The organism is Oryzobacter faecalis (assembly GCF_046764005.1).
In the GTDB taxonomy this organism is placed as follows: Bacteria; Actinomycetota; Actinomycetes; order Actinomycetales; family Dermatophilaceae; genus Oryzobacter; species Oryzobacter faecalis.
This window is the reverse complement of sequence record NZ_JBKOFW010000002.1, coordinates 111,301-166,831: the sequence shown is the minus strand read 5'-3', so window position 1 is coordinate 166,831 and position 55,531 is coordinate 111,301. Positions and strand designations below refer to the sequence as shown.

The window sequence follows — 55,531 nt, the reverse complement described above, 5'->3', positions numbered from 1 at the left end:
CGTCGGCGCGGCGACCGGGGCGATCGGGGCGGAGGCGGGCCTGGCGGTCCTCGGCCTCGGCGACTCCCGCCAGGTCTCCTGGGGCACCATGCTCTACCAGGCCGACGCCCAGGGGGCGATCGCGCAGGGCCTGTTCATCTGGGTCTTCGCGCCGGGTCTGGTCCTGGCCGTCCTCATCACCGCGATGTCGTTCCTCAACTTCGGGGTCGACCTGCTGAGCAACCCCCACCTGAGGGAGGACTGACCGATGGCGACCCCGATCCTCGACGTCCGCGACCTCTCGGTCCGCTACGAGCCGAAGGCCCACCGCGCCGTGACGGCGGTCTCCGACGTCTCGCTGTCGATCCGCCCCGGCGAGTTCGTCGGCCTCATCGGCGAGTCCGGGTCGGGCAAGACGACGCTCGGCAACGCCCTGCTGCGGCTGCTCGACCGGCCCGCGCGGATCTCCGAGGGCACGATCACCTTCGGCGGCCGGGACATCACCCACCTCGAGGAGGACGAGCTGCGCCCCATGCGCTGGCGCGACCTGTCGACCGTGTTCCAGGGCAGCATGAACTCGCTCAACCCGGTCGTGCGCGTGGAGGCGCAGTTCGCCGACGTCCTCGAGGAGCACTCGGGCCTGCGCGGCGACGCGCTCGAGGCCCGCATCGGCGAGCTGTTCGACATGGTGATGATCGACCGGAAGTTCATGAAGGCCTTCCCGCACGAGCTGTCCGGCGGGATGAAGCAGCGGGTCAACCTCGCCCTCGCCCTCGCGCTCGAGCCGAAGCTCGTCGTCCTCGACGAGCCGACCACCGGCCTCGACGTCGTCGTCCAGCACTCGATCCTCGAGAACGTGCGGCGCCTGCAGGAGGAGAAGGGCTTCGCGGTGCTGTTCATCAGCCACGACATCGGCACCGTCCTCGACCTCTCCGACCGGATCCTCGTCATGTACGCCGGCCGGATCGTCGAGGAGCGCGCGACCAAGGACCTCCTCGTCGACCCCCTGCACCCCTACACGAAGGGGCTGCTCGGGTCGTACAGCGACCCGCGCGCCGAGGAGGTGCGGATCACCTACATCCCCGGGCGGCTGCCCGACCTCAGCCGCGGGGTCGAGGGCTGCGTGTTCGCGCCCCGCTGCCCGGAGCGGATCGCCCGCTGCGAGACCGTGACCCCCGCGTTCCTGCCGCTCTCCGGCGGCGAGGTCGCCTGCCACGTCGCCCGGATCCAGCGCGGGGCGGAGCAGGCCGGCCCGGACACCGCCGACGTCGGCGAGCCGACGCGCCACTTCGCCGGGCCCGAGTTCGTCAAGACGGCCGACGAGTCGGTGCGGGCACTCGGCCGTCCGCCGCTGCTCACCGTCGAGGGCGTCACCAAGGTGTACGAGCGGCGCCGCGGCTTCTCCGTGGAGCGCACGACCGCCGTCGAGGGCGTCGACTTCACGCTGCGTCGCGGTGAGGTCACCGCACTCGTCGGCCAGAGCGGGTCGGGCAAGTCGACGCTCGCCCGGATGATCACCGGCGTCGACAGGCCGACGCAGGGACGGATCCTCTTCCACGGCCCGGAGGGCGACGAGGAGGTGGCCGGCTTCCGTGGCCGGTCGTTGCGCCGCTACCGCAGCCACGTCCAGATGGTCTTCCAGGACCCGTACTCCTCGCTCAACCCGACGAAGCGGATCGGGCAGGCGTTGGAGCGGCCGCTCGTCAACTACCAGGGGCTCAAGGGCGAGCCGCTGAGGGAGCGCGTCCGCGAGCTGCTCGAGACGGTGGCGCTCACCCCGACCGACCGGTTCGTCAACCGGTACCCGCACGAGCTCTCGGGCGGGCAGCGCCAGCGGGTCGTCATCGCGCGGGCGCTCGCCGTCGAGCCCGAGATCGTCGTCGCCGACGAGCCGATCTCGAGCCTGGACGTGTCGATCCGCGCGGAGGTGCTCGAGCTGCTCGGGTCGCTCGTGCGGGAGCGCGACATGGGCATCCTCTACATCACCCACGACCTGCTGAGCGCACGGATGCTCTCCGACGAGGTGCTCGTCCTCCACGAGGGCCGCGTCGTCGAGCGCGGGCCGACCCTCGACCTCATCCGCTCCCCCGGCGACGACTACACCAAGCGACTCCTCGAGGCCGTGCCGAACCCGTTCGCGTGACGCTCGTCCACGCCCGTCCACCGACCGCACCCCCGGCTGGCCTTCCGCCCGCGCGTTCGGCAGGGTGGGCCCCGACGGAGGGAGGACGGGTGGCCGCGGTCGACGACGACCGGCCCGTGACGATCTACACGGTCGCCGAACGGGCGGGCGTCTCGATCGCCACGGTGTCGCGGGTGCTCAAGGGGTCCACCCCCGCCTCGCCGATGACGCGGCGCAAGGTGCTGCGCGCCGTCGAGGAGCTCGACTACGTGCCGCTGCGCTCCTCGCGACCGGTCGACGTGCCGCGCCACCAGACCCACGGCCTCGTCCTCCCCGGGCTCCACGGCCCGTACTTCTCCGACCTGCTCACCGGGTTCGAGGGGACGGCCGCGCAGTACGGGCAGTCCGTCGTCGTCGCGCTCGCCGGCGGACCGGTCGACATCGAGGACCAGCTGAGGACGATGCTCCAGCGGGTCGACGGGCTCGTCGTCGCGACCGCCACGGTCGCCGACGCGACGGTCCGCTCGATCAGCCGCGGCACGCCGACCGTCCTCATCGCCCGCGACCCCGTCGAGGGCTGCGACGCGGTCCTCATCGAGAACGAGCGCAGCGCCGCCGAGCTGACGAGCCACCTCGTCGGCCACGGCCGCCGTCACCTGCTCTTCGTCGGGCTCGTCGAGGACTCCCACGACTTCGCCGGCCGCTACGAGGGGTTCGTCTCCGCGCTGCGCAGGCGCAAGCTCATGGAGGCCGGGCCGCCGGTCCGCGTGCACCCGGAGGAGGAGTCGGGCCCCGAGGCCGTCGACCGGATCCTCGCGATGACCGAGCCGGTCGACGCGCTGATGTGCGCCAACGACGAGCTCGCCCTCTCCGTCATGGCCCAGCTCGCCCGCCGCGGGGTGCGCGTCCCCGAGGACCTCGCCGTCACGGGCTTCGACGACATCATGACCTCGCGCTTCATGGCGCCGGGCCTGACGACGGCGCAGCAGCCGACCCGCGCACTCGGGCGCTGGGCCGCCATCCGCCTCCACGAGCGGATCGAGGGCCGCACCGAGGACGTGGAGCCGCTCGTCATCCCGACCCGGATCGTCCTGCGCGGCTCCTGCGGCTGCGCCTGGGACGGACCCTCCCTCCCGACCCCTCCCCAGGAGAGCGCCGGTGCCTGACGCCGCCCTGCTGACCCGGTGGGCGGGTGACACGTGGCGCTCCCTGGACGCGATGACCGACGAGCGCACCGGGCTTCCCGCCGACTGGGTCGACGACCGCCTCGACCCCGCGACCCGCTCCCGGTACACCTCGCCGACGAACATCGGCGGCCTGCTGTGGAGCACCGTCGCTGCCCGCGAGCTCGGCTTCGTCCAGGCCGACGAGTGCCGACAGCGATGTGCCGCAGTGCTGTCCACCCTCGACGGCATCGAGCGCCACGACGGCTCGGGACAGCTTGCCAACTGGTACGACGAGGCGACCGGCGACCTCCTGCGCACCTTCGTCGACGGCTCGCCCGTCGTGCCGTTCATGTCGAGCGTCGACAACGGGTGGCTCGCCGCCGGGCTGCTCGTCGTCGAGGGGGCCGTGCCCGCGCTCGCCGCCGAGGCCCGAGCGCTGCGGCTGCGGATGGACTTCGCCGCCTTCCACGACCCGGAGGCCGGGCCACCGGGACCGGGCGGGCGGCTGCGCGGCGGGTTCTGGTCGCAGGACCCCGGTCAGCCGACCGTCCTCGCGTCGTACACCGGTGGTCCAGCCGTGCACCACACGCCTCACCACTACGACCTGCTCAACTCCGAGCCCCGGATCGCCTCGTACGTGGGCATCGTCGCCGGCCAGGTGCCTCCCGAGCACTACGCCGCCCTGTCGACCCCGCTCGTCTCCTACCGCGGTCGCGACGTCGTGCCGACCTTCGGCGGCTCGATGTTCGAGGCCCTGATGCCGGACCTGCTCGTCCCCGAGGAGGAGTGGTCACCGGACCTGTGGGCCCGCAACCACCCGGAGACCGTTGCGGCGCAGCGGGACTGGGCGGCGGAGCACGGGTGGGGCGCGTGGGGCTGGTCACCCGCGGCCAAGCCCGGGGAGGGCTACTCCGAGTGGGGCGTCGCACCGGTCGCCTGGACGGTGCCCGGGTACCCGAGCGCGCTCGACGACGACCCCGTCGTCACCCCGCACGCTGCAGCGATGGCGCTGCTCCACGACCCCGCGGCCGCCACGTCCTGCCTGTCCCGGCTGGAGTCGCTCGGGTGCTACGGGCCGGGCGGGTTCGTCGACGTCATCGGCCTCCGGTCGCGGCGCACCGCGGGCCGCCACCTCGTCCTCGACCAGTCGATGGTGATGGCGGCGCTCGCCCACGTCCTCACGGAAGGCGCGCTGCGGCGGGCGTTCGCGACGCCGGAGGTCGAGGGTGCCCTGCGGCCCGTGCTCGCTGCGCGGGGCTGGCCGGCCGAGTCCGAGCGGATGCCCGGCCGCGCCGCCTGACCCCTCGTCCCAACTCTCCCGCCTGGTGCCGGAACCTTTCGGGTCGCACCGGGACCTTTCCCGTGCGGTTCACCAGGCCCGGTGCGATGGTCCGGAGGGAGACCCGTCGAGCCCGCGTCCGTCCTCCCGGATGACGGCGACGACCGGTAGCGTCGCGGGCATGCCCGAGCTGCCCGAGGTGCAGGCCCTCGTCGAGTTCCTGCGCGAGCGCACCGAGGGGCTCGTCGTCACGGGCGTCGAGCTCGGGTCGATCTCGGTGCTCAAGACCTTCACCCCGCCTCCCCAGGCGCTCGTCGGCGCCCCGGTCGACGGGGTGGCCCGGCACGGCAAGTTCCTCGACCTCGACTGCGGCGGGACGCACCTCGTCTTCCACCTGGCCCGCGCCGGCTGGTTGCGCTGGTCGGACGCGATGCCGGCCACGGTGCTCCGGCCCGGGAAGTCGCCGATCGCGCTGCGCGTGCGGTTCGACGACGCGTCGGGGTTCGACCTCACGGAGGCCGGGACGAAGAAGAGCCTCGCGGCGTACGTCGTCGGCGACCCCGGGCTCGTCCCCGGCATCGCCTCCCTCGGCCCCGACCCGCTGACCGACGACTTCACCCTCGAGGTGTTCGCCGCCATCGCCGCGTCGCACCGGATGCAGGTCAAGGGGATGCTGCGCGACCAGTCGATCATCGCGGGGGTGGGCAACGCGTACTCCGACGAGGTGCTCCACGTCGCCAAGCTCTCGCCGTTCGCCCTCGCCGCGACGCTCGACGCCGAGGAGGTCGAGCGGCTCTACACGGCGCTGCGGGCCACGCTCACCGGCGCGGTCACGGCGGCCAGCGGGAAGCCCGCGAAGGAGCTCAAGGACGCCAAGCGTGCCGGGATGCGGGTGCACGGCCGCACCGGCCAGACCTGCCCGGAGTGCGGCGACGTCGTGCGCGAGGTCTCCTTCGCCGACTCCTCCCTCCAGTACTGCGCGACCTGCCAGACCGGTGGCAAGCCGCTCGCCGACCGCCGCACCAGCAAGTTCCTCAAGTAGGCCCCACCCGAGGGGCTCGGCCGCCCTCCCGCCGACGTGGGTCAACGGCGTCGGCGGGGCGACGATCTCACCCACGGTCGCGCGGAGGCAGCGGTGGTGCGCCCGGGCTCGGCGCCGGCCGGCAGCCGGGCTTTGCGAGAATGGACCCATGAGCGCCTACCCCGACGTCCCCGTCACCGACCTGCCCGACGACGCCGTGGTCCTCGACATCCGCGAGCAGGACGAGTGGGACCGTGGCCACGCGCCGGCCGCCGTCCACATCCCGATGTCCGAGCTGCCCGCCCGGGTCGACGAGCTCGCGCCCTTCCTCGACCGCGACGAGCCGCTCGTCATCACCTGCCGCTCCGGCGGGCGGGTCCAGCGGGTCATGCCGTGGCTCGCGCAGCAGGGATACGAGGTCGCGAACCTCTCCGGTGGCATGCGCGCCTGGCACGCCGCGGGCAAGCCGATGGAGGCCGCGGGCGGCACGCCCGAGGTGCCCTGACCTCGGGGCTCGCCCCGCACCCTTGGCCGGGGCGCCGGTCAGGTCCTACCGTCGTACCGCTCGCCGCCGCACAGGCGGCGCGAGGGTCTGGAGGACCGCATGAACGCCTCGTCCGGTGCGCGTCACCGAGAGTCGCTGCCCCAGCTGGGCCCCGAGCCCTTCCTCACGGACGGGGGCATCGAGACGACGCTGATCTTCCACGACGGCCTCGACCTGCCGTTCTTCGCCGCCTACGACCTCCTGACCCGCGACGGCGGTGAGGACGCGCTGCGGCGCTACTTCGAGCCCTACCTCGCCGTCGCGCGGCAGCGGGGCCTGGGCATCGTCCTCGAGACGCCGACCTGGCGCGCCAGCCCCGACTGGGCCCACCGGCTCGGCCACGACACCCGGCAGCTGGCCGAGCTCAACCGCCGCGCCGTCGCCCTCCTCGAGGAGCTGCGCGACCTCCAGGGGCCCGACGCCCCGCCCGTCGTCATCTCGGGGTGCGTCGGACCGCGCGGCGACGGCTACGTCGTCGACACCGCGATGAGCGCCGAGGAGGCCGCGGCGTACCACGCCGTCCAGGTCGACACCTTCGCCGCGACCGCTGCCGACCTCGTCACGGCCATCACGATGACGTCCGCCGACGAGGCGGTCGGGGTCGTCCGGGCGGCGCAGGAGGCGGGTGTCCCGGTCGTCATCTCCTTCACGGTCGAGACCGACGGCCGGCTCCCGAGCGGCCAGCCGCTGCGCGAGGCGGTCGAGGAGGTCGACGCGCGCACCGGTTCGGGCGCCGCCTACTTCATGGTCAACTGTGCGCACCCCACCCACTTCGAGGACGTCCTCGAGACCGGCTCCGCCTGGACCGACCGCATCCGCGGGGTGCGGGCGAACGCCTCGCGCCTCAGCCACGCCGAGCTCGACGAGGCGGAGGAGCTCGACGAGGGCGACCCGGACGAGCTCGCCGCCCAGTACCTCGCCCTGCGCGAGCGGCTGCCCGCCCTCACCGTCCTCGGGGGCTGCTGCGGGACCGACCACCGGCACATCGCCGCGATCGCCGCCGCCTGGCGGTGAGCCGGGTGGCCGGCCCTCCTCAGCCGGCGGCGCCGAGGAGGAACGCGACGGCGAACCCGAGCACGGTGAACAGGCCCACGACCCGCCCTGCGTGCTCGGTGGCCTCGGGGACCATCGTGTCGGCGAGCATCGTGAGGATGGCGCCCGCCGCGAAGGTCTGGATCACGCCGACCGTCGCGCCGGACGCCTCGCCGAGCAGGGCGTACCCCGCGACCGCGGCGAGCAACGACGCGACGACGACCGAGGTCCACAGGCCGAGGATCCAGGGCGTCGAGCGTCCCGACGCCCTGAGCCCGGTCGTCGCCGACATCGACTCCGGGACGTTGGAGAGGAACACGGCGGCCACCATCGCCACACCCACTCCGTCGCCGCCGAGCAGGCTGATGCCGATGGCGGCCGACTCGGGGATGCCGTCGAGGAGTGCGCCGAGGACGAGCGCGAGCGCCGAGGACGCCGCACCGGCCCCGGCCCCGCCGGCCCCGCCGGCCGCATCGGCGGGGGTCGTCGCGCCGTCTCCCGCTCGGTCGCGGCGGATCCCGCCGTGGACGGGGCTCTTGCGGCGGTGGCCGCCCCGGCGGTCGATCGCCCAGTCGCCGGCGAAGAACGCCAGCGACCCCGCGACGAGGCCCAGCGCGGCGGTCGGGCCCCCCGCGACGCGGTACGCCTCCTCGGTGAGCTCGAACGCGACGGCGCTGACGAGCACCCCGGCGCCGAAGGCCATGACGACGCCGATGACGCGGCGCGGCACCGGCAGGAACGCCCCGACGAGCGCGCCGAGCAGGAGGGAGACCCCTCCGACGAACCCCCACCACGCGGCCTCCAGCACGCCACCACGCTAGCGAGGTCGCCGAGGTCGGTGGACGAGCCCGAGGATGTCGACGTTTCGGGTCGTCCAGCGAATCGCGAAGACGCGCGCAGGAGGCCTCCCTGCAGCCGACGAGTCGAGGTGGACCCGATCCCGGATCCGGTCTCCTGTCACCTCGACCGGCGCGGACGCGGGCCCCGGTGCCGGCGCAGACCGCCGCCACCGCGACACGCGATCGGGCTCTATCGCGATGTCTCGGGAATCCGCTAGAGAGGCCCATACGCTGCGATCGTGGACCCGATCCGGAACCCCTACGCCCCCGGCGCCGGCCAGCGGCCCCCCGAGCTCGCAGGGCGCGACGAGCAGCTCGACGCCTTCGACGTCGTCCTCGAGCGGGTGGCCCGAGGACGTCCCGAGCGCTCGATCGTGCTCACCGGGCTGCGCGGTGTGGGCAAGACGGTGCTGCTCAACGCCCTCCGGTCGTCGGCCGTGCGCGCCGGGTGGGGCACCGGCAAGCTCGAGGCGCGTCCCGACCAGAGCCTGCGCCGGCCGCTGTCGTCGGCGGTGCACCAGGCCGTCCGCGAGCTGGGGCCCGCGGGCGGCGCGGGCGACCACGCCCTCGGCGTCGTGCGGGCCTTCGCCCAGCGCGAGTCGGAGGGCGGCACCGGGCGAGCGCGCACCGCGACGAAGCTGCGCGACCGCTGGAACCCGGGCATCACCGTGCCGGCGGTCCAGGGGCGGGCCGACTCCGGCGACATCGAGATCGACCTCGTCGAGCTGCTGTCCGACCTCGGGGGCATGGCGTCCGACACCGGGCGCGGCATCGCCGTCTTCGTCGACGAGATGCAGGACCTCGGCCCGGACGACGTCTCCGCACTGTGCGCCGCGTGCCACGAGATCTCCCAGTCGGGGCTGCCCCTCATCGTCGTCGGGGCCGGCCTCCCGCACCTGCCGGCGGTCCTCTCGGCGTCGAAGTCGTACTCGGAGAGGCTGTTCCGCTACTCGCGCATCGACCGGCTCGACCGGTCCGCCGCGGACGCGGCTCTCGTGGTGCCGGCCGAGGAGGAGGGCGCCACCTACTCCCACGAGGCCCTCGAGGCGATGTACGAGGCCACGGGAGGCTACCCCTACTTCATCCAGGCCTACGGAAAGGCGGTGTGGGACAGGGCTCCTGGTTCACCGATCACCCCCGATGACGTCGCGGTCGCCGCCCCGGAGGCCGATGCCGAGCTCGCGGTCGGGTTCTTCGGCTCCCGGTACGAGCGGGCGACGCCGGGTGAGCGCGAGTACCTGCGGGCGATGGCCGAGGTCGCCGTCGGGCTCGGCGACGAGGGTGAGGCCGTCCCCACCGCCGACGTCGCCGCGCACCTGGACCGCAAGCCGCAGTCGCTCTCGCCCGCCCGCGACGCCCTGCTGAAGAAGGGGCTCATCTACAGCGGCGAGCGCGGCCGCATCGCCTTCACCGTGCCCCACTTCGGCCGGTACCTGCGCGACCACGCCTGAGGGGCGACCCCGGGGCCGCGACCTGCCCCGCGGGGAGTGCTCCCCATTCCGCCGGGCCCTCGGCGCCGGAAGGATGCGGCGCGGCGGAGGGGGTCTTCGCCTCAGGAACGGGAGGGATCCGCATGGACGTCAGGAAGGCCGCGCTGGCCGGGGTCGGCGCCGTGGTGACGGGGATGGCGCTGGCCGCGTCCCCCGCGGCCCAGGCCGCCACCTCGCAGAACGGGGTGTGCGAGACCGGGGAGTTCTGTCTGTACTACAACAGCAACCACACCGGGTCGATGGTCGACCTCGGGGGCAGCGTCAAGGACTACGGGACCGGGACGGGCTGCGTGACGTTCCGGACCGCCGGTAGCGGTCGCGGCCTGTGCGTCAAGAACAATGCCGCCTCGGTCTGGAACCGCGAGGCGGCCGCCGTCACCGTCTTCTCCAAGAGCGGGTGGGCCGGCTCCATCGACGCGGTCCTCAGCGGGTCGAAGGTGAACCTGAAGTCGACGATCAAGAACCGGAACGCCGGCCACGTCGTCGGGAACGCCTCGAACAGCCGGATGACGACCGGCCTGTACAAGGCGAGCGGGCGGATCACCGCCTACTTCGACGGCTACCTCACCACCTCCGGTCGCCACGAGGGGACCGACATGGCCCGCGGCATCGGCGCCCCGGTGTACGCGATGATCGGCGGCACCGTCACCCGCGTCACCCAGGGCGCCCGGGGGTCGGGTGGCCTGTCGCAGCTGGCGATCTACGACGCCGGCCTGGACAAGACGCTGGTCTACCTCCACCTCGACCCCGCGGCCCTGTCGGTCGGGCAGTCGATCGCCAAGGGTCAGCGAATCGGTGTCGAGGACTGGCGCGGGGTCTCGAGCTCGGGTGCGGCGCACACCCACGTCGAGATGCGCCCCGGCCGGGCAACGGGCGCGGCGACGAGCGTCGGCGACCCGAACCTCACCAACCCGAACCCGACGTCGTTCTGGATGGGTCGCGGCTACAACATCTGCTGCGACTGACGCACCGCACGACGGCCGCCGCGTCCTCCTCACCGGGGGCGCGGCAGCCTGCGTCCCTGACGTCGCGTCGGGGAGCCCCTCCGTCGGCGTGTCTGGGCGGCGCTGCGAACTGCCCTCAGCGGGTGTCGTCGGTACCGAAACCCGCTGTCCACGAACGCTCCTCGCCACTCACGGTCTCCTGGAAGAGGGTGATCTGGAGGTCGGCGGGTGCGTCGAGGCGGGAGTTCAGGCTCAGCCAGGGGGTGAGGACGGGGGCCGCCACGAGGCCGGCACCTGCCTCCACGGCGGCATCGGTCGCCGCCGCCGAGTCGTCGACCTCGAACGCGAGGCGGATGCGCGGGCTGGGGCGCCCCCCGGCCTCGACCTCGTCGATGACGCGCTTGTGGGTCGGGTTGGCGATCTCGAGGGTGGCGCGGCCGGCCTCGAGGATGGCGACGCGGTCGTCGCCACCCTCGGCGAACGCCATCGCCTCCGGCATCCCGAGGACGTCGCGGTAGAACCGCACCGCCTCGTCGTAGTCGGCCGCCTCGACGACGACCCGCAGCTGGTGGACCCGACGGACCTGCTCTGGAGTACTCATCGCCCCATCCTCACCGACGGCACCGACGGCCGGGGTGACGAGAGGTGAACGGACCCTGACCTACCCTGAGGGCGGACCCGCCGTCCGAGGAGAGGTGGTCATGGGGCACGGTCACGGTCACGTCGCCGAGCACGCCGGGGGACGGCACCGCTGGCGGCTCCTGGTCGCCGTCGTCCTCGTGGGCGCGTTCTTCGTCGCCGAGCTCCTCGCGGGCCTGGTCTCGGGGTCGCTCGCCCTGCTCTCGGACGCGGGGCACATGGCCGCCGACGTCGCGACCCTCACGGCCGCGCTCGTCGCGACGCGCCTCGCCACCCGGCCCGACCCGAGCGGCCGCCGGACCTTCGGCTCCTACCGGGCCGAGGTGTTCGCGTCGGGGTTGGCCGTCGTCCTCATGCTCGTGGTGTCGGTGTACGTCGTCGTCGAGGCCGTGGCGCGGTTCGGGGCCGCGGACCCGGAGGTCGCGTCCGGCGCGATGGTCGCCGTGGGGGCGGTGGGCCTCGTCGTCAACCTCGTCGCCCTCGCCCTGCTGCGCGGCGGGGCGTCGGAGAGCCTGAACGTCAGGGGCGCCTACCTCGAGGTCGTCGCCGACACGCTCGGGTCCGTGGGTGTCGTCGTCGCCGGCGTCCTCGTCGCCTCCACGGGGAACGTGCTGTGGGACACCGTGGTCGCGCTCGCCATCGCGGTGTTCGTGGCGGTGCGAGCCGTGCTGCTGGGCCGCGAGGTGCTCGCCGTGCTCGGGCAGCACGCCCCCCGGGGGATGGAGCCGACCGACCTCGTCGGGGCGCTCACCGCGCTCGACGGCGTCACCGACGTCCACGACCTCCACGTCTGGACGCTGACGTCGGGGATGAACGTCGCGACGGTCCACCTCGTCGCCGACGAGCGGGCGTCCTCCGCCGTCCTCGCGCTCGCGACCGAGCTGCTCCGCGAGCGGTTCGGCATCGCGCACGCGACGATCCAGGTCGAGTCGCGCGACCACGCGCACTGCTCCGGCGCCGACTGGTAGGGGCCGGTCAGGGCCACCCGGTGCCGGGGTCCGAGCCCGCGGTCGACCCGGACCCCCGGAGGGTGCGGCACTCCTCCAGTGACCGCCGCGCGACGAGGGCGTCGACGTCGCCGGTGGCGGCCCGCGCCTCGGCGGTGAGGCTGCGGACCACCCCGTACGTCGCGCCCGACAGGCCCATGTGCTGGTAGTCGAAGCCCTGGTCCGGCGCGGCGCGCAGCGACTCCCCGACCCAGTAGGTCACCTGGCGCACGCACGCCTGCACCGGGTCGGGGGCCGGGCTCGAGGTCGGGCCCGAGGTCGGCGCCGTGGCCGAGGACGCGGCGCGCCCCGGTGTGGCGTCCTCCGGTCCCCGGGTGGCGCATCCGGTGAGCAGGAGCAGGCCCAGCGCGGCGGCGGCGGTCGTCCTCACGAGAGGTGAACGCGCCGGACCCCGCCCGGGGTTGGGGCGCTCGCGCATCCCGACGCACCGAGGCCGGCCACCGAACCTCCGCCGGGACCCCCGATATCGGGCGTCCCGCCGGAGGTTCGGTGCCCGTCGCGGGGCCGGAGGGCGAGACGGCGCCCCGGACCCGGCCGGCCCCGGCTAGCGTCGTGCCCACGATGCGGGCAGGGCGAGACGCGGCGTGACTCCCTTCGATAACGTCAACTAACCGTTATCCAAACGAGGAGTGATCCATGAGCATCCGTCTCGGCGACACCGCCCCGGACTTCACCGCCGACACGACGGCCGGGCCCATCGACTTCCACGCGTGGAAGGACGGCTCCTGGGCCGTCCTCTTCTCGCACCCCGCCGACTTCACCCCGGTCTGCACGACCGAGCTGGGCCGCACCGCGGCGCTCTCGGGCGAGTTCGCGGCCCGCAACGCCAAGCCGATCGCCGTGTCGGTCGACTCGGTCGAGGACCACGCGAAGTGGATCCCCGACATCGCCGAGGTCGGCGGCACCGCCGTCGAGTTCCCGATCATCGGCGACCAGGACCGCGCCGTCTCGCAGGCCTACGACATGATCCACCCCGGCGAGGGCGACACCTCCACGGTGCGTTCGGTCTTCCTCATCGACCCGAACAACAAGGTGCGCCTCACCATCACGTACCCGAAGTCGGTGGGCCGCAACTTCGCCGAGATCCTCCGCGCCCTCGACGCCCTCCAGGCGACCGACCGCAACCCCATCTCCACGCCCGTCGAGTGGACGCCGGGCGAGCGCGTCATCGTCGCGCCGACCATCGCCACCGACGACGCGCGGGAGCGCTTCAAGAACGTCGACGAGGTGAAGCCGTACCTGCGCTTCGCCGACGCGCCGGCCTGACCGCCGGCGAGCACAGCCACCGGCCCGACGGCCGGTGGGACCGGGCAGACACCCAGGAGCCGGTCGCCACGCACCACACGGTGCGCGGCGACCGGCTCCGTCCTCCCCGGGTGGTCAGGTGCGCGGCGGAAGGCGGTGGAGGACGACGTCCTCGACGAGGCCGCCCGCCAGCCGCAGCGTGAGGTAGGTGCAGTGCGGCTCGCGCCGCCGGTCGGTGGGCGAGCCGGGGTTGAGCAGCCGCAGGCCGGCGTGGGTGGTGTCCCACGGGATGTGGCTGTGCCCGAACACGAGCAGGTCGGTGTCGGGGTACAGCGCACGCATCCGCTCGCCCCGCCGGTCCTTCGGTCCCGTCTCGTGGACGACGGACACCCGCACGCCCTCGACCGTCGCCCTCGCGACCTCGGGCAGCCGCGCGCGGAGGGCCGGCCCGTCGTTGTTGCCCCAGCACGCGAGCAGCCGCCGGCTGCGTGCCCCGAGGGTGTCGAGGAGGCCGATGTCGACCCAGTCGCCCGCGTGGACGACGAGGTCGGCGCGGTCGACCTCCGCCCAGACCGCGTCCGGGAGGTCGCGAGCCCGGTGCGGCACGTGGGTGTCGGAGATGACGAGGACCCGGACGCCGTCGCTGCTCACCCCCTCAGCCTCGCACGCGACCCCCGACCCCGAAGAGGCTCAGGTGCATGGCGGGCTCCTTCGGTTCGGTGACGGCGGCCGCCGCGGATGACGGGCGCTCACCGGGGTGACGGTCGAGGGGCCCGGCTCGTCACCCGCCGCCGACGAATGACTCGTCAGCCCACGGGCTCCGGCGGGCCGGGGTGGTGGACGAGGTCCTGGTACTCGGGATGACGCTGGATCCAGGCCCGGATGAACGGGCAGAGGGGCTTGACCTCGTGGGTGCCCTGCGCCCGCACGGCGTCGAGCGCACCACGCGCCAGCGCGGCGCCGACCCCCCGACCCTCGAAGGCGGGGTCGACCTCGGTGTGGGTGAACACGATGACGTGCTGGGTCTCGTGGAAGGCAGCGAAGCCCGCGAGGGCCCCGTCGACCCGGGCCTCGAAGCGGCCCTCGTCGTCGTTGCGCGTCACCTCGACCTCGTCGGTCATGCCACCACCTCCGGGGCCACCCTCTCACCCCGGCGGCGCCCGGGGCCCGGGGCCCGGGGCCACCGTCCACCACGGGGGCCCGCCCGCAGGACGCCGGGGTGCACCCCGAGCTCCCCCTGACCGCACCCCGAAAAGCCTCGGGCGACCCGGGGGTGGCGTCCTACAGTGGCACGGATGCCGCGTCGGCATCCGGGACCGCGGCCTCCGACGACTGCCGTCCCGACCCGCCCGAGCAGCCGTGAGGGGCCTGCCGTGACCGTCGCCTTCGTCGAGTCGGCCACCGCCCGTGTCCGGGCGAGCACGTGGCTGCCCGTGCTCGGTCGCGCCGAGCGCGTGTTCGACCGTGCGCTCAGCGGCGTCGGGCTCACCTGCGCGACGTGGGCGTTCGCGGCGAGCCTCGTCCCCTCGCTGCTGCCGCGCGCCGCCTGGCAGCAGGGCGTCGTCTCGGGGGTCACGGTCGCCGTCGGGTACGGCTTCGGGGCGAGCGCGCAGGCCGTCTGGGACTACCTCGGCATCCCGGGGCTGCGCGGACGGGTCCGCACGGGCGCGACGGCCGTCCTCGTCGGGCTCGGTCTCCTCGGTGCGGTCCTCAACGCGTGGCGGCTCGTCGGCTGGCAGAACGAGCTGCGTCGCACCTTCGGGATGGAGCCGACGTCCGCGACGATCTGGCCCGTCGTCGTCCTCGTCACCGTCCTGCTCGCGACCGCCCTGCTCCTCATCGGGCGCAGCATCCGCCAGCTGGCCCGGGCCTCGGTCGGGTGGTTCGGTCGGCGGCTGCCGCCTCGGCTGTCGCGCGTCATCGGGGTGGGCCTCGTCGTCGCCCTGTTCTGGGGACTGTGGACCGGCGTCATCGTCCGCGGCTTCTTCGCCGGCGCCAACGCGGTGTTCGCGCCGCAGGACACCATCGGCACCCACGGGTCGGTGCGCCCGTCGGTGCCCGAGCGCTCCGGCACCGCCGAGTCGCTGACCCGGTGGGAGGACCTCGGCCGCTACGGGCGCGTCTTCGTCCGGGGCGGGCCGAGCGTGGCGAACCTGGAGGCGGTCAACGGGGTGGGCGCCAAGGTGCCGATCCGGGTCTACGCCGGGCTGCAGAGCGCGCAGACGCCGCAGGGCCGGGCCGACCTCGTCCTCGCCGAGCTCAAGCGGACCGGCGCGTTCGAGCGCCGTGTCCTCGTCGTCGCGACGACGACGGGCATGGGCTACCTCGACCGGCGGGCGACGAACACCATCGAGTACGCCTGGAACGGCGACACGGCCATCGCCGGGGTCCAGTACTCGTACCTGCCCAGCTGGATCTCGCTGCTCGCCGACCAGGAGGAGGTGGTCGAGACCTCCCGCGTCGTGTTCGAGACGGTGCGTGACCACTGGGCCACGCTGCCGGAGGCCGAGCGGCCGGCCCTCTACCTCTACGGGCTCTCGCTGGGGTCGAAGGGTGTCGAGGGCGTGCTGTCCTCCGTCAACATCCTCGGTGCCTCGATCGACGGCGCGCTGATGGTGGGGCCCCCCTTCGTCAACGAGCTCCACGACCGGCTCACCCTGGAACGCGACGAGGGTTCTCCCGCAGCCCTTCCCGTGTACGAGCAAGGCCGGACGGTGCGGTTCCTCGACGAGCACGGCGGCGCGGAACGGACGCCCGGGCCGTGGGGGCCGACGCGGGTCGCCTACCTGCAGCACGCCTCCGACCCGGTGACGTTCTTCTCGAGCGACCTCGCCTTCGAGCGGCCGGAGTGGCTCTCCGACAGCGAGCGCGGGCCCGACGTGTCCGAGCGGATGGGATGGTTCCCCGTCGTGACGATGTGGCAGGTCCTCCTCGACATGCCGGGGGCCGACTCGGTGCCGGACGGGTTCGGGCACAAGTACTCCAGCGAGGCCCACCTGCGCGCGTGGGTCGCCGTCACCGACCCGCCGAACTGGTCGGCAGAGCGCGAGCGGCGCATCCTCGACGCCCTCGAGGGGCGGTAGGTCAGCCTGCGTCGAACCCCTCGACGTCGACGTGGCGGGCGATCGTCGCCGTCGCGCGTCGCCCCAGCCCGGCCGGGACGTCGCGGACGAGGTCGTCGAGGAAGCCGAACCGGCGCCGGATCGAGCGGTGGTAGGCGTCGTCCGTGGTGGCGACCCGCTGGTGCTGCCACCAGTCGGCGATGTCGCCCCAGCCGGGAGCGGCGAGGGAGCCGCCGAAGTGCTGCACCGCGAGGGCGGAGCACAGCGCCGCGAACGACAGCCGCTGGTGGAGGGGCCATCCCGCGAGGGTCCCGACGACGATGGCGGCGCTGAACACGTCACCCGCCCCGGTGGGGTCGAGGGCCTCGACCCGCAGCGCGGGCACGGTGGCCTCCTCACCCGTCGTCGCGTCGATGGCGAGGGCGCCCTCCTCGCCGTTCGTGACGACCGCCAGGGGCACGAGGTCGGCGAGGGCGTAGAGCGCGTCGGCCGGCGACGAGGTGCGGGTGTACGCCATCGCCTCGACGGCGTTGGGGAGGAAGGCGTCGCAGACCGCGAGCTGGTCGAGGACGTCGCGCGGCCAGGCGCCCGAGGGGTCCCAGCCGACGTCGGCGACGACGAGCGATCCCGCGGCCCGTGCCTTCTCGACCCACGTCGGCGCGTCGGTGCCGATGAGCGGCCGGTCCGGGGCGAGCTCGGCCATGACGGCGCGGGCGGACGGCGGCTCGCCGATGAGCTCGGTGGCGTCGAGGGGGGACGGGTGGCCGTGGCTGACCATCCCGCGGTCGCGCGCCACGGCCAGCGAGACGGTGACGGGCGAGTGCCAGCCGGTGAAGCGTCGGGAGCGGGAGAGGTCGACGTGCTCCTCGTCGGCGAGGGTCTCCCAGCAGAAGTCGCCGTACGCGTCGTCACCGAACGCCGCGGCGAGGGAGGTCCGCAGGCCGAGGCGGCGGGCGGCCACGGCGAGGTTGGCGATGCCGCCCGGGCACGAGCCCATTCCCTCGGCCCAGACCTCCTGGCCGCCGTCGGGGAGCCGGTCGAGCCCCGTGAGGATGATGTCGAGGAAGACCGTGCCCCAGACGAACAGGTCGAGGTCGGGGTCGCCGTCGTGCCGGACGTCGGCGAGTGGGTCGAAGGCCTGGCCGGGCACCGTCCTCACCTCCGTCGTCGGTCGGCGTCTGCCACAGCATGCCCTGTGGGCGGGGCGTCCGTCACCGGTCCGCGGCTACGCTGGCGAGCCATGGAGGTCGTTGCCGCGGTGGTGCCGACGGTGGGTCGCCGCCGATGAGGCTGGCGATCCTGGGCGGCGGCGGCTTCCGGACCCCCCTCGTGTACGGCGCCCTGCTCGGTGACACCCACGAGCGACGCGTCGACGAGGTGCGGCTGCACGACGTCGATGCCGCCCGGCTCGCCGCCATCGAGCGGGTCCTGGCCGACCAGGCTGCGGGACAGCCGGATCCGCCGCGGGTCGTGGCCACGTCCTCCCTCGACGAGGCGCTCGACGGCGCCGACTTCGTCTTCAGCGCGATCCGTGTCGGGGGGCTCGAGGGGAGGACGGCCGACGAGCGGGTGGCCCTCGACCTCGGGCTCCTCGGCCAGGAGACGACCGGGCCCGGCGGCCTGTCGTTCGGGCTGCGCACCGTGCCCGTCGCGGTCCGGGTCGCCGAGCGGGTCCGGGCACTGGCCCCGCACGCGTGGGTCATCAACTTCACCAACCCGGCCGGGATGATCACCGAGGCGATGCAGGGGGTCCTCGGCAACCGCGTCGTGGGTATCTGCGACAGCCCGACAGCCTTGGCGCGCAGGGCTGCCCGTTCGTTGGGGCTCGACCCCGCCGACACCACCGTCGACTATGCGGGCCTGAACCACCTCGGGTGGCTCCAGGGCCTGCACCACGAGGGGCGCGACGTCCTCCCCGACCTCCTCGCCGACGACCTGCTGCTCGGGTCGATGGAGGAGGCGCACCTCCTCGGCGCCGACTGGGTGCGGACCCTGGGGGCCATCCCGAACGAGTACCTCTACTACTACTACTTCACGCGCGACGCGGTCCGCTCGGCCACGGCCGCCCCCCGGACCCGCGGCGAGTACCTCCTCGCCCAGCAGCGCGACTTCTACCAGCGGGTCACCGCCGTGGAGCACCCCTTCGGCGAGTGGGACCGGGTCCGGCTCCAGCGCAACGCCACCTACATGGCCGAGGCGCGGGGCGATGAGGAGCGCCCCGAGGAGGACGTCGAGGGCGGCGGCTACGAGGGCGTCGCGCTCGCCCTCATGGCGGCCATCGCCCGCGGGGAGCCGGCCACGCTGGTCCTCGACGTGCGCAACGGCGGCGTGCTGCCCGGGCTCCCGGACGACGCGGTCGTCGAGGTCCCCTGCGCCGTCGACGCCGGTGGCCCGAGGCCGCTGCCGGTCACGCCGCTCACGGGCCACCGGCTCGGGCTCGTCCAGCAGGTCAAGGCCGTCGAGCGGCTCGTCATCGAGGCCGCCCTCACCGGCTCGCCGGACCGGGCCGTCGAGGCGTTCGCGCTGCACCCGCTCGTCGACTCGGTCACCGTCGCCCGCGAGCTGCTCGCCGGCTACCGGGCCCACATCCCCGAGGTCGACGCCGTCTTCCGGGGTCGAGTGGCCGCGACACGCTGATGGAGCGGCCGCCGCATCAGCGTGTCGTGGCCACTCGACCGGGCTAACCACTCGGCGTGCGGACGCGACCGCTGGGCGCCGCGCAGCGAACGGCGCCTTGCGTGAGGGCGCCGACCTCCGTCTACTGGTCCGCATGACCGGCGGCGCATCGGGACGCCCGGACCCGCGCGCCGGGCACCGGGACCACGCGCACGCCGCCCGGTCGGCGACGGCCACGACGTCGGTGACGGGGGGCGGCATCCGCTCGGTCGTCGCGGAGTCGTGGCTGCGGTCCTCGGCCGCCGGCGTCGACCCCGAAGGCCACCTGGCCCCCGTTGCCCTCGACCGCGCGCACCTCGTCGACTACCGCGCGGCGCACGCCCTGTCGCACGTCTTCCCGCTCCTCTACGACGTCCTCGGCCGAGCCGCCGTCGACTGCGACTCGGTCATGGCCGTGGGTGACGCCGAGGGTCACCTCCTCTGGGTCTGTGGCCCGCCGAGCGTGCTGCGCAGGGCCGAGTCGATCAACTTCGTCGAGGGGTCGGTGTGGAGCGAGCCCGGCGCCGGCACGAACGCCCCGGGGATGGCGCTGCACCTCGACGAGCCGGTCGCCGTGCGCGCGACCGAGCACTACAACCGGCTCGTCCACCCGTGGAGCTGCGCCGCCGCGCCGATCCACGACCCGACGACCTCGCGCGTCCTGGGCGTCGTCGACATCACCGGCGGCCCGGACGTGTCCTCGCCGCAGAGCCTGGCGATGATCCGCGCGGCCGCCCGGATGGCCGAGTCCGAGCTCGCGCGGCTCGCCCTCACCGGCACGACCCTGGCGGCGCCCGGCTCCACCGACCTCCCCGACGCCACCGGGGTGCTCCGCGTGCGCGGGCTGGGGCTGCCGGAGGCCGTGGCGGAGGTCGGGGGCCGCACCCACCGGCTGAGCCGCCGGCACAGCGAGATCCTCGTCGCGCTGCTCGAGCAGCCGTCCGGCCTCACGGCGGAGGAGCTGGAGGCGCGCGTCTATCCCGGGCGGGTCAACGCCTCGACCCTGCGGGCCGAGATGACGCGGCTGCGCACCCTCCTCGGGCCGGACGTCCTCGCGTCGCGCCCCTACCGCGTCGTCGCCGAGACCGAGTCCGACTGGCGCAGCGTCGCCGCGCACATCGCCACCGGGCGGGTGCGTGAGGCGCTCCAGGCGTACAAGGGTCCGCTCCTGCCCGGCTCGGAGGCGCCGGAGGTCGTCGAGCTCCGCGACGTCCTCGAGGCGCAGGTGCGGACGGCCGTCCTCCGCTCGGGGGAGGGTGACCTCATGGTCGGCTGGACCCGCTCGCGCTGGGGCGCAACCGATCTGGAGATGTGGGAGCGGCAGGCCGAGGTGCTCCCTCCCACCTCACCGCTGAGGCAGGTCGCGGAGGCCGAGGTCGCCCGCCTCCTCGGTCCCTGACCCGCGGTCATCGGTCAGACGCCGCTCCTGCCGTCGGCGGACCCTCCGCCGAGCCCACCCCCGGCAGGCGCCGTCCATGGCATTGGAACCTTCGGTGAGGCACCCCGAAGTTCGGGGTGCCTCACCGAAGGTTCCGGCATCAGGCGGGAAAGTTGGGACTCGGGCGAGGGCGCGGGGGGGGGGCTCGAGGGTGGGGTCCGGGTGGCGGTGCAGCGTCGTTGCAGCGTGGCGCTGCCTACGGTCTCCGGCAACCGTCACGCAGGCGGATCGCACGAGATCAAGGGAGATCGCGATGACCGTGTACGCACGCCCCGGTTCCGAGGGCAGCAACGTCACCGTCAAGGACCGCTACGACAACTGGATCGGCGGCCAGTGGGTGGCCCCGGTGCAGGGGCGCTACTTCGAGAACGTCACGCCGGTGACCGGGCAGGTGTTCACCGAGATCGCCCGCGGCACGGCGGAGGACATCGAGCTCGCCCTCGACGCCGCCCACGGCGCGGCCGACGCATGGGGCCGCACGAGCGTGGCCGAGCGCAGCAACGTCCTGCTGAGGATCGCCGACCGCATGGAGGCCAACCTCGAGGACCTCGCGGTGGCCGAGACCTGGGACAACGGCAAGCCGGTCCGCGAGACGATCGCCGCCGACCTCGCCCTCGCCGTCGACCACTTCCGCTACTTCGCCGGCGCCATCCGCGCGCAGGAGGGCTCGATCGGCGAGATCGACGGCGACACCGTGGCGTACCACATCCACGAGCCGCTGGGCGTCGTCGGCCAGATCATCCCCTGGAACTTCCCGCTCCTCATGGCCACCTGGAAGCTCGCCCCCGCGATCGCCGCCGGCAACTGCGTCGTCCTCAAGCCGGCCGAGCAGACGCCCTGGTCGATCCTCAAGTGGATCGAGCTCGTCGGCGACCTGCTGCCCGACGGCGTCCTCAACATCGTCAACGGCTTCGGCGTCGAGGCGGGCAAGCCGCTCGCGAGCAGCCCGCGGATCGCGAAGATCGCCTTCACCGGCGAGACGACCACGGGACGGCTGATCATGCAGTACGCCAGCCAGAACCTCATCCCGGTCACCCTCGAGCTCGGCGGCAAGAGCCCGAACATCTTCTTCGAGGACGTCGCGAGCGAGCGGGACGCGTTCTACGACAAGGCTCTCGAGGGCTTCACGATGTTCGCGCTCAACCAGGGGGAGGTGTGCACCTGCCCCAGCCGCGCCCTCATCCAGGACTCGATCTACGACGGGTTCATCGGGGACGCCGTGGCCCGCGTCGAGCGGATCGTCCAGGGCGACCCGCTCGACACCGCGACGATGATCGGCGCGCAGGCGAGCAACGACCAGCTCGAGAAGATCCTCAGCTACATCGACATCGGCAAGCAGGAGGGCGCGAAGGTCCTCACCGGCGGGGCGCGCGCCGACCTCGGCGGTGACCTCAGCGGCGGCTTCTACGTGCAGCCCACCGTCTTCGAGGGCGACAACGGCATGCGGATCTTCCAGGAGGAGATCTTCGGCCCGGTGGTCTCGGTCACCCGGTTCAGCGACGAGGCGGACGCCCTCAAGCTCGCCAACGACACCCTCTACGGGCTCGGCGCCGGGGTGTGGAGCCGCGACGGCAACCGCGCCTACCGGGCCGGCCGCGAGATCAAGGCCGGCCGCGTGTGGACGAACAACTACCACGCGTACCCGGCGCACGCGGCCTTCGGCGGCTACAAGCAGAGCGGCATCGGGCGCGAGACCCACAAGATGATGCTCGACCACTACCAGCAGACGAAGAACCTCCTCGTCAGCTACAGCCCGAACGCCCTCGGCTTCTTCTAGGCCGGTGGACACCACCACCCGCGTCGACGTCACCGGTGAGGCGGCGGCCCTCGTCCGCCGCCTCACCGGGGTCCACGGGCCGCTGATGTTCCACCAGTCCGGTGGCTGCTGCGACGGGTCGGCCCCGATGTGCTACCCGGACGGTGACTTCGTCATCAGCGAGGCCGACGTCCACCTCGGCGACCTCGACGTCGGCCTCGAACGCCACGTCCCGATGTACATGTCGCTCAGCCAGTTCCGGTACTGGCGGTACACGCACCTGACGGTCGACGTCGTGCCCGGACGCGGCGCCGGCTTCTCGGTGGGGGCGCCCGAAGGGGTGCGCTTCCTCATCCGCAGCAGGATGCTCACCGAGGTCGAGCTGGCGGTGCTGGAACCGGACGACTGACCGCCCCCTCCGACCCGGTGGGCGGCGTGGAGCAAGCCCCCGCGCCGCCCACCGCGCACCGTCTAGGCTCGCGGCGGAGCACGATCGAGGAGGACGAGATGTCGGCACCCCCCGGGTGGCACCTGCAGGACGACGGGCGCGAGCGGTACTGGGACGGCCAGCAGTGGACCGAGCAGTTCCGCGCCCCGGCGGGGACCGACCCGACCGCGCCGCCACCGCCGCCCTCGTGGGCGGGCGGTGACGGCACCTCCTCGCCGAGCGACACCCAGGCGATGGACGTCGGGAGCACGCAGCAGCTGCCCACCGTGCCGCCCGCCGCGGCGGAGACCCCCGCGGCCGTTCCCTACGGCACACCGGACCCGTCGGCGTACCCTGCCGCCCACCCGCCCGCCGGGACGACGCAGACCGGCTACGGCTCGCCCGGCTACGGCGGTGGCGCCTACGGCGGAGGCGGCTACGGCGCGACCGGCGACACCGGCTGGCAGCCGCCCCAGAAGTCCGGCGGCAGCGGCCTGCTCAAGGGCTGCCTCATCGCGGTCGTCGTGGGGATCGTCGTCCTCGTCGGCGTCGTGCTCGCGGGGATCTTCTTCTTCAACCGTGCCGTCGAGGACGTCCGCGACACCTTCCCGACGACCTTCCCCTCCGACCTGCCGACGACCTTCCCGTCCGACCTGCCCACCGAGGGGCTCGGCCGGACGTTCGAGATCACCGTCGGGCAGGGCTTCGAGGTGCCCCGCGCGAGGATCCAGGACGGCTGGGCGCTGGACGAGCAGGGCGCCCTCGGTGTCGACGCCGTCCAGGTGCGCGACATGAGGGCCGAGATCAGTGACGGCGACGTCCCGGTCTTCTTCACGATGTCCTTCCCCACGGCCGACGGCGGTACCGCCGAGACGGTCTGCACCTCGCAGTCGGCCGAGGCCGGCGGAGGAACCGTCGACGTCCAGTGCGTGCCGATCTTCGGCGACGTCGGCGACGCCCGTCAGGGCACGGTCACGACGGCCTTCTGACGCGGACGACCGTGCGCGACCGACCGGGCCCGGAGGGTGGGGTCGTCGCGGGCGGCGAGAGCCTCGCCGACTTCGTCCGGAGCCGGTGGGGTGACCTCGAGCCGGTGGCCCAGCTCGTCCTCCTCGACCCTGGGCTGGCCCGAGACGTCACGACGACGGCCCTGGCCCGGCTCGCCCGCGAGTGGTCCGGCGTGAGCGAGGAGGGCCGGCCGGTCGAGGAGGCGCGGCGGCTCGTCCTCCGGTCCGCTCTCGACCGCGCGGGACCCAGGACGACGGATCCCCCGGACGAGGACGTCGCCGCCGACCCCGTCCGAGCCGCGCTCGTCGAGCACCTGCGCGCCCTCGACCCGCTCGCCCGTGCGCTCGTCGCGACCGCCCACGTCTGGGCGGTCGACGCCCCGGAGGCGGCCCGCCTCCTCGGCCGGTCCTCCGCCGGCCTCGTCGCCTCCGGCGTCGACGTGCGCCGGGGGCTCGAGGACGCCCACACGGCCGCCCGCGCCGCGGCCGGTGAGGAGCCCGCCCCGTGGGCCTTCGACCACGACCTCGGGGCGGCCCTCGACCTGCTCCTCGGGGACCTCGCCCCGCTCGGGGCGCCACCGGACCCGGTCGAGCTCGTGGAGCGCCGGTCAGGGCGGGTACGACGCCGCGGCCTCCTCGTGGGCGGTGCGGTCGTGCTCGGCGGCGCCGGTGTCGCCGCGGCCCTCGGGCTGCGCGGCGGCGACCCGTCGGCGCCGACCGCGCCGCCGCTCCCGGCCGCCACGGACCGGGCCTGGTACCTCACGTCGCGGTGGCCGGTCCGGGGTCCGCTCGCGACCGACCCGGGGCTGCGGGCCTTCCGGTCGCGGCGGCTGGAGCCGACCGACCGCATCCTCTGGGTCGGTGACGTGGGCACGCGCCGCGTCCTCGTGGGATGGACCACGACGGCCTCCGACGACGGCCGCTCCGACAGCTCGCTGCGCCTCTTCACGGGGCCCACGGGTGCCGATCCCACGAGCCTCGACGAGGTGACGCCGGAGTGGAGCCACGTCGACTCCCCGAACGCGGTCGTCGTCGCCGTGCCCGACGGCCCCGAGGTCTCCGTCCCGCGCACGATCCTCGTCGTGCTGGCGATGCCCACCGAGACGACGGCGCGGTTCTCGCGCGTCGTGCGGCCCCTGCCGTCCGGGGAGCTGGGGCGCTCCTGGGTGGACCTGCCGCTGCGTGGCGGCGTCTCCGCCTCCCTCGTCGGCGGCTGGTCGCCGGCCCTACGGGTGCGCCTCGGGTTGTTCGACGGACCCCCGGTCTCCCCCTTCTCGCCGTTCGGGGGCCTCGACGTCGAGAACCTCGACCCCGCGGACGCCGTCGACCGGATCGAGCGGTTCGTGTCGTCCGCGACGGGGATCCCCGAGAGCGCCCTGCGCTCCGAGGTCGTCTCGGACGACCCCCTGCCCGCGGGACTCTTCGACGACCCGGCGGGGACGGACCGGGGCGCGGGCGCCCGGCTGCGGCGCTACCTGACGACCACGCCCGACGGCGCGGTGCTGCGCTCCGCCCTCTACCTCGAGTCCGGGAGGGGCCAGGTCGTGACCATCGAGGTCGCGATGCTCGTCCCCGCCGGCCACGCCGACCGGCCCAGCATGGCGTGGGCCACGGAGGTCGCCCCGGGACGGCCCCGGTTCGTCGTCCTCCACCAGGTCGCGGCCACGGTCCAGCTGGTCACCACCGACGGTGCGGTGCGGTCCGCCGTCGTGTCGACGGGTGGGCGCCGTGCGACCGTGCTCGACGTCCGGCTCACCGCCGAACCGCTGGGCGACTTCCTCGTCGTCCTCAGGGACGGGCGCGGACGGGAGGTCTTCCGTGGCCCGCCCGTCGAGGGACGGTGGCTGCTCGACGGTTGAGCCGCCCGCGGGCGTCACCCCTCCTTGAACGCCGCGACGAGGTCGCCGACGAGCCGTTCGGTGCGCAGGTCGGTCTCCTCCGGGGTGAACCCGAGCCGCACGACGACGAGCCGCTCCGACGGGACGACGTAGAGGCGCTGGCCGTCGTGGCCCTGGGCCCAGTAGGCGTCGGCGGGCAGCGCCGGGTCGAGCACCGACCCGTCGGCCTTCGTGTTGGTCCACCAGCCGGCGGCGTAGCCCTCCTCCTCGCTCCGGGCGACCGTCGTCGGGGTCGTCGACTGCGCCATCCAGCCCTCGGGGAGGAGGCGGTCACCGGCCCACTCGCCGTCCTGGAGGGCGAACTGCCCGATCGCGGCCCACTCGCGCGGGGTCGCCCACAGGTACGAGCTGCACACCGGCGTGCCGACGGCGTCGACCTCCCACGTGGCCGAGGTCAGCCCGAGCGGGGTGAAGAGGTCGCGGCGCGGGAAGTCGGAGTCGGCGACGTCGGTGAGGTCGGACAGCACGCCGCACAGGATGTTCGTGGACCCGCTCGAGTACTGCTGGTAGGTGCCGGGGCGGTGCGCCAGCGGCTGCTTCGCCGCGTAGCCCGCCATGTCCTCCTCGGCGTAGAGCATCTGGGTGATCGGCGTGCCCAGGGCGTAGGTCTCGTCCCAGGTGAGGCCGCTCGTCATCCGCATCAGCTGGTCGACGGTGATGGTGCGGCGCTCGTCGGTCCAGTCCTCCCGCAGCCCGGACTCGTCGACGGCGACCCGGCCGTCGAGCGCGTACCGCCCCACGAGGAGGTTGGTCACCGACTTGGCCATCGACCACCCGAGCTGCGGCGTGCCGACGGAGAAGCCCGGCGCGTAGCGCTCGCCGACGAGCTGCCCGTCGCGGACCACGACGACCGCGCGGGTCCCGAGGGAGTCCTTGCGGGCGTTGGTGAGGTCGTCGCCGAAGGCGCGGGCGATGGCCTCGGTGACCTGCGGCGTCATCTCGGGGCGGACGGCGGCCGAGAACGGGTTGAGGTCGCCCTCGACCTTCGTCGCGGCGGTCAGGCTGGGGCGCTCGGCGGCGACCGTGCAGCCGAACCCCTTGGTGTACCAGGCCTTCTGGGTCGCCAGCGAGAGGAGGACCTGCGAGGTCGCCGACCGACCGGCCTCGTTGACGTAGCCGGTGAGGTACGGCACGAGCGGGTTGGGGGGCAGGTCGGTGTCGGGGTCGTCGCGCCCGGCCACCATGGTCACCGCGCAGGCGTTGTGCGCGGCGTACCCCGTGCCCGTGAGGAGCAGCGGCTTCGCGTAGAAGTACCCCCCGATGCCGGCCGCGATGACGAGGACGAGCAGCACCGCCACGACGCGGAGGAACACACGCATGGGCGGGACGGTACCGCGCGCACCCGCTCCCCGCCCACGGCTCGCGGACAACCGGCCCCCACCGGTCCGGCCGGTCCCGTGACTACGCGGCGGACCCGTCGACGTCCGGTTCGAGGCCGTCCTCGAGGTCGCCGCGCAGGCGGTCCAGGACCGCTCGCAGGATCCGTGACACCTGCATCTGGCTGACCCCGATGCGCTCGGCGATCTCGCTCTGGGTCAGCTCGTCGACGAAGCGCAGGCGCAGGACCAGGCGCTGGCGTTCGGGCAGCACGGCGACCGCCCGGCGCAGCGCGTCGCGGGTGACCAGGGCCGATGCCGGGCAGTCGACGACGAGGAGGAGGTCCGCGAGGCTCGAGCCGCCCTCGGAGGCGTCGTCCAGGGACGTCGCGTGGTAGGCCGCAGCCCCCCGGCGGGCGTCGATGACCTCGGCGACGGTGACCCCGAGGCTGTCGGCGAGCTCGTCGTCGAGGGGCGCGCGCCCCAGCCGGTGCTGGAGCCGCTCCTCCTCCACGACGAGGAGGGCTCGCAGCTCCTGCACGCGGCGCGGGGGACGGACCGCCCAGCCGTGGTCGCGGAACCACCGCTTGAGCTCGCCGGTGATCGTCGGGGTCGCGAAGGCTGCGAACCCCGGTCCGGCGCCGGGGCGGTATCGGTGGGCGGCCTTGACGAGGGCGGTACGCGCGACCTGGACGAGGTCGTCGGTCTCGATGCCGCGGTTGCGGTACCGGCGGGCCGCCGTGTCGGCCAGGGGGACGGCGTTGAGGACGATGCGCTCGAGGAGGGGTGCCCGCCGCGGGTCCGCGGCCGGGAGGGCGGCGAGCTCGACGGCCAGCGGCTCGATGACGGTGTCGAGCTCGTCGGCGACGTGCGCGAAGGCGAGCGTCGGGGTCGGATCGGAACGGGGCTGCGCCATGGACGTCCCTTTCGGACGGGATCGGCGCGCTGTCGGACCGGGTGACCCTCACGGGCTGGCTCGACCGTAGCCGACGCGAAGGGCCGGTTGGGACGCGCGCGACGGGGCGATCCGGGCGGCCTCGGCGCCTGCGGTCGGCCCCACGCCGTCGACCTGCACGTTTGGCCCCCACCGGCGCCGGGTACGTGGGAGAGTCGCGGGCAGGACGGCCGTCACCGGCGGTCGGCCCAGGGGACGAGGAGGTCCGCAGATGGCCCGGACGAGCGACCGACCGCCCCTGAGCGCCCGGCCCACGGTGGGGGCTGCGGTCGTCGCCGGCCCCGACAGCCCCGCCGACCTCGAGTCCGACCTCGCCGCCCTGCGCGCCGCCCTCGCCGACCACCCGTTCCCGACCCAGCAGGACGACCTCCTCGCCCACCTCCTCGGCGGCCGCCGCCCGGTCCGGCTGGCGTGCCGCGTCGCCGCGCTCTCCCGGACCCGCTCGTACGCCTCGGTCGACGAGGTCTGCGCCGAGATCCGGCGCCTCGCCGGTGCCGGAGCGCGTGAGGCCTGACCGGCGACCTCGATCGCGCCCCCAGGGGTCCGCGGTGGGCGTGCGCGCCCCGCCCCGGCCGCCCCGGTGCATACTCGTCGCACCCCCCGGTGTTCGTCCTCGCAGGAGGTCCACGACCGTGCCCGACGCCCTCCCCTCCGACCCCGACGGCCGCACGCCGACGAGCGACGACCTCGTCCGCCTCGCGGAGGCGATGGAGCTCGTCGCCGTCCGGGCCTCCCTCAGCCGTGACGAGCCCCTCACCGCCCTCGTCACCGCGACCGTCGAGCGCCTGCCCGGCGCCGACGCCGCCAGCCTCACCGTGCTGCGCGGCGGGAAGTTCAGCACCGAGGCCTCGACCGGGGAGGACGCCGAGCGCGCCGACGCACTCCAGTACGAGATCGGGTCCGGACCCTGCGTCGACGCCGTCCTCGACGACAACGTCTACGTCACCGACGACGTCGAGCGCGACGAGCGGTGGCCGGAGTGGGGGCACCGCGCGCATGCCGCGACGGGGTTCCGCAGCGTCCTCGCCTACCGGCTGACCCTCCTCGACGACTCCGGCGCCATCGCCTGCCTCAACGTCTTCTCGCGCCGGCGGGCTGCGTTCGGCCGGCGCGACATCGGGACGGGGCTCGTCCTCGCGACGCACGGGTCCCTCCTCGTCACCGCCCTGGTCGCCCGGGACCGCGCCGAGAACCTGCGCCGGGCCCTGGAGTCCAACCGCGAGATCGGCGTCGCGATGGGCATCCTCATGCAGCAGCACCGGCTCACCCGCGAGCAGGCCTTTGACGTCCTGCGCGTGGCGAGCCAGGACGCGAACCGCAAGCTCGTCGAGGTCGCCACGGAGGTCGCCGACACCGGGACGCTGACCATCACCCGCTGGCCCCGCGGGCTCCCCGACGGCCGCCCGCAGGGCTGAGCCCGAAGCCTCCGGAGAACGTTGCGGACCGGCTGTCGCATCCGACCCACCCCGTTCGTGGAGAGGGTGAGGGCGAGGCACCCGGCCGCCGTCCACCACCTGCAAGGAGAGACGTCATGACGCAGTACCTGCTGTCCGTGTGGCACGACAAGGACGCCACCCCCGAGGACATCTACCCCGACGAGGCCGAGCGCGACCAGGCCTACGCCGACACCGGCGCGTTCAACGAGGAGCTGCAGGCCAGCGGCAGCTGGGTCTTCGCCGGCGGCCTGCACAACCCGTCGACCGCCACCGTGGTCGACGGCCAGGGTGACCAGGTCGTCACGACCGACGGGCCCTACAGCGAGGCCAAGGAGCAGATCGGCGGCTTCTGGGTCATCGAGGCCCCCGACCTCGACGCCGCGCTCGAGATCGCGGCCCGCGGGTCGAGGGCCTGCCGCGGCAAGGTCGAGGTCCGGCCCTTCCACGGCGAGTGACCACACCGTGACGGCGGAGGTCGAGGCGGTGTTCCGGGCCGAGTTCGGCCGGGTCGTCGCCTCGCTCACCGCCCGGTTCCGCGACCTCGACCTCGCCGAGGAGATGGCCCAGGAGGCGTTCGTCGAGGCGCTCCGCCGCTGGCCCACCCAGGGTGTCCCGCCGAACCCGGGGGGCTGGCTCACCGTCGTCGCGCGCAACCGCGCCCTCGACCGGCTGCGGCGGGAGTCCACCCGCCGGTCGCGGCACGAGGAGGCCGAGGTGCTCACCGCCCCCGAGGACCCCGGGGCACCCGTCACGTCGGTCGTCGACGAACGGCTCCGGCTCCTGTTCACCTGCTGCCACCCGGCGCTGGCGCCCGAGGCCCGGGTTGCCCTCACCCTCCGCCTGCTCGGCGGGCTCACCGTGCCCGAGGTCGCCGACGCCTTCCTCGTCCCCGAGCGGACGATGGCCCAGCGGATCACCCGCGCCAAGCGCAAGATCGCCGCCGCGAACATCCCCTACCGCGTGCCCCGGGACCACGAGCTGCCCGAGCGGCTCTCCGGCGTCCTCGCCGTCGTCTACCTCGTCTTCACCGAGGGCCACCTCCCGGGCTCGGGCGGGGCCGCCGTGCGCACCGACCTCTGCGACGAGGCCATCCGGCTCGGCCGCGTGCTGCGCGAGCTGATGCCCGACGAGGAGGAGGTCGCCGGGCTCCTCGCGCTCATGCTCCTCACCGACGCCCGCCGCCGCGCCCGCGTGGACGCCGCCGGGGTGCTCGTCACCCTCGACGAGCAGGACCGCTCGCTGTGGGACCGGGAGCGGATCGCCGAGGGGCACGCCCTCGTGCGGGAGTGCTTGCGGCGCAACCGTCCCGGCCACTACCAGCTCCTCGCGGCGGTCAACGCGGTCCACACCGACGCCCCGGCCGCGACCGACACCGCGTGGGACCAGGTGCTCGCCCTCTACGACCGCCTCGTCCTCGCGACCCCCACGCCGGTGGTCGCCCTCAACCGGGCCGTCGCGCTCGCCGAGGTCGCCGGTCCGGAGGCGGCGCTGGCGGAGGTCGAGCGGTTGGCCGGCGCCCTCGACGGCTACCACCCGTTCCACGCGACCCGCGCCGACCTGCTCCGCCGGCTGGGTCGCGCCGACGAGGCCGCGGCCGCCTACGACCGGGCGCGCACCCTCGCCGGCAACCCGGCCGAGATCGCCTTCCTCACCCGCCGGCTCGACTCCCTGACCTGACGCCGCGGGCACGCCGCCGCCCACGAGCGCGTTCCCCGCTAGCGTGAGCACCCACGCCGCTCACCGGGACGCCGACCCCGCGCCCCGCACCCACGACTCCCGGAGGACCTCGATGGCTGGTGGACTCGTCGCCCTCCTCGACGACATCGCCGCGCTCGCGAAGCTGGCGGCCTCGTCGATCGACGACGTCGGCGCCGCGGCGGGCCGGGCGAGCGCCAAGGCCGCCGGGGTCGTCGTCGACGACACGGCCGTCACCCCGCGCTACGTCCAGGGCTTCACCGCCGACCGCGAGCTGCCGATCATCCGCCGCATCGCCGTGGGCTCGCTGCGCAACAAGCTGCTCGTCATCCTCCCGGCCGCGCTCCTGCTCTCGCAGTTCCTGCCGTGGGCGCTCACCCCGATCCTCATGGTCGGTGGCACCTACCTCTGCTACGAGGGCGCCGAGAAGATCTGGGAGAAGGTCTCCGGTCACGAGCACGAGGTGACGCCCGCGGCGGTCGACGACGACGCCGACCACGAGAAGACGATGGTGAGCGGCGCCATCCGCACCGACTTCATCCTCTCCGCCGAGATCATGGTCATCGCGCTCAACGAGGTGGAGGACGAGCCGTTCGTCTCGCGTGCCGTGATCCTCGTCGTCGTCGCCGTCGCGATCACCGTGCTCGTCTACGGGGTGGTGGCGCTCATCGTGAAGATGGACGACATCGGGCTGGCGATGAGCCGGCGCGAGTCCGGCGCGGCCAGGGCGGTCGGGCGCGGCCTCGTCGCGGGGATGCCGAAGCTGCTCGCGTTCCTGTCGACGGTCGGCATCGTCGCGATGCTGTGGGTCGGCGGGCACATCCTCCTCGTCGGGGTCGACGAGCTCGGCTGGCACTGGCTCTACGAGACCGTCCACCACTGGGAGGAGGCCGTGGGGGGCGGCGCGCTCGGCTGGGTCGTCAACACGGCGGCCTCCGCCGTCATCGGGCTGGCCGTCGGGGCGGTCGTCGTCGCGGTGCTCACCGCGGTGAAGAAGGCCCGATCCGGGTCGGACGAGGACGTCGCGGCGCACTGACCGCGGCCCCGCTCCTGCGGGGCCGGACCGGCACGCGGGGGACCGGGAGCGGGCTCACGGGCGCGACCGAGGGGACGGCCGCCGCACCGTGCGGAGCCGTCGGCCCACCAGGGTGGCCACGACGAGCAGGACGACGACCACGGTCACTCCCCAGAGGAGGGCACCGGGCTCGCGGCCGGCGGCGCCACCCACCGTCGCCCAGGCGACCGACCCGGGCACGACGCCGACGATCGTGCCGAGCGCGTAGTCGCGGGTGCGCACGCTGCTCATCCCCGACCCGTAGTTCGTGACGACGAAAGGCGCCACCGGCGTCAGCCGGGCCGCGAGGACGGCGACCAGGCCCCGGTCGCGCAGGAGGCGCTCGACGCGCTCGACCCGGGGTCCGGTGAGGCGCGCGACGGCCTCCCTCCCCACCCGTCGGCCGATCGCGAAGGTGACGGCGGCGCTGAGGACCGAGGCGAGGACGGACAGCGCGATGCCGGCGGCGACCCCGAACAGGGCTCCGGCGATGACAGCGAGCAGACTGCGCGGCACCGGCACGAGGGAGAGGACGACGTGGAGGGCGACGAAGACGAGGGCGCCCCACGGTCCCGCGTCGTCGACGGCCCGGCGGACGACGGACAGGTCCTCGCCGAGGAGCGCCCAGGCGAGGACACCCCCCGCGGCGACCGCCCCGACGAGGAGGACGAGGCGCAGGACGGGGCGGGTCACGAGGCGGCGGGCCCTGGCTGGGGGGCGGCGCCGGCACCGAGCCGCCGCGACCGCACGGCGACGGCGCCGAGGAGGACGACGAGCACCGTCACGAGGGTGAAGCCGAGGACGGGGTCGAGCGGGATCGCGATGCCGATGGCGCCGCCGAGCACCCAGAACGCCTGGAGGATCGTCTCGGCCCAGGAGAAGACCCGGGCGCGGGTGTGCTCGGCGACGTCGCGCTGGATCGTCGCGTCGAGGCACAGCTTGGCGAGCTGGCTGAAGACCCCGGCCACGAGCCCGAGGACGACGAGCGTCCAGATCGAGTACAGGGCCGCCGTGACGGTGCCCGTGGCGATGGCCAGGAGGGCGAGGAGCCCGGCGATGAGCTCGGGTGCCGGGGCGCGGCGCCAGTTGCCCACCACGGAGCCGAGGGCGTTGCCGATGCCGGCGGCACCGGCGACGAGCCCGAGGACCACGGGTCCCTGCCATCCGGGGATCGGGTGCTCGCGCATGAGGAACGCGAGGAAGAGCACGAGGAAGCCGGACAGGACGCGGGCCCCGCAGGTGACCCACAGGACGTAGCGGACCGCTCGTGGCAGGGCCCGCATCCGGCGCACCCCGCGCTCCGGGGAGCCCATTGGCTGGTGGGCGACCGGCGTGCCGTCGACGTCGACCTCCCCCACGGTGGAGTCGACCCGCGGGGGCAGGCGGATGGCGAGCACGGTGGCCGCGACGTAGACGGCGAAGGCGAAGCGGAGCGACCAGTCGGGCCCGATCCGGCTCAGGGCACCGGCGACCCCGCCGCCGATCACCATGCCCACGAGGCCGGCGATGGTGAGGCGCGAGTTGGCGGTGACGAGACCGATCGGGCGTGGCAGCAGCCTGGGGACCGCCGCCGCCCGCGCCACCGCGTACGAGCGGCTGGCGACGAGGCAGCCGAGGGCGGCGGGGAACAGCCAGGCGCTGTCCTCGACGACGGCCGACGCGAGGACCCAGCTGAGGAAGGCCCGGACGGCGAGGGTCGTGCCGAGCGCCCAGCGCCGGCCGTGGCGGAAGCGGTCGAGCAGGGGCCCGACGAGCGGTGCGAGGAGGACGAACGGCGCCATCGTCAGGAGGAGGAAGAGGGCCACGCGGCCGCGGGCCTCGTCGGTGGGGAGGGCGAACACGGTGCCGGCGAGGGAGATCGTCAGGGCGGCGTCCGCAGCGACGTTGACCGTGTGCATCTCGGTGAGCCGGGCCAGCCCGGTGTCGCTCGCGCCGTCGGCGGCGACGAAGGCCCGGAAGCGCCGGGCGGCGAGGCGACCCCCCCGCCCGACCGCCCGCACACCGGCCTGCCCACCGCGTCCGGCCGCTCGTCCGGCAGCCCGTCCGGCCGCGGCAACGCGGGCGCGGGCCTGCCCGCCCGGCTCGGTGGAGGGCGACGCCGAACGACCGCCCGGGTCGCCGGGCGGCTGCTGCTGCGGGTCGTGCTGGCTCATCGCCCTCCGATCTTCTCCCGCCGGACCGGCGCCCGGCGACCACGGCACGCGCGGTCGGTGGTTCGAGGTGGCGCCCGACCCGGATCGGGTCGGACACCACCTCGACCCCTGCTCCGCCGACCGGAACAGGCGGGCGCCGTGTGGCGTTGTGCGGGCCATGACCTCTCCCCAGCCGAGCATGGCGGAGCGCTACGAGCGTGCCCGCGGCCTGTTCGAGCACGGCGAGTACCAGGCGGCCGCCGAGGCGCTGTCGTCGCTCGTCGACGACAGCGCGCTCGAGCCGCCCCTCCACGGCACGACCGAGCTGCGCCTGCTCCTCGCGCGCTCCTACTACCACTCGGCCCAGCTGAACCGGGCCGAGCGGGTGGTCCGCGCGATCCTCGCCGACGTCCCCGACGAGGCCTACGCCAACCTCGTCCTCGGCCGCACCCTCCAGCGCCAGGGACGCCACGCCGAGGCCAGGCCGCACCTCGCGATGGCCGAGCTGCTCGGCGGGTACTCCGGCACCGGGCGGCTCCCGAGCGACGACGAGGACCGCCGCCTCGGCGACGACGGGTGACCGACGACGGGCCCCCGCACCCGGCCGAGGAGGGGGCCGGCTGCCCCACCCCCGGCGCGACCGGACCTCACCCGCTGGCGGCCCACCTACCAGGCGGACGCGTCAGCCCACGACGGGGAGCGCCGGCTGCGCGACGGCGAGCCAGGCGACGAGCGCAGCGCTGAGGACGGCCGTCAGCCAGAAGACCGTCCGGAACGGCTGCTTGCGCGTCTTGTGGCGGAACGCGTGCCGGGCGACGAGGCCGCCGGGCCAGCCGCCGAGGAGGTCGAGCAGGTGCAGGGTCGACTCGGGGATCCTGCGGTCAGCCCGCTGCGCCGCGGCCTTGTCGAGCCGGTAGAGACCGGACGACGCCAGGCTCGCGCCGACGACCAGGGCGAGGACGAGGAGCGGCAGCCGCCCGACCGCCGCGAGCGCGGCGACCGACCCCACGGCGACGAGGGCGACCCCGAGGGCGGTGGTCGTCCCGGACCCGCGGGACGACGGCGCCGTGCGGGGACGGCCGGGCGGGCGGGGTGCACGGGGTCCGGAGGGTCGGCCCGGACGGTTGGCTCGGCTCACGACGTCATCATGGCGTCGAGCATGGGAGCGGCGACACCCCGAACGCCCCGCGGCTCGATGCCATGAGGCCCTGACGGCGGGCCCGGGGCGCATGGCGGCCACCTCCGCCGAATGCCACCGAACCTCCGTCGTGACTCCCGATATCGGGTGCCCGGACGGAGGTTCGGTGGCACGCGGCCCTGCTCCGGCCCCCGGGCGCGGCCGATGCCGTCAGCCGGCGGCGTGGGCCGCCTCGAGGGCGAGGAGGTGCTCCTTCGCGGCCGCGCCGCCCGCGTACCCGCCGACCCCGCCCGACGCGGGCAGCACCCGGTGGCACGGGAGGACGACGCACAGCGGGTTCGCGCCGAGGGCGGTGCCGACCGCCCGGGCAGCGCCCTCGTGGTCGGTGGCCGCGGCGAGGGCGGCGTAGGTGGTCCGTTCGCCGTAGCCCACCCGGGCGGCCAGGCCGCCGAGGACGTCGCGCTGGAACGGCGTCGCGAGGACGAGGTCGGGCCTGACGTCGACCGAGCGGGCCCGCCCCGCGAGGTAGGCGTCGAGGGCCCGGCGTGCCTCGTCCGTGGCGCCCGCGTGGCGCAGGACGCGCGGGCTGACGGCTCCGGCCAGCCGGACCAGCCAGCGGTCCTCGGCCGCGCGCTCGGGGACGTAGGCGCACGTCACGACCCTGCCGTCCTCGCGGACGGCGACGAGGAGACGCCCGACGGCGGTGTCCTCGACGGTGTACGAGACGTCGGTCGGGCCGAGTCGTGGCGGCCCGGCGAGCGGGGGGTCGAAGGTGGTGAAGGGGTCGGTGCTCATGACGGGTCCTGGGGAGGGTCGGGGTCGACGAGGTCGAGGCGGAGGGTGGCGACGGCGTCGCTGACGAGGCGCCGCGACATCCCCGGGGATGTGCCGAGGGCGGCGGCGATGGCGCGGTGGTCGAGGTCGGCGACGAACCGGAGGACGACGGCCTCGCGCTGCCGTTCGGGCAGGGCGCCGACGAGTGTCCAGAGGGAGCCGTCCGGCGCCTCGGGCGGGGGCAGCCAGGGTGCCTCGGCGAGGGCCGCCGGGTCGTCGTGGGGGGTCGTCCGGCGGGCCGTGCGGTGGTGGTCCATCGCGCACCGGTGGGTGATGGTGAGCAGCCACGAGCGCAGGTTCCGCGCGTGGGTGAGCCGGGGGTAGGCGGCCAGCGCCTGGGTCCACGCCTGCTGGGCGACGTCGTCCCCGTTCCCGGGCGCGAGGGCGTGGGCGAGGCGGGCGACGTCGCGCCAGTGCTCGTCGACGAGGTGCTGGAAGGGCGGCAGGCTCACGGTCGTCCAACGGTAGGGCGTCGTGGTGTGTGAGCCGCGCGCGCACCCTCCCCCTCCTCGGGTCGTGTGCCGGGAGGGCTGCCGGGGCGGCCACCTGGGCACACGACCCGGTCCGGGGGCCGGAGTGTCGTGGGTTCAACCATCGCGTCGGGGGAACAATGGGGACGTGGACGTCGAGGACCGGGCGCCGGAGCCCCAGCGCTCGCCGACGCCCCCCGTCCGGCGGCGCCCGCTCGTCATCGCCCACCGCGGCGCGAGCGACGAGGAGCCCGAGCACACGCTCGCCGCGTACCGGAAGGCCTTCGCGCACGGCGCCGACGGCGTCGAGTGCGACGTGCGGCTCACGGCCGACCACCACCTCGTCTGCGTCCACGACCGCAAGGTCAACCGCACCAGCGACGGGAACGGTGCGGTGTCCGCCCTCGAGCTCGCCCGCCTCGAGGAGCTCGACTGGGCCTCGTGGAAGCGCCGGCACGACGAGTCGGAGGTACCCGAGGCCGACCCCGAGCGCGGCCACCTGCTCACCCTCCGCCGCCTCCTCGACACCCTCGTGGACACCGGGCAGGAGGTCGTCACCCTCATCGAGACCAAGCACCCGACCCGGCACGGCGCCGACGTCGAGCACACGCTCGTCCAGGCCCTGCGCTTCTTCGACCTCGACGGTGGAGACCAGCCCGGGCGGCCGCACGTGCGGGTCATGTCGTTCTCGCGGCGGGCCCTCCTGCGGGTCCACAAGGTGGCCCCGAAGGTCCCGCTCGTCTACCTCGTCGAGGCCGGGCTGTCGGCGCTCGCGTGGGACGGCGTCCTGCCCAAGGGGATCGGCGCCGTCGGCCTCGACGTCCGCCTGCTGCGCAAGCGCCCCCAGCTCGTCTCCGGGCTGCGACGACGCGGGTGCCAGGTGTACGTGTGGACGGTCGATGACGAGGACGACGTCGAGCGCTGCCTCGAGCAGGGGGTCGACGTCATCATCACCAACCGTCCCGCGATGGTCATCGCCCGCGTGGCCCGATCGGACTAGGTTTGGGGACGTGACTGCGCACACCTCCACCACGGACGACGACGACCTCGGGGGCGTCGCGACCGCCGGGCCCGGCGAGACCGGGCTCCTCGTCAGCGAGACGCCCGGCCCGGGCGCCGACAGCATCATCTGCACCCTGCGCGCCCCGCACGAGCCGGCGTCGGTGGGCAAGGTCCGCAAGGAGGTCGTCGCCGACCTGCAGCAGCGCGACCTCCCCGAGCAGCTCATCGACGAGGCCGAGATCGTCGCGTCCGAGCTCCTCACGAACGCCGTCCGCCACGCGCGGCCGCTCTCCGACGGCACCATCCGCGTCCGCTGGAAGATCCGCGGCGACGTCGTCGAGGTCGAGGTCACCGACGGCGGCGGCGAGAACGTGCCGCGCCCGGCGCCCCGGTCGGTGTGGCTGTCCTCGGGCCGCGGCCTGCGCATCGTCCGCTCCGTCGCACACGAGTGGGGTGTCACCGAGGACCGCACGGGCAACGTCGTGTGGGCCACCCTGGGCGGGCCCAGCCGCCGCCGCGCCACCTGAGCGCTCCCACTAGGGTGGCGCGCATGGGCAAGGCTTCACGACGTCAGCGCGCCGCCGACACCGCTCGCCGGTCCCGACCCGCACCGGTCCCGTTCGAGCGACGCCCCTTCGAGGGCCTCGCCGGGGAGACCGACTGGGTCGCGCTGCGTGAGATCCTCCCGGCCGCGACGGCCACCGCGACGGTGCGCCCCGAGCACGTGCCCGACGGTGCGCCCTCCGAGGTCACGGTCGCGACCGTCCTCCCGCTGGCGTGGCCCGGGCTGCACCGCGCCGACGGCACGGTCTTCATCGGCACCCAGTCGGGCAACGCGAGTGGCGACCCGTCGCGCGACCTCGCCGCCCAGGTCCTCGCGGCGCTCGCCGCCGACCCCGGCGTCCCGGTCGTCACCGTCCCGCAGGTCACCGCCGACAGCCCGCGCCTCCAGGACGTCCTCGTCGAGGGCTCGTTCGACGTCACCGTCCACGAGGGCTTCGACTTCTGGGTCGGCGACCAGGAGCTCGAGGGCGATGCCGCGGAGTCGCTGGCCCGCGCCAACGAGACCGTCGTCCCCACCTCCCGGATGGCGGCGCTGCCCTCGGCGTACTGGGTCCGCATCGGCGACCGCGCGCACATCCGCCTCGTCCTCCCCGATGACGAGGACGCCGCCACCGACGCGCTCGCCCGCCTCCACGCCGCGGGCGAGGACGGCCTGGGCGGGGACACCCGCCTGCTCGGGGCGTTCCGCGCGTGCGGGCTCCTCGTCCCCGTCTGGGACCTCGACCCCGAGCTCGGCGCGGACGACTACGAGGACGCCCTCACCGCCTGGCACGGCCGCTACACCGCCGCGCTGGGGTCCGGCGCGGCCCTGACCGCGGAGGAGCGCCGGGCCCGGTCCGGGCTGCTCAGCCGACAGGTCACCCTCCGCTGATGTCCGCGCTCGCGGCGCGGGTCGCGGCCGTCGTCCCCTGCAAGGACGAGGCCGACCGGATCGCCGCGACCGTCGCCGCCCTCGCGGCCCTGCCGCAGGTCGGACGGGTCGTCGTCGTCGACGACGGCAGCACCGACGACACCGCCCGGGTGGCCCGGGAGGCCGGTGCGGAGGTCGTCAGCCACCCCCGCAACCGGGGCAAGGCGGCGGCCTTGGAGAGTGGCATCCGCCGGGTCCGCGACCTCGAGGCCGCCGAGGCGTCCCGCGACCGGGGCGAGGCGTGGCGCGCCCCGCTCCTCTTCGTCGACGGCGACCTCGAGGCGACCGCGGCGAACCTCGGCGTCCTCACCGACGCCGTCCTCGCCGGCGAGGCCGACATGACGATCGCGACCCTCCCGGCGCAGCTGACCGCCGGCGGCGGGCGGGGGCTCGTCGTCAACCTCGCCCGCGGCGGCATCGAGCGGCTCACGGGGTTCCGTGCGGTTCAGCCGCTGTCGGGGATGCGGTGCCTGAGCCCCCGGGCCCTCGACGCCGCGAGCCCGCTGGCGCGCGGCTGGGGGGTCGAGACCGCCCTGACCGTCGACGTCCTGCGCGCCGGGCTCACCGTCCTCGAGGTGCCGTGCGACCTGCAGCACCGGGTGAGCGGCCGGGACTGGCGCGGGCAGGTCCACCGGGCCGAGCAGTACCGCGACGTGTGGCTCGCCCTCGTCCGGCGCGGCTGGCGGCCGTGGCAGCGGGGCTGACCCGCCCCACCGCACCACCCGGCACCGACCGCGTCCGGGTGGCCCTGCTCGTGGTCTCGACCGCCCTGCTCCTCGCGGTCGGGCTCACCGCCCCGAACGCAGCCCAGCCGGACCTCGGCCCGCGCGGCTGGGTGCCCGGCACGCTCGTCCCGGTCGGGTTCGGCCCGGCCACGGTCACGGGACTCCTCTGGGCGGCCTACCTCGCCGCCGCGGTCGCGGTCGTCCTCGGGCTCCGCTCCGGCACGGGGCCGCTCCGCTCGTGGCGCGTCCCCGGTGCACTGGGGGTCCTCGCCCTTCTCAGCGCGCCCTTCGGCTCGGCCGACCACGTCAACTACGTCGCGTACGGCCGGATCCTCGTCACCGGCGGCGACCCTTGGGTCGAGCGGCCCGTCGACTGGGGCGGCGGCGCCGACCCGGTGACGAGCCGGGTCGAGGCCCCCTGGACCGAGGAGGCGAGCGTCTACGGGCCGTTCGGCACCCTCCTCCACGGCCTCTCGGCCCTCGTCGGCGGGGAGAACCTGCGCGTCGGCGTCTGGGTGTGGCAGGTGCTCGTCGTGCTCGCGTGGCTCGCCCTCCGCTGGGGGCTGCGCCGCGTGCTCCCGGAGGACGCGCACGGCCGGGTCGACGTCCTGTGGACCCTCAACCCGCTCGTCCTCGGCATCGGGGTGCTCGGGGCGCACATCGACGTCGTCGCGGCCGCCCTCGTCGTCGCCGCCGTCGCTGCGGCCGTCGCCGGACACCACGTGACGACCGCCCGTGCCGCGGCCTCGGGAGTGCTCGTCGCCCTCGCCGGCTCGACCAAGATCACGTACGCCGTCGTCGCGGTCGGGCTGCTCGCCGCGTGGTGGGCGACGGGGACGAGGGGCGCCGCGTGGGCCCGGGCCGCGGCCGCCCACCTCGTCGGGTTCGTCCTCGCAGGGGTCGCCCTCCACGCCTGGGCCGGTCCCCACGTCTACGACCAGCTCGTCCGCAGCCGGCAGGCGGTCTCCCTCGCGACGCCCTGGCGCCCACTGCTGGAGTGGGGACGGGGAACGGTGGGCAACAGCGAGATCCGCCTCCTCATCAGCATCGCCGCCGCCGTGCTCGCGGTCGTCCTCGCGCTCTGCCTGCTGCGGCTGACGCGCCCCGTCGACCGCGGGGCTCCGGGGGTGGTCGCGCTCTGGGTCACCGGCTGCCTGGCGCTCGCGTACTCGCTCGCCGCGCCCTACGCGCTGCCCTGGTACGACCTGCTCGCGTGGGGCGCCCTGCCCGCCCTCGTCGCCGGCCCCGTCGACGTCCTCGCCACCTTGCGCCTCACGGCGCTCGCGGTGGCCTACGTCCCCGGGCGGGTCGTCGGGATGACGCCCGGCGTCGAGGAGGTCACGCTCGGCGTGCGCCGCGGTGTCGTGCCGTGGGTGGGACTCGCGCTGTGGCTCGCCGTCATCGTCGCCGGCGCCCGGCCCGGGTCGTGGCGTTCGAGCGCGCCTCCTCGACGAGGGCGTGGAGCGCCACCGACACGATGAGCGGCACGGCGAGGGTCGCACCCACCGCCGGGATGGCGACGCCGGAGTCGTTGACGAGGAAGCCGATCGTCAGGGCGGTGAGGAGCGCGAGGAGGCCGGCCCGCAGGGTCGGCGCCTGCTCGTAGGAGCGGCGCATCGCTCGCGACCCCCACGACGTCGGCCGCGCCATAAGGTAGATGACGAAGAGCAGCGCCGCCGGCACGAGGAGGGTCAGCGGCATGTTCGACGTGAGGATCGACCAGTTCTGCTCCGCCTTGCGGATGACGATGTCGTCGGCCGTGCCGTCGAGGAGGGCCTGGACGAAGTTGCCCAGGTGGGTGCGGCTGCCCGGGCCGCGCAGCCAGTCGACACCCGCGACGAGGAAGAACAGCCCGACGACGCCGACGCCGATGAGGAGCGCACGCTTCCACGTCAGCCTCAGGCCGAGGACCGCCAGGACGAGGTAGGCGACGGCCGGCACGAGGGCGGGCGGGCCACCACCGTCGGCGCCCCAGAAGGGCGCGCCGTCGACGAGGACGGCGAACCCGCCGAGGACCGCGACCGTGATGGCGGCCGCCCGGCGCCGACCGCGCAGGACGAGCCAGGACGACACGGCGGTGGCGAGGAGGATCGTGGCCGTGGCGTAGAGCGCGAACGTCGGGTTGCCCATCCCGTAGAACCGTCCGGCGACGACCGGCTGCAGGCCCATGAGCGAGGACAGCTGCAGGCGCGCCCCCGTCATCACGTCGGCGCTGAGGACGAGCACCGTCACCCCGGAGACGAACGCCATCGGTCCGAGCGACCAGCGCGACCACGGACCCCGCAGCGCCGCGGTGGCGATGAGCGCCACGAACAGGCCGACCGACGCCACGACCGAGAGCATCGGGACCGGGAAGCGCCACCAGGGGACGAGGTTGGCGAGGAACGTCGACACCGGCACGGCGGCCGCGAGGACCGCGACGACCCGGACCCGCTGCAGGACGGTGACCCGGGTCTGCTCGGAGCCCAGGCGCCCCTTCCACGCGAGGAGGACGAGGAGGTAGATGACGAGCTGGCCGTAGGCGAAGACCGTGAAGAACGGCTCGACGAGGCCGTGGACCTCGTGGCTCGCCTCGTCGTAGTCGATGAGCCCGGTGAGCCGTCCCTCGGCACGGCGCTCGGAGTTGTCCGGGGCCGCGTCGGTGGTGAGGGCGGACCCGCCGAGGCCGGGCGGCACCGGCAGGCCGACGGCCGAGAGCACCGTCGCCGTGACGTCGCTCGACTGCGCCAGGCCGACCTGGCGGGTCGACTCGGACTCGAGGAGGCCGGGTCCGAAGTGGGGGCCGCGGAGGACGACGAGACGCAGCCGCTCGCTGCGCCCGGCGTCGGAGAGCGAGGCCACGACGTAGTCGGCGCCGTTCGGGCCGGCCTCGACGACCTGGCCGATCCGGGCGTCGATCTCGCGCAGCTGGTCCTCGCGCGAGCCGGTGCCGGACTCGCCCTCGGCGACGTCGTCGGGGTCTCGCACGGACCCGACGTCGACGAGGGTCACGGGGCAGGCGTTGAGGTCCTCGAGGAGCCGGGTCGAGTCGAACGGGACCGCCTGCTCGGCGCTGCCGTCGGAACGGGCCGCGCCGAGCGCGGCCCACGGACCGACGGCCCGCACGCAGACGCCCTCGGCGGCGGCCGTGTCACCGAGGAGGCCGAGCCTGGTGTCGAACCGCTCGGCCTCCGCCGCCTCCTCGATCTCGTCCCAGCCCTGGACGCGGCCGCCCACCACCTCCGGCGCGGGCGTGCACGCCCGGTCGACGGGGTTGGCGGCGGTACCGGGGCGCGGGACGGCGGCGCGTCCTCCGGAGCCGAGGGCGAGCCAGCCGTCGGCGGGGCAGGTGTTCGAGCTGACCGAGCGCACCGACAGGGCCGCGGACGACCCGTCGCGGAGCATGAGCCAGAGGTTGGGCGTCGTCTCGCGGGAGACGTCCGACCAGCTCACGCCGCCGGTACCGAGGACGACCACCGCGCCGGACGGCTCGTCGGACGGGGCGCCGGTGGTGGCGGCGCGGGCGTCCGTGGGGAGGGTCCCGAGACCGACGAGGAGAGCCACGACGACGGTCGCCAGGGCGACCGTGACGGCGAGGGCTCTGCGCAGCACCCGCCAAGGCTACGAGACGAGCCGGGGCGACCCGACCGGTACCCGCAGGTCGCCACCGGTCGGGGAGGGCAGGGCTGGGACGGCGGGGCGCCGACGCCGCCCACCCACACCCCGGCCGAGGCCCGGGTGCGGGTCGGTGCCGTCCGGGAGGTCGCGACCCGGACAATGGACCGGTGAGCACGACGACCCCGAGCCGGGCCCCGCACGCCGGGCGACGCCGCGTCCCGCCGGTCGGGCCACGCGCCCAGTGGGCGCTCGCCGTGCTCCTCGTCGTCGTCGCGTCCCTGCCCGTCGTGCTGCGCTACCTCGTGTTCTGGCCGCTCGACCAGTGGCAGGTCGACGTCCAGGTCTACCGCGACGCCGGCGTCTCGATCCTCTACGGCCGGCCGGTCTACTCGACCCTCACCGAGGCGCCGCAGCTCCTCCCGTTCACCTACCCCCCCTTCGCCGCGCTCGTCGCGGTCCCGCTGGCGTTCCTTCCCTTCGGCGCGGTCGGCTGGCTGTGGACCGCCGCCCAGGTCGGCGCGACCGCAGGCATCACCTGGTACGCCGGGTACCGCCTCATCCACCGTGCGGGGGCCTGGGTGCCGCTGGCGTTCGCCGCCCTCGTGGCGCCGATGCTGTGGCTGCACCCGGTCGGTGACGGCATCCGGTTCGGGCAGGTCAACGCGTTCATCGTCCTGCTCTGCCTGCTCGACCTGCGCGACCCCCGCCCGCGCCTCGTGCGCCGGGTGCCGCAGGGCGTCCTCGTCGGGCTCGCGATGGCCGTCAAGCTCACCCCGGGCGTCTTCGTCGTCCACTTCCTCGTGACGCGGCGGTGGAAGGAGGCCGTCACGGCGGTCGCGACCGCGGCCGGGGTGACCCTGGCGTCGTGGGTGGTCCTGCCGCAGGCGTCGTTCGCGTTCTGGGGTGGTGCGCTGCAGGACCCTGCCCGGCTCGGGCCGAACGCGGGAACGGCCAACCAGTCGATCCGCGCCGCCATCCTGCGCCTCGGTCCGGACGGGCTGCCGGGCACGGCGCTGTGGCTCGTCCTCGTCGCGGCGGTGGGGTGGTTCGGCTTCCGCCTGGCCCACCGGCGGTACCTCGAGGGTGACTCCGTCGGAGAGGTCGCCGTCGTCGGCCTCCTCGCGTGCCTGCTGTCGCCCGTCGCGTGGGTGCACCACTACCACTGGGTCGTCGTCGTCGTGTTCGCGCTGCTCGGCGCCGACCCGTTGCGCGAGCGGTGGCGCCTGTGGGCGGGCCTCGGCATCACGGTGTTCTTCACGATGCGCCTGCCGTGGTGGGGGATCGACTGGCTCACGCACCGAGACTGGCCGCAGTGGCCGGGGGTCGCCCTGCGGAACGCGGACGTCTTCGGCGGCCTCCTCGCCCTCGTCCTCCTCTGGTGGGTCGGGCGCGACCGGGCACCATCGTCCACCAGGGCGATCTCGTCCCCCGTCGTCCCGGCCGGAAACCGGGGGCGCGATGGAACGGCGCGGCGGCAGTGGAGGGTGAACGCCTAGCCTGAGGCGCATGTCCCTGGCCCTGCACCCGTTCGAGGCACTGGTCCTCCTCGTGCCGTTGGTCCTCCTCGTCGGGGCGATGGCGGTCGCCGTGGTCCTGCTGCGGCGCAGCGCCGACCTCGGGCGCCGGGTCGCGGCCCTCGAGGCCCACCGACCCGCCGGCGACGCCGACCTCGCGGCCCTGCGAGCCGACCTCGGCCAGGCCCTGCGCCACGTCGCGGTCGTCCGCTACGACGCCTTCGGCGACATGGGCGGGCGGCTCAGCTTCAGCGCCGCCGTCGTCGACGACCGCGGCGACGGGCTCGTCATCAGCTCGATCCACGCGCGCGGCGAGTCGCGCACCTACGCCAAGGGCGTCGTCGGCGGGTCGTCGGACGCGACCCTGACCCCCGAGGAGCAGCAGGCCCTCGCGGCAGCGCGCACCGGTGAGGAGACCCCGTGACCCGCTACGGCTACCTCGGACCCGAGGGCACCTTCACCTCGATGGCGCTCGACGCCTGGGCCCCCGCGTCCGCCGAGGGCGCCCAGCGCGAGGCCTTCGGGTCGGTCGACGCCGCCCTCGCGGCGCTGCGGGCGGGCACGGTCGACGGCGCGATGGTCCCGATCGAGAACTCGGTGGAGGGCGGGGTGTCGGCCACGCTCGACGCCCTCGCGAGCGGTGAGCCCCTCGTCGTCACCGGCGAGGTCCTCGTGCCGGTGACCTTCGTCCTCGCCGCGAGCTCGGGCACGACCCTCGAGGACGTCCGCGCCGTCGGCACCCACAGCCACGCCTGGGCCCAGGTCCGCGGCTGGATGGCGGCCCACCTCCCCGAGGCGGCGTACGTCCCCACGCTCTCGACCGCGGCGGCCGCCGAAGGGCTCGAGCACGGCCCCCAGCCCTACGACGCGGCCGTCTGCGCCCCGGCCGCGGCCCGCCTGCACGGGCTCGACGTCCTCGCCGACGGCATCGGCGACACGAGCACCGCGGTCACCCGGTTCGTCCTCGTCGCCCGACCCGGCACCCTGCCCGAGCCGACCGGCGCCGACAAGACGACCGTCGTCCTCTTCCAGCGCGACGACCACGCGGGCGGCCTCCTCGAGCTCCTCGAGCAGTTCGCCGCCCGCGGGATCAACATGACCCGGCTCGAGTCGCGGCCGACGAAGGAGTCGATGGGGTCGTACTGCTTCTCCATCGACCTCGAGGGCCACGTCCTCGACGAGCGGATCGGCGAGGCGCTCATGGGGCTGAAGCGGATCTGCGCCGAGGTGCGCTTCCTCGGGTCCTACCCGCGGGCCGACCGGCAGCGCGCGGTCGTCGCGCCCCTCACCGGGGACGCCGACTTCGCCGCCGCCCGCTCGTGGCTGCAGTCGATCCGCACGGCTCGCTCCTGACCCCGGGGTCAGACCTCGACGCCGTGGTCACGGAGCTCCTGCGTCATCACGGCGCGGGTCCGGGCATCGAGTGCCTCGAGGTGGGCGCCGAGCACGGTCCGGTCGAGGGGCTCGCCACCGAGGTGGGACTCCAGTGCCAGCAACGCCAGCGCGAAGCACCGGATGCGTCGACGGGCCATGTCCCGGCGCGGGTCGCCGTCGTCCTCGGCGACGGCCATCAGTGAGGACAGGGGAGCGAACCACCGAGCCAGGTCCGCGTCGGAGTCGAGGCCACGGACGAAGTCGATGTAGCGCAGGACCAGCGGCTCCGTCCCCCCCGACGCGACCGCCTCACCCATCGCGATCTGGTCGAACTTGAGGATCTCGGGCAGGCCGTGCGGCCACCCGTCCGGCACCGGTCCCACGAAGTCGCGGCCCGACAGGACCTTGGAGGTGAGGTAGAGGGGCTCGCGAAGGCGCCGTGCCCTGCTGGAGCGCGGTGAGGCGTTGAGGAACGCCTCGGTGTCGACGCGGTCGAACCAGTGGAGGTACACCCCCACCGTGTAGAGCAGCGACGTCCGGAAGTACGCGGACTCCGAGTACCAGCGCCAGTCGCCGTACGTGAGGTAGGTGCTGAGCCGAGAGCCGACCCGGCCGGTCGCCTGCAGGAGGGGGTTCGAGAGCTCCCTGACCGCCATCGCCTCTGTCGCGCGACGTGAGAGCCGCTCGGCGAGGTAGGTGTCGAAGAGGAGCTTGAAGCCCGCGCCGACGACGCCGGCCACGAGGAGCCACAGCACCGAGTTCTGGTCGATCGACCGCTGGAGGGCGTCCACTCAGCGCTCCGTGCCGGTGACGTGGTCGAGGCTCTCGCGCAGGGGCACGACCGAGAGGATCCCGCGCGACCGGGAACCCCGTCAACGGATCCGCCCGACGCCGTCGCGCGATCCCTCATGGCCGCCGCTCGAGCCAGACGAGGTGGCCCTGCTCGTCGTCGGTCTCGCCGGCGTCGGTGAAGCCGGCCCGTCGTCCGACGGCCAGCGACTCGGCGTTGTCCGGTGCGGCACGGATGACGAGGCGCGCCACCGCCGGTCCCCGCCCGCTCGCGAGGCGCGCCGCGAGGAGGACCGCGCGTGTCGCGGACCCGCGCCCGCGCCACGGCGGGTAGAGCGCGTACGTGAGGTTGACCTCGCCCTCGCGCAGGTAGTCGAGCCCTCGCTGGATGCCGACGACGCCCGCCAGCAGGTCGGACGCGACGTCGCCGACGCCCAGGTCGACCACCGGGCCCTCGTCCGCCCAGGCCGCCGCGTTCGACGCGAGCCAGTCGCGCACCCGCTCCGGCGGCGCCACCCGCCCGCCCGACAGCCGGTCGACGATGAGGGCGTCCGAGCCGGCCACGTGCGCGTCGAGGTCGTCGACCGTCAGCGGGCGAAGGGCGACGACCCCGTCGGTGGCGAGCTGCGTCATCCTCCGACCGTACGGGTCAGGCGGGCGCGTCCTCCTGCTCCAGGCCGAGCCAGTGGTCCGTCCCGTCGACCTGCCAGCTGAGGGAGAGGTAGGGCCCGGAGAGCTCGAGCCGGGGGGTGGCGCCGACCATCGCGAACAGCCAGGCCTCCTGGTCCGTGCGCGCCGGCTCGCAGCCCATCTTCGTCGACATCATCGGTCCGGCCACCAGCCTCGAGTCCTCGACCGCCACGGTCCCGCGGCCGTCGTTGCAGCCGGTCTCGACGACGAGGGTGCCGTCCGAGAAGCGCAGCCGCACGTCACCGACGACCTCCTTCGGGGCTCCCGTCCAGTTGACCGCCCTCCACGACCCGTCGAGCTGCCCGAGGTCCTCGACCGGGACCGACCCGTTGGCGTTGTCGCCCGCGGGGCCGCCCACGGTGGTCGCGACGAGCACCCCCACCGCGACGGCGGCGACGACCGCGCCGATCGCCAGCAGCGTGCTCGTGCGGGTCGTCGTCGTGCGCGCCATCGCGGTCACCTCTCGGGTCGGGGGCCGTCGCCCGCCGGGTCGGATGCGCCGGGGTCGGTCCAGGTTCCGGCGACCGGCTCGTCCCCGTGGCCCGGCGGCTCGTGCCCCTCCGGCCACGGACCGGCGTTGGCCGTGACCCAGGCGTCGACCTCGCTCCACCGGGCGTCGAGCCAGGCGGCGAACTCGTCCTGCGAGTCCGGGACGTCGGCCGCGGGGTAGGTCCACGTCTTGACGAGGAACGGGCGGTCGGTGAAGGGCAGGGCGGCCCAGACGAGCCGGGCGCTCGACAGCCGGCCCAGACCGGCGTGCGCGATGACCATGACGTCGGCCCCGGGCGACGCCGACCGCGCGGCCCACGCCCCCCGGGCCATCGGGGGGAGGACGTGGCGCAGCTCCTGGGCCCGCCGGGCCCGGGCCTCGTCGCCGCGCTGGCGCAGCCGTTCGATGATCTTCAGCCGCCGTGAGGGGGTCCAGTTCTGGCCCTCCGGGAAGATGAGGAAGACGTCGTCCGGGCCGAGCGTGGACGCCATCCGGCGCACCCCCTCGAGCCGGTCGTTGCCGGGCTTCGACGTCGCGGGGACGAAGAACGAGTCGAGCCGGGTGAGGATCGTGTCGAGTCCGGGGTCCCACCGCAGCGACTCGGCGAGGACGATGCGCGGCAGCCTCCCGGCGGTGCGCGCGAGCAGCCAGGCGACGGCGAGGGAGTTGAACGGACCGGCGTGCCGGGCGAGGGCGATGAGGGGGCGGCCCTCGGTGCCGAAGTGCATGCGGTCGGTGAGCCGTACGTCGAGCCCGAGCCAGCGCCGCGCGTAGTACATGAGCGAGTCGAGGAAGCTCGAGAGGAGCTGCTCGTGCGAGCGCCGCCAGCCGGCGTCCGTGCGGTCGGGGTGCTTCGACCCCAGCGCCCAGCACCCGACGAGCATCCGGATGTCGACCCAGAGGAGGAGGACGGCCGCGCACGACGCGCGGAACACCTTCGCCTTGCGGTCGGCCGCGACGAGGAAGGACCCCACGACGACGACGGGCGCGAGCAGCCCGGTGACGATGACGGCGACGACCGGCCAGACGACGTGCATCGCCTTGCGCGCGAGGGGCGGTGGAGCCGGGATGCCTCGGGCGCCCACGTCAGGCCACCCCGCCCAGGTAGTCGGCGGTCGCGGCGTGCGCCTGGTCCATCCGCTCGCGCATCCGCGCGGCCCGGGCCCGGGTGATCGACAGGTTGGGTGTGTCGCTCGTGCCGCTCGGGAGGACGTGCAGCTCGACGTCCTCGGGCACGGTCTCCATCTCGTGGACGAACCGGTGCCGACGTGCGATCTCGAAGGCGACCATCCCGACCTCCCAGGGCTTCGTCGGTGGCACGAGGGGCTGTTCGACCCGCCCCACCTGCAGCACGAAGATCCGCGTTGCCCCGAGCGCGAGCGCCCGCCCCACCGGGATCGAGTGCACGAGACCGCCGTCGAGGTAGTGGCGCCCGTCGATGACGACCGGGGGGAACAGGCCGGGGACCGAGCACGACGCGACGACCGGGTCGGTGACCCCGCCCTCGGAGAACCAGTGCCCACCGGCGTCCTCGATGCACGCGGCGACGCACTGGAACGGCACCTCGAGCTCCTCGATCGTCGTCACCGGGAGGTAGCGCTCGATGACGTGGCGCAGTGGCGCGTTCGACAGCAGGTGCGTGCGGTAGCGCGCCACCCGTGCGGCCTGGCGCACCGGGTTCTCGAGGAAGACCCCGTCGCGGACGACGGCCTCCCAGACCTCGGCCAGCCGCTCGGCGCCCTCGGGACCCGGGTCGGCCGCGACGAAGGCGCCGTTGAGCGCTCCGATGCTCGTGCCGAGGACGAGGTCGGGCCGTACCCCGGCCTCAGCGAGCGCCCGCACCATCCCCACCTGCGTCGACCCCAGCACACCACCGCCGCCGAGGACGAAGGCGGTGAGTGGCGGGCGCGGCATGGGGCCAATGTATGCCTGCGCCCGTGGCCGGTAGCCTCCATCCATGGGCGGCGCGGCGATCTTCGACCTCGACCGCACGCTGCTCCAGGGCGGCACCGGACCGCTGCTGTCGAGGGCGATGTACGACCTCGGCGTCGTGACGCGAAGGCTGCCGGGGGAGCGGGTCCTCTACTCGTTGTTCGACACCCTCGGCGAGAACCTCCCGTCGATCGTCCTCGCGCGCAACGCGACCCTCGTCGCTCGCGGCCGTGAGGGGACCTCCTTCGACGAGGCCGCGATCCGGGCGGCCGAGACGATCGCCGGCGTCATCCACCCGTTCGCGCTCACCCTGATCGAGCAGCACCGCAAGGCCGGGCGGCCGGTCGTCCTCGCGACGACGACCCCGTTCCACCTCATCAAGCCGCTGGCCGACCGGCTCGGCTTCGACCACGTCATCGCCACCCGCTACAACCTCACCGAGGACGGCCGCTTCGACGGTTCTCTCGCAGGGAGATTCGTGTGGTCGCGGGGCAAGCTGGCCGCTGTCCGCGAGTGGGCCGCCGAGCACGACGTCGACCTCGGCGACTCCTTCGCCTACTCCGACTCGATCTACGACCTGCCCCTCCTCACCGCCGTCGGCCACCCGTCGGCGGTCAACCCGGACCCGCGCCTCGCGGTCTACGCGGTGGCCCGCGGGTGGCCCATCGTCCACTTCGACGTCTCCCCGGGGGTCCTCAAGGTGCCCGTCCTCGGCATCGAGCTGCAGCGCCTGCTCTTCCTGGCGATGCCGCCGCTCGCAACGCCCTACGCGCGCTTCGACATCGGCGGCACCGAGAACATCCCGCGCACCGGTCCGGCCATCCTCGTCGGCAACCACCGCTCCTACTTCGACATCCCGGCGATGATCCAGATGATGCGGCCCACCCGTCGCACCGGTCGGATCCTCGCGAAGAAGGAGCTCTTCGACGTGCCCGTCGTCGGGGCGCTCGCGGCGGCGCTGGGCGGCATCCCGGTCGACCGCACCCGGGGCGGTGCGGAGTCCTTCGAGCAGGCGGTCGTCGCGCTCGAGGGCGGGGAGATCGTCTGCGTGCTCCCGCAGGGGACGATCCCGCGCGGACGGGCCTTCTACGACCCGGTCCTCAAGGGCCGCACCGGTGCCGCGCGCCTGGCCGCGCTCACCGGCGCCCCCGTCATCCCCTTCGGCGTGTGGGGGTCCGAGCACGTGTGGCCGCGGTCCTCGCCGGTGCCGCGCGTCCTCAACGTCACCGACCCGCCGACCGTGCGGGTCCGCGTCGGGTCGCCCGTCGAGGGGCTCACCCTCGGGCCGCGGTCGGCCACCGCCGACACCCGCCGGATCATGGACGCCATCGTCGGCTGCCTCCCGCCGGAGGCCCGCGAGGAGCGCGAGCCCACCGAGGACGAGATCCGCCTGGCCACCCCCGGCGGCGGCTCGCGCTGACCTCGGCCTGAAGCGCGTGCCACGGCGGAGAGCCGGGTGCATGGCGGACCACGGGAGGGACCAGGGGTGGCGGACCGGGCCCGGTCGGCGCCAAGGTTGCTCCATGACCGCACCCACGACCGTCGTGCTGTTCGGTGCCACGGGGGACCTCGCGAAGCGCAAGCTCATCCCCGGGCTGCTGCACCTCTTCCAGTCCGGCCTCGTCGACGACATGCGTGTGGTCGGGACCTCGCTCGACGAGCTGGGCCCCGACGACTTCCGCGACCTCGCCCTCACGGCCATCCGCGAGTTCTCCACGCGCGAGCTGACCGACGAGGCGTGGCGCGAGTTCGCGCAGCGGCTCGACTACGTGCCCATCGCCGCCGGCCCGCAGGCGCTGCGCGAGGCCGTCGACCGCGCCGAGAACCTCCTCCCCGGCGACGTCGACCAGCGGCTGCACTACCTCTCGGTGCCGCCGAAGGCCGCGCTGGCCGCCGTGCGCACCATCGGCGAGGCCGGCCTCGTCGAGCGCAGCCGCGTCGTCATGGAGAAGCCGTTCGGCACCGACCACGCCTCGGCCGTCGCCCTCAACGCGCACCTGCACGAGGTGTTCGACGAGGAGCAGATCTTCCGGATCGACCACTTCCTGGGGAAGGAGGCCGCGCAGAACATCCTCGCGTTCCGGTTCGCGAACGGGCTCTTCGAGCCGATCTGGCACCGGAACTCGATCTCGCACGTCCAGATCGACGTCCCCGAGACCCTCGGCCTCACCCAGCGGGCCGACTTCTACGAGACGACCGGCGCCTACCGCGACATGGTCGTCACCCACCTGTTCCAGATCCTCGCGTTCACCGCGATGGAGCCCCCGACCTCGCTCGAGCCGGCCGCCATCAGCCGCGAGAAGAACAAGGTCTTCCGGTCGATGCAGCCGATCCAGCCCGGCGACGTGGTGCGCGGCCAGTACGCCGGGTACCACGACGAGCCGGGGGTCGCCCCCGACTCCGACACCGAGACCTTCGTGGCGCTCAAGTGCTACGTCGACAACTGGCGCTGGGCCGGAGTGCCGTTCTACCTGCGCACCGGCAAGCGGATGGCCGAGGGCGCGCGCATCATCTCGATCGCGTTCCGCGAGCCACCGCAGTCGATGTTCCCGCCGGGCTCGGGTGTCGGTGACAACGGGCCCGACCACCTGACCTTCGACCTCGCCGACAAGTCGCGGATGTCGCTGTCGTTCTACGGAAAGCGCCCGGGCCCGGGGTTCCGCCTCGACAAGCTGTCGATGCAGTTCTCGATGCAGGAGACCTCGTGGGCGGGTGCCGTCCTCGAGGCCTACGAGCGGCTCATCTACGACGCCGCCCGCGGCGACCGCACCCTCTTCACGTCGGCCTCCGGCATCGAGCGGCTGTGGCAGATCAGCCAGCCGCTGCTCGACAACCCCCCGCCGGTGCGGCCCTACGCGCAGGGCACCTGGGGCCCGAACCAGATCCACCAGCTCGTGTCGCCCTTCACGTGGCGGCTGCCCTTCGAGCGGGTGTGGCGCGAGCGCAAGTTCTGAGCCGCGCCTACTCCCCGGCGGCGCCGGAGCCCGGCCGGCCACCCTCGGTGCGGACGATGAGCGCCCGCGGCTGCACCTCGACCTCGAGGTGACGCGCCTCCCCGACGATGTCGCCGTCGAGCTCGATGCGCTGCGCGTGGTCGACGTGCACCGTGGCCTTCTGGCAGGTGTACCGGTGCAGCGCCTTCGTCGTGCGGTCGCTCTTGGTGACGACCCGCCCGACGACCGACGCCCACGCGGCGATCCCGCTGGGCGCGAGGACGACGACGTCGAGCGTGCCGTCGTCGGGCTCGGCCTCGGGCATGAGGTTGATCCCACCCGTCAGCCGGCCGCAGTTGCCGACGAGGATCGTCCGCGCGCGCAGGTCGATCGTCGAGCCCTCGTCGAGGGTGAGGCGCGCCTTGAAGCGCTCGACGAGGAGGTTCTTCAGCCCGGCGGGGACGTAGGCGGTCCAGCCGATCCTGGCCTTGAGCTCCTCGGAGGTCTCGCTCATGATCGCGGCGTCGAGACCCAGGCCCGCCATGACGAGGAAGGCGTGCCGGCGGCGACCCTCGCTCGCGCCCTCGCCGACGTGCTCCTCGAGGTCGGACTCGGACGGGTCGAGCGTCATCCAGCCGACGTCGACGTGCCGGTTGCGGCCGGTGATGGCGACCTCCACCGAGCGGGCGAGGTCGTCGACGGGGACCTCGAGGTTGCGGGCGAGCAGGTTGCCGGTACCGCCGGGGAGCAGCCCCATCGGGACCCCCGAGCCGACCATCTCCTGCGCCACGGCCCGCACCGTGCCGTCGCCGCCGAACGCGCAGATGACGTCGACGCCCTCGGCGAGGGCGGAGCGGGTCTGGCCGAAGCCGACGTCGTGCTCCTCGGTCTCGAGGAAGAGCGGCTCGTCCCAGCCCTGTTCGGAGCACACGCGCGTGATCGTCGCGCGCTCGGCGCCACCGTCACCGTCGAGCTTGGTGGGGTTGACGACGACGGCGAGGCGCTTGAGCGCAGGCGCCTCGTCCTGACCGCGGCGGAAGGAGTCGCGTGACGGGCGGGTGCTCGCGTGGCGTCCGTGGGACCGCGAGGAGAGCAGCAGCGCGGCGCCGAGCCCGACGAGGACCACGGCGACGGCGATGCCGACCCAGGTCCACGTCGCTTCTGACACAAGAGAGGAAGGTACCGCACGGGGTGTGGGGTGACCTGCGCGTCTAGGGTCGGTCCATGACGCGGACACCACCTCCGGGCTCGCCGGCCTCCTCGCCGGCCGATCCGCCGCCCACCCCGCCGCCCGACGACAAGGACTGGACCTGGGTCCTCGACCGGCGGTGCCCCGACTGCGGCGCCGACGTCGGGTCGATCCCGGGGAGCGCCATCGCCCGGCGGATCGCCGTGTGGACCGACCCGTGGCAGTCGGTCCTCGCGGGCGAGGACGTGGCGGTCCGTCCGACCCCGACGACGTGGTCGCCGCTCGAGTACGCGTGCCACGTCCGCGACGTGTGCCGCCTGTTCGACGAGCGACTGCGGCTCATGCTCACGCAGGACGCGCCCCGCTTCGCGAACTGGGACCAGGACGAGACCGCCCTGGCCGAGCGCTACCACGAGCAGGACCCGACCGCCGTCATGCGCGAGCTCGCCGTCGCGGCGGCCGGGTGGGCGGCCTCCTACCGCGACGTGCCCGACGACGCCTGGGAGCGCCCGGGCCTGCGGTCCGACGGCTCACACTTCACGGTGCTCACCCTCGGCCGGTACGGGCTGCACGACCTGGGCCACCACCTCCACGACGTCGGGGTCGACATCCCGTGAGTCCCGAGCTGGTGTACCTCCTCCTCGGCGGTTCACTGCTCCTCGCCGCGGTGCTCCCACAGGCGCTGCACCGCTGGGCCCTGTCGGCGCCCATCGTCCTCGTCGCGACGGGCATGGTCGTCGGCGCGCTCCCGCTGACCGACGGCGTCGTCGTCGACCCCGTCGCGATGCGGCCCGTCGTGGAGCACGTCACGGAGGTCACCGTGCTCGTGGCGCTCATGGGCGTCGGACTGGCGATCGACCGGCGGCTGCGGTGGCGGGACCGGGCCTCCTGGCGGTCGTGGTCGCCCACGTGGCGGCTGCTCGCCATCGGGATGCCGCTGACCGCCGGCGGGGTGGCCCTGCTGGCGTGGGGACCCCTCGGCGTCGCCCTCCCCGCCGCCGTGCTGCTGGGTGCCGCGCTCGCCCCCACCGACCCGGTGCTCGCGTCGGACGTCCAGGTCGGCGGGCCGACGCTCGAGGGCGAGGAGGAGGAGATCGACGAGGAGGACGAGGTCCGGTTCGCCCTCACGAGCGAGGCCGGCCTCAACGACGGGCTCGCCTTCCCCTTCGTCCACCTCGCCCTGTTCCTCGCGTCGGCCGGGGCGGTCGGCACGTGGCTGCCGCGGTGGCTCGCGTGGGAGGG

56 protein-coding genes (2 of these 56 running past the window's edge) are annotated in these 55,531 nt (G+C 74.4%); 36 read left to right on the top strand and 20 right to left on the bottom strand.

The window, feature by feature from the left end; all coding sequences use genetic code 11:
• The 7 genes from ACK8HX_RS04695 to ACK8HX_RS04665 form a co-directional block, all read left to right on the top strand.
• Nucleotides 1–244 carry the 3' portion of an ABC transporter permease gene (locus ACK8HX_RS04695; RefSeq protein ID WP_411939506.1) on the top strand. It extends 695 nt beyond the left edge of the window, so only the last 244 of its 939 coding nucleotides appear in the window; its start codon lies off the left edge, out of view; its stop codon occupies nucleotides 242–244.
• A 3-nt stretch (nucleotides 245–247) separates the two neighbouring features.
• Complete coding sequence (locus ACK8HX_RS04690) at nucleotides 248–2,122, top strand: dipeptide ABC transporter ATP-binding protein (protein ID WP_411939505.1); 1,875 nt, start codon at nucleotides 248–250, stop codon at nucleotides 2,120–2,122.
• A gap of 89 nt (nucleotides 2,123–2,211) precedes the next feature.
• Nucleotides 2,212–3,267 carry a LacI family DNA-binding transcriptional regulator gene (locus ACK8HX_RS04685; protein WP_411939504.1) on the top strand — a complete coding sequence of 352 codons (1,056 nt, stop codon included), beginning with the start codon at nucleotides 2,212–2,214 and terminating at the stop codon, nucleotides 3,265–3,267.
• On the top strand, nucleotides 3,260–4,567 hold the full coding sequence (locus ACK8HX_RS04680) for a glucoamylase family protein (protein ID WP_411939503.1): 1,308 nt from the start codon (nucleotides 3,260–3,262) through the stop codon (nucleotides 4,565–4,567). The genes ACK8HX_RS04685 and ACK8HX_RS04680 overlap by 8 nt, the downstream gene beginning before the upstream one ends.
• Before the next feature lie 160 nt (nucleotides 4,568–4,727).
• On the top strand, nucleotides 4,728–5,588 hold the full coding sequence (locus tag ACK8HX_RS04675) for an Fpg/Nei family DNA glycosylase (protein ID WP_411939502.1): 861 nt from the start codon (nucleotides 4,728–4,730) through the stop codon (nucleotides 5,586–5,588).
• Nucleotides 5,589–5,736: 148 nt separating this feature from the next.
• Complete coding sequence (locus ACK8HX_RS04670) at nucleotides 5,737–6,072, top strand: rhodanese-like domain-containing protein (RefSeq protein WP_411939501.1); 336 nt, start codon at nucleotides 5,737–5,739, stop codon at nucleotides 6,070–6,072.
• A 99-nt stretch (nucleotides 6,073–6,171) separates the two neighbouring features.
• The gene (locus ACK8HX_RS04665) at nucleotides 6,172–7,125 is read left to right on the top strand and encodes a homocysteine S-methyltransferase family protein (protein ID WP_411939500.1); all 954 of its coding nucleotides are present in this window, start codon (nucleotides 6,172–6,174) and stop codon (nucleotides 7,123–7,125) included.
• Nucleotides 7,126–7,144: 19 nt separating this feature from the next.
• Here the strand turns inward: ACK8HX_RS04665 and ACK8HX_RS04660 are convergent, their stop codons facing one another.
• Nucleotides 7,145–7,951 carry a ZIP family metal transporter gene (locus ACK8HX_RS04660; RefSeq protein ID WP_411939499.1) on the bottom strand — a complete coding sequence of 269 codons (807 nt, stop codon included), beginning with the start codon at nucleotides 7,949–7,951 and terminating at the stop codon, nucleotides 7,145–7,147.
• Nucleotides 7,952–8,221: 270 nt separating this feature from the next.
• On the opposite strand from ACK8HX_RS04660, the gene ACK8HX_RS04655 reads away from it, so the two are divergent.
• A complete protein-coding gene (locus ACK8HX_RS04655; RefSeq protein WP_411939498.1) occupies nucleotides 8,222–9,433 on the top strand; it encodes an ATP-binding protein in 1,212 nt (403 codons plus the stop codon).
• 122 nt (nucleotides 9,434–9,555) lie between these two features.
• Nucleotides 9,556–10,437 carry a peptidase inhibitor family I36 protein gene (locus ACK8HX_RS04650; protein ID WP_411939497.1) on the top strand — a complete coding sequence of 294 codons (882 nt, stop codon included), beginning with the start codon at nucleotides 9,556–9,558 and terminating at the stop codon, nucleotides 10,435–10,437.
• A gap of 115 nt (nucleotides 10,438–10,552) precedes the next feature.
• Here the strand turns inward: ACK8HX_RS04650 and ACK8HX_RS04645 are convergent, their stop codons facing one another.
• Nucleotides 10,553–11,017, bottom strand: a complete 465-nt coding sequence (locus ACK8HX_RS04645; RefSeq protein ID WP_411939496.1) for a VOC family protein — start codon at nucleotides 11,015–11,017, stop codon at nucleotides 10,553–10,555.
• A gap of 100 nt (nucleotides 11,018–11,117) precedes the next feature.
• Between ACK8HX_RS04645 and ACK8HX_RS04640 the strand changes: the two genes are divergently transcribed.
• Nucleotides 11,118–12,023, top strand: a complete 906-nt coding sequence (locus tag ACK8HX_RS04640) for a cation diffusion facilitator family transporter (RefSeq protein ID WP_411939495.1) — start codon at nucleotides 11,118–11,120, stop codon at nucleotides 12,021–12,023.
• Nucleotides 12,024–12,030: 7 nt separating this feature from the next.
• Here the strand turns inward: ACK8HX_RS04640 and ACK8HX_RS04635 are convergent, their stop codons facing one another.
• A complete protein-coding gene (locus ACK8HX_RS04635; RefSeq protein WP_411939494.1) occupies nucleotides 12,031–12,432 on the bottom strand; it encodes a hypothetical protein in 402 nt (133 codons plus the stop codon).
• Between the two features lie 266 nt (nucleotides 12,433–12,698).
• Here ACK8HX_RS04635 and ACK8HX_RS04630 point away from each other — a divergent pair, with 266 nt between their 5' ends.
• A complete protein-coding gene (locus ACK8HX_RS04630) occupies nucleotides 12,699–13,328 on the top strand; it encodes a peroxiredoxin (RefSeq protein ID WP_411939493.1) in 630 nt (209 codons plus the stop codon).
• 114 nt (nucleotides 13,329–13,442) lie between these two features.
• Here the strand turns inward: ACK8HX_RS04630 and ACK8HX_RS04625 are convergent, their stop codons facing one another.
• Nucleotides 13,443–13,958: a metallophosphoesterase family protein gene (locus ACK8HX_RS04625; RefSeq protein WP_411939492.1), complete on the bottom strand. Its 516-nt coding sequence runs from the start codon at nucleotides 13,956–13,958 to the stop codon at nucleotides 13,443–13,445.
• A 155-nt stretch (nucleotides 13,959–14,113) separates the two neighbouring features.
• Entirely contained in the window at nucleotides 14,114–14,428 is a 315-nt protein-coding gene (locus ACK8HX_RS04620; RefSeq protein WP_411939491.1) for a GNAT family N-acetyltransferase, read from the bottom strand.
• Nucleotides 14,429–14,680: 252 nt separating this feature from the next.
• Here ACK8HX_RS04620 and ACK8HX_RS04615 point away from each other — a divergent pair, with 252 nt between their 5' ends.
• Nucleotides 14,681–16,390: an alpha/beta hydrolase gene (locus ACK8HX_RS04615; RefSeq protein WP_411939490.1), complete on the top strand. Its 1,710-nt coding sequence runs from the start codon at nucleotides 14,681–14,683 to the stop codon at nucleotides 16,388–16,390.
• Nucleotide 16,391: 1 nt separating this feature from the next.
• Here the strand turns inward: ACK8HX_RS04615 and ACK8HX_RS04610 are convergent, their stop codons facing one another.
• Nucleotides 16,392–17,528 carry a carbohydrate kinase family protein gene (locus ACK8HX_RS04610; protein WP_411939489.1) on the bottom strand — a complete coding sequence of 379 codons (1,137 nt, stop codon included), beginning with the start codon at nucleotides 17,526–17,528 and terminating at the stop codon, nucleotides 16,392–16,394.
• 125 nt (nucleotides 17,529–17,653) lie between these two features.
• Here ACK8HX_RS04610 and ACK8HX_RS04605 point away from each other — a divergent pair, with 125 nt between their 5' ends.
• From ACK8HX_RS04605 to ACK8HX_RS04580, 6 genes are all read left to right on the top strand, one after another.
• On the top strand, nucleotides 17,654–19,006 hold the full coding sequence (locus ACK8HX_RS04605) for a 6-phospho-beta-glucosidase (RefSeq protein ID WP_411939488.1): 1,353 nt from the start codon (nucleotides 17,654–17,656) through the stop codon (nucleotides 19,004–19,006).
• Between the two features lie 133 nt (nucleotides 19,007–19,139).
• A complete protein-coding gene (locus tag ACK8HX_RS04600; RefSeq protein WP_411939487.1) occupies nucleotides 19,140–20,423 on the top strand; it encodes a GAF domain-containing protein in 1,284 nt (427 codons plus the stop codon).
• A 292-nt stretch (nucleotides 20,424–20,715) separates the two neighbouring features.
• Entirely contained in the window at nucleotides 20,716–22,239 is a 1,524-nt protein-coding gene (gene adh / locus ACK8HX_RS04595; RefSeq protein ID WP_411939486.1) for an aldehyde dehydrogenase, read from the top strand.
• A 4-nt stretch (nucleotides 22,240–22,243) separates the two neighbouring features.
• Entirely contained in the window at nucleotides 22,244–22,627 is a 384-nt protein-coding gene (locus ACK8HX_RS04590) for a DUF779 domain-containing protein (RefSeq protein WP_411939485.1), read from the top strand.
• Between the two features lie 98 nt (nucleotides 22,628–22,725).
• Nucleotides 22,726–23,634 (top strand): hypothetical protein, encoded by a 909-nt coding sequence (locus tag ACK8HX_RS04585; RefSeq protein WP_411939484.1) that lies wholly within the window; start codon nucleotides 22,726–22,728, stop codon nucleotides 23,632–23,634.
• An 11-nt stretch (nucleotides 23,635–23,645) separates the two neighbouring features.
• Nucleotides 23,646–25,511: an RNA polymerase sigma factor gene (locus ACK8HX_RS04580; protein WP_411939483.1), complete on the top strand. Its 1,866-nt coding sequence runs from the start codon at nucleotides 23,646–23,648 to the stop codon at nucleotides 25,509–25,511.
• A 14-nt stretch (nucleotides 25,512–25,525) separates the two neighbouring features.
• Here the strand turns inward: ACK8HX_RS04580 and ACK8HX_RS04575 are convergent, their stop codons facing one another.
• Nucleotides 25,526–26,869, bottom strand: a complete 1,344-nt coding sequence (locus ACK8HX_RS04575; RefSeq protein WP_411939482.1) for a serine hydrolase domain-containing protein — start codon at nucleotides 26,867–26,869, stop codon at nucleotides 25,526–25,528.
• An 82-nt stretch (nucleotides 26,870–26,951) separates the two neighbouring features.
• Entirely contained in the window at nucleotides 26,952–27,782 is an 831-nt protein-coding gene (locus tag ACK8HX_RS04570; RefSeq protein WP_411939481.1) for a sigma-70 family RNA polymerase sigma factor, read from the bottom strand.
• 250 nt (nucleotides 27,783–28,032) lie between these two features.
• On the opposite strand from ACK8HX_RS04570, the gene ACK8HX_RS04565 reads away from it, so the two are divergent.
• From ACK8HX_RS04565 to ACK8HX_RS04545, 5 genes are all read left to right on the top strand, one after another.
• Nucleotides 28,033–28,335 carry a hypothetical protein gene (locus tag ACK8HX_RS04565; protein ID WP_411939480.1) on the top strand — a complete coding sequence of 101 codons (303 nt, stop codon included), beginning with the start codon at nucleotides 28,033–28,035 and terminating at the stop codon, nucleotides 28,333–28,335.
• A gap of 118 nt (nucleotides 28,336–28,453) precedes the next feature.
• Nucleotides 28,454–29,236, top strand: a complete 783-nt coding sequence (locus ACK8HX_RS04560; RefSeq protein WP_411939479.1) for a GAF and ANTAR domain-containing protein — start codon at nucleotides 28,454–28,456, stop codon at nucleotides 29,234–29,236.
• A 116-nt stretch (nucleotides 29,237–29,352) separates the two neighbouring features.
• Nucleotides 29,353–29,712: a YciI family protein gene (locus ACK8HX_RS04555; RefSeq protein WP_411939478.1), complete on the top strand. Its 360-nt coding sequence runs from the start codon at nucleotides 29,353–29,355 to the stop codon at nucleotides 29,710–29,712.
• A gap of 7 nt (nucleotides 29,713–29,719) precedes the next feature.
• A complete protein-coding gene (locus ACK8HX_RS04550; protein WP_411939477.1) occupies nucleotides 29,720–30,934 on the top strand; it encodes an RNA polymerase sigma factor in 1,215 nt (404 codons plus the stop codon).
• Between the two features lie 112 nt (nucleotides 30,935–31,046).
• On the top strand, nucleotides 31,047–31,988 hold the full coding sequence (locus tag ACK8HX_RS04545; protein WP_411939476.1) for a DUF808 domain-containing protein: 942 nt from the start codon (nucleotides 31,047–31,049) through the stop codon (nucleotides 31,986–31,988).
• A 54-nt stretch (nucleotides 31,989–32,042) separates the two neighbouring features.
• On the opposite strand, the gene ACK8HX_RS04540 is transcribed toward ACK8HX_RS04545, so the two are convergent.
• Nucleotides 32,043–32,699, bottom strand: coding sequence for a TVP38/TMEM64 family protein (locus tag ACK8HX_RS04540; protein WP_411939475.1), 657 nt, complete (start codon nucleotides 32,697–32,699; stop codon nucleotides 32,043–32,045).
• Nucleotides 32,696–34,159, bottom strand: a complete 1,464-nt coding sequence (locus tag ACK8HX_RS04535; protein WP_411939474.1) for an MFS transporter — start codon at nucleotides 34,157–34,159, stop codon at nucleotides 32,696–32,698. The genes ACK8HX_RS04540 and ACK8HX_RS04535 overlap by 4 nt, the downstream gene beginning before the upstream one ends.
• Nucleotides 34,160–34,316: 157 nt before the next feature.
• Here ACK8HX_RS04535 and ACK8HX_RS04530 point away from each other — a divergent pair, with 157 nt between their 5' ends.
• The gene (locus ACK8HX_RS04530) at nucleotides 34,317–34,718 is read left to right on the top strand and encodes a tetratricopeptide repeat protein (RefSeq protein WP_411939473.1); all 402 of its coding nucleotides are present in this window, start codon (nucleotides 34,317–34,319) and stop codon (nucleotides 34,716–34,718) included.
• Nucleotides 34,719–34,820: 102 nt separating this feature from the next.
• Here ACK8HX_RS04530 and ACK8HX_RS04525 read toward each other — a convergent pair whose 3' ends face one another.
• The 3 genes from ACK8HX_RS04525 to ACK8HX_RS04515 form a co-directional block, all read right to left on the bottom strand.
• Nucleotides 34,821–35,276, bottom strand: a complete 456-nt coding sequence (locus ACK8HX_RS04525) for a DUF1294 domain-containing protein (RefSeq protein WP_411939472.1) — start codon at nucleotides 35,274–35,276, stop codon at nucleotides 34,821–34,823.
• Between the two features lie 210 nt (nucleotides 35,277–35,486).
• Complete coding sequence (locus ACK8HX_RS04520; RefSeq protein WP_411939471.1) at nucleotides 35,487–36,071, bottom strand: methylated-DNA--[protein]-cysteine S-methyltransferase; 585 nt, start codon at nucleotides 36,069–36,071, stop codon at nucleotides 35,487–35,489.
• Nucleotides 36,068–36,562 carry an RNA polymerase sigma factor gene (locus tag ACK8HX_RS04515; RefSeq protein WP_411939470.1) on the bottom strand — a complete coding sequence of 165 codons (495 nt, stop codon included), beginning with the start codon at nucleotides 36,560–36,562 and terminating at the stop codon, nucleotides 36,068–36,070. Before ACK8HX_RS04515 ends, ACK8HX_RS04520 begins: the two co-directional genes overlap by 4 nt.
• 166 nt (nucleotides 36,563–36,728) lie before the next feature.
• Here ACK8HX_RS04515 and ACK8HX_RS04510 point away from each other — a divergent pair, with 166 nt between their 5' ends.
• The 5 genes from ACK8HX_RS04510 to ACK8HX_RS04490 are packed head-to-tail and all read left to right on the top strand — an operon-like array spanning nucleotide 36,729 to nucleotide 41,262.
• Nucleotides 36,729–37,580, top strand: coding sequence for a glycerophosphodiester phosphodiesterase (locus tag ACK8HX_RS04510; protein WP_411939469.1), 852 nt, complete (start codon nucleotides 36,729–36,731; stop codon nucleotides 37,578–37,580).
• A gap of 10 nt (nucleotides 37,581–37,590) precedes the next feature.
• Nucleotides 37,591–38,109, top strand: coding sequence for an ATP-binding protein (locus ACK8HX_RS04505; RefSeq protein ID WP_411939468.1), 519 nt, complete (start codon nucleotides 37,591–37,593; stop codon nucleotides 38,107–38,109).
• A 23-nt stretch (nucleotides 38,110–38,132) separates the two neighbouring features.
• Complete coding sequence (locus ACK8HX_RS04500; protein ID WP_411939467.1) at nucleotides 38,133–39,017, top strand: DUF5926 family protein; 885 nt, start codon at nucleotides 38,133–38,135, stop codon at nucleotides 39,015–39,017.
• Complete coding sequence (locus ACK8HX_RS04495; protein ID WP_411939466.1) at nucleotides 39,017–39,760, top strand: glycosyltransferase; 744 nt, start codon at nucleotides 39,017–39,019, stop codon at nucleotides 39,758–39,760. Before ACK8HX_RS04500 ends, ACK8HX_RS04495 begins: the two co-directional genes overlap by 1 nt.
• A complete protein-coding gene (locus tag ACK8HX_RS04490; protein ID WP_411939465.1) occupies nucleotides 39,745–41,262 on the top strand; it encodes a hypothetical protein in 1,518 nt (505 codons plus the stop codon). The genes ACK8HX_RS04495 and ACK8HX_RS04490 overlap by 16 nt, the downstream gene beginning before the upstream one ends.
• Here the strand turns inward: ACK8HX_RS04490 and ACK8HX_RS04485 are convergent.
• Complete coding sequence (locus ACK8HX_RS04485; RefSeq protein ID WP_411939464.1) at nucleotides 41,180–43,372, bottom strand: hypothetical protein; 2,193 nt, start codon at nucleotides 43,370–43,372, stop codon at nucleotides 41,180–41,182. The genes ACK8HX_RS04490 and ACK8HX_RS04485 overlap by 83 nt on opposite strands.
• Before the next feature lie 173 nt (nucleotides 43,373–43,545).
• Between ACK8HX_RS04485 and ACK8HX_RS04480 the strand changes: the two genes are divergently transcribed.
• From ACK8HX_RS04480 to pheA, 3 genes are read left to right on the top strand one after another with little or no spacing between them, the layout of a single operon-like run.
• The gene (locus tag ACK8HX_RS04480) at nucleotides 43,546–44,874 is read left to right on the top strand and encodes a glycosyltransferase 87 family protein (protein WP_411939463.1); all 1,329 of its coding nucleotides are present in this window, start codon (nucleotides 43,546–43,548) and stop codon (nucleotides 44,872–44,874) included.
• A gap of 10 nt (nucleotides 44,875–44,884) precedes the next feature.
• Nucleotides 44,885–45,316, top strand: a complete 432-nt coding sequence (locus ACK8HX_RS04475; RefSeq protein WP_411939462.1) for a DUF4446 family protein — start codon at nucleotides 44,885–44,887, stop codon at nucleotides 45,314–45,316.
• A complete protein-coding gene (gene pheA / locus ACK8HX_RS04470; protein ID WP_411939461.1) occupies nucleotides 45,313–46,245 on the top strand; it encodes a prephenate dehydratase in 933 nt (310 codons plus the stop codon). The genes ACK8HX_RS04475 and pheA overlap by 4 nt, the downstream gene beginning before the upstream one ends.
• Nucleotides 46,246–46,253: 8 nt before the next feature.
• Here the strand turns inward: pheA and ACK8HX_RS04465 are convergent, their stop codons facing one another.
• From ACK8HX_RS04465 to ACK8HX_RS04445, 5 genes are all read right to left on the bottom strand, one after another.
• Nucleotides 46,254–47,057, bottom strand: coding sequence for a hypothetical protein (locus ACK8HX_RS04465; protein WP_411939460.1), 804 nt, complete (start codon nucleotides 47,055–47,057; stop codon nucleotides 46,254–46,256).
• Between the two features lie 115 nt (nucleotides 47,058–47,172).
• Entirely contained in the window at nucleotides 47,173–47,688 is a 516-nt protein-coding gene (locus tag ACK8HX_RS04460) for a GNAT family N-acetyltransferase (protein ID WP_411939459.1), read from the bottom strand.
• Nucleotides 47,689–47,704: 16 nt separating this feature from the next.
• Complete coding sequence (locus tag ACK8HX_RS04455) at nucleotides 47,705–48,196, bottom strand: META domain-containing protein (protein ID WP_411939458.1); 492 nt, start codon at nucleotides 48,194–48,196, stop codon at nucleotides 47,705–47,707.
• 5 nt (nucleotides 48,197–48,201) lie between these two features.
• Nucleotides 48,202–49,320, bottom strand: a complete 1,119-nt coding sequence (locus ACK8HX_RS04450; RefSeq protein WP_411939457.1) for a 1-acyl-sn-glycerol-3-phosphate acyltransferase — start codon at nucleotides 49,318–49,320, stop codon at nucleotides 48,202–48,204.
• 1 nt (nucleotide 49,321) lies between these two features.
• Nucleotides 49,322–50,149, bottom strand: coding sequence for a patatin-like phospholipase family protein (locus tag ACK8HX_RS04445; RefSeq protein WP_411939456.1), 828 nt, complete (start codon nucleotides 50,147–50,149; stop codon nucleotides 49,322–49,324).
• Nucleotides 50,150–50,192: 43 nt separating this feature from the next.
• Between ACK8HX_RS04445 and ACK8HX_RS04440 the strand changes: the two genes are divergently transcribed.
• Together ACK8HX_RS04440 and zwf are read left to right on the top strand one after the other, a co-directional pair.
• A complete protein-coding gene (locus ACK8HX_RS04440) occupies nucleotides 50,193–51,587 on the top strand; it encodes an HAD-IB family hydrolase (protein WP_411939455.1) in 1,395 nt (464 codons plus the stop codon).
• A gap of 103 nt (nucleotides 51,588–51,690) precedes the next feature.
• Nucleotides 51,691–53,121, top strand: coding sequence for a glucose-6-phosphate dehydrogenase (gene zwf, locus ACK8HX_RS04435; protein ID WP_411939454.1), 1,431 nt, complete (start codon nucleotides 51,691–51,693; stop codon nucleotides 53,119–53,121).
• A gap of 7 nt (nucleotides 53,122–53,128) precedes the next feature.
• Here zwf and ACK8HX_RS04430 read toward each other — a convergent pair whose 3' ends face one another.
• Nucleotides 53,129–54,268, bottom strand: coding sequence for a diacylglycerol/lipid kinase family protein (locus ACK8HX_RS04430; protein ID WP_411939453.1), 1,140 nt, complete (start codon nucleotides 54,266–54,268; stop codon nucleotides 53,129–53,131).
• A gap of 56 nt (nucleotides 54,269–54,324) precedes the next feature.
• On the opposite strand from ACK8HX_RS04430, the gene ACK8HX_RS04425 reads away from it, so the two are divergent.
• Nucleotides 54,325–54,906 (top strand): DinB family protein, encoded by a 582-nt coding sequence (locus ACK8HX_RS04425; protein ID WP_411939452.1) that lies wholly within the window; start codon nucleotides 54,325–54,327, stop codon nucleotides 54,904–54,906.
• A protein-coding gene (locus ACK8HX_RS04420; protein WP_411939451.1) for a cation:proton antiporter domain-containing protein crosses the window boundary here: on the top strand, nucleotides 54,903–55,531 show its 5' end (the start). 694 nt of this gene lie beyond the right edge of the window; 629 of the gene's 1,323 nt are visible here — the first part of the coding sequence; the start codon lies at nucleotides 54,903–54,905; its stop codon lies off the right edge, out of view. The genes ACK8HX_RS04425 and ACK8HX_RS04420 overlap by 4 nt, the downstream gene beginning before the upstream one ends.

Bases quoted from the DNA above. Each gene is read 5' to 3' on its own strand.
- ACK8HX_RS04545 (WP_411939476.1), top strand. From the start codon at position 31,047: ATGGCTGGTGGACTCGTCGCCCTCCTCGACGACATCGCCGCGCTCGCG.
- ACK8HX_RS04455 (WP_411939458.1), bottom strand. From the start codon at position 48,196: ATGGCGCGCACGACGACGACCCGCACGAGCACGCTGCTGGCGATCGGC.
- ACK8HX_RS04425 (WP_411939452.1), top strand. From the start codon at position 54,325: ATGACGCGGACACCACCTCCGGGCTCGCCGGCCTCCTCGCCGGCCGAT.
- ACK8HX_RS04650 (WP_411939497.1), top strand. From the start codon at position 9,556: ATGGACGTCAGGAAGGCCGCGCTGGCCGGGGTCGGCGCCGTGGTGACG.
- ACK8HX_RS04520 (WP_411939471.1), bottom strand. From the start codon at position 36,071: ATGAGCACCGACCCCTTCACCACCTTCGACCCCCCGCTCGCCGGGCCG.
- zwf (WP_411939454.1), top strand. From the start codon at position 51,691: ATGACCGCACCCACGACCGTCGTGCTGTTCGGTGCCACGGGGGACCTC.
- ACK8HX_RS04600 (WP_411939487.1), top strand. From the start codon at position 19,140: ATGACCGGCGGCGCATCGGGACGCCCGGACCCGCGCGCCGGGCACCGG.
- ACK8HX_RS04440 (WP_411939455.1), top strand. From the start codon at position 50,193: ATGGGCGGCGCGGCGATCTTCGACCTCGACCGCACGCTGCTCCAGGGC.
- ACK8HX_RS04475 (WP_411939462.1), top strand. From the start codon at position 44,885: ATGTCCCTGGCCCTGCACCCGTTCGAGGCACTGGTCCTCCTCGTGCCG.
- ACK8HX_RS04675 (WP_411939502.1), top strand. From the start codon at position 4,728: ATGCCCGAGCTGCCCGAGGTGCAGGCCCTCGTCGAGTTCCTGCGCGAG.
- ACK8HX_RS04460 (WP_411939459.1), bottom strand. From the start codon at position 47,688: ATGACGCAGCTCGCCACCGACGGGGTCGTCGCCCTTCGCCCGCTGACG.
- ACK8HX_RS04640 (WP_411939495.1), top strand. From the start codon at position 11,118: ATGGGGCACGGTCACGGTCACGTCGCCGAGCACGCCGGGGGACGGCAC.
- ACK8HX_RS04530 (WP_411939473.1), top strand. From the start codon at position 34,317: ATGACCTCTCCCCAGCCGAGCATGGCGGAGCGCTACGAGCGTGCCCGC.
- ACK8HX_RS04620 (WP_411939491.1), bottom strand. From the start codon at position 14,428: ATGACCGACGAGGTCGAGGTGACGCGCAACGACGACGAGGGCCGCTTC.
- ACK8HX_RS04570 (WP_411939481.1), bottom strand. From the start codon at position 27,782: ATGGCGCAGCCCCGTTCCGATCCGACCCCGACGCTCGCCTTCGCGCAC.
- ACK8HX_RS04555 (WP_411939478.1), top strand. From the start codon at position 29,353: ATGACGCAGTACCTGCTGTCCGTGTGGCACGACAAGGACGCCACCCCC.
- ACK8HX_RS04565 (WP_411939480.1), top strand. From the start codon at position 28,033: ATGGCCCGGACGAGCGACCGACCGCCCCTGAGCGCCCGGCCCACGGTG.
- ACK8HX_RS04645 (WP_411939496.1), bottom strand. From the start codon at position 11,017: ATGAGTACTCCAGAGCAGGTCCGTCGGGTCCACCAGCTGCGGGTCGTC.
- ACK8HX_RS04585 (WP_411939484.1), top strand. From the start codon at position 22,726: ATGTCGGCACCCCCCGGGTGGCACCTGCAGGACGACGGGCGCGAGCGG.
- ACK8HX_RS04665 (WP_411939500.1), top strand. From the start codon at position 6,172: ATGAACGCCTCGTCCGGTGCGCGTCACCGAGAGTCGCTGCCCCAGCTG.
- ACK8HX_RS04500 (WP_411939467.1), top strand. From the start codon at position 38,133: ATGGGCAAGGCTTCACGACGTCAGCGCGCCGCCGACACCGCTCGCCGG.
- ACK8HX_RS04630 (WP_411939493.1), top strand. From the start codon at position 12,699: ATGAGCATCCGTCTCGGCGACACCGCCCCGGACTTCACCGCCGACACG.
- ACK8HX_RS04495 (WP_411939466.1), top strand. From the start codon at position 39,017: ATGTCCGCGCTCGCGGCGCGGGTCGCGGCCGTCGTCCCCTGCAAGGAC.
- adh (WP_411939486.1), top strand. From the start codon at position 20,716: ATGACCGTGTACGCACGCCCCGGTTCCGAGGGCAGCAACGTCACCGTC.
- ACK8HX_RS04605 (WP_411939488.1), top strand. From the start codon at position 17,654: ATGAGGCTGGCGATCCTGGGCGGCGGCGGCTTCCGGACCCCCCTCGTG.
- ACK8HX_RS04535 (WP_411939474.1), bottom strand. From the start codon at position 34,159: ATGAGCCAGCACGACCCGCAGCAGCAGCCGCCCGGCGACCCGGGCGGT.
- ACK8HX_RS04575 (WP_411939482.1), bottom strand. From the start codon at position 26,869: ATGCGTGTGTTCCTCCGCGTCGTGGCGGTGCTGCTCGTCCTCGTCATC.
- ACK8HX_RS04690 (WP_411939505.1), top strand. From the start codon at position 248: ATGGCGACCCCGATCCTCGACGTCCGCGACCTCTCGGTCCGCTACGAG.
- ACK8HX_RS04445 (WP_411939456.1), bottom strand. From the start codon at position 50,149: ATGCCGCGCCCGCCACTCACCGCCTTCGTCCTCGGCGGCGGTGGTGTG.
- ACK8HX_RS04670 (WP_411939501.1), top strand. From the start codon at position 5,737: ATGAGCGCCTACCCCGACGTCCCCGTCACCGACCTGCCCGACGACGCC.